This is a genomic window from Streptomyces albipurpureus (genome assembly GCF_023701525.1).
Classification (GTDB): domain Bacteria; phylum Actinomycetota; class Actinomycetes; order Streptomycetales; family Streptomycetaceae; genus Streptomyces; species Streptomyces albipurpureus.
Genome location: NZ_JAMQAW010000026.1, coordinates 103232 through 160902 on the forward strand (window position 1 = coordinate 103232; position 57671 = coordinate 160902).

The 57671-nt window shown below is 68.7% G+C and carries 45 protein-coding genes and 1 pseudogene (1 of these 46 cut by a window edge); 28 read left to right on the plus strand and 18 right to left on the minus strand.

Going from position 1 to position 57671, the window contains the following annotated elements; translation table 11 throughout:
• Positions 1-36: 36 nt before the first annotated feature.
• Positions 37-981 carry a glycerophosphodiester phosphodiesterase gene (locus NBG84_RS21460; RefSeq protein ID WP_250921171.1) on the minus strand — a complete coding sequence of 315 codons (945 nt, stop codon included), beginning with the start codon at positions 979-981 and terminating at the stop codon, positions 37-39.
• A 298-nt stretch (positions 982-1279) separates the two neighbouring features.
• Between NBG84_RS21460 and NBG84_RS21465 the strand changes: the two are divergent.
• Positions 1280-2024, plus strand: a pseudogene (locus NBG84_RS21465) (MHYT domain-containing protein); the annotation flags it as partial.
• Between the two features lie 570 nt (positions 2025-2594).
• On the opposite strand, the gene NBG84_RS40725 reads toward NBG84_RS21465, so the two are convergent.
• Entirely contained in the window at positions 2595-2723 is a 129-nt protein-coding gene (locus tag NBG84_RS40725; protein ID WP_285367286.1) for a hypothetical protein, read from the minus strand.
• On the opposite strand from NBG84_RS40725, the gene uvrB reads away from it, so the two are divergent.
• From uvrB to NBG84_RS21485, 4 genes are all read left to right on the plus strand, one after another.
• Complete coding sequence (gene uvrB, locus NBG84_RS21470; RefSeq protein WP_250921172.1) at positions 2722-4845, plus strand: excinuclease ABC subunit UvrB; 2124 nt, start codon at positions 2722-2724, stop codon at positions 4843-4845. The genes NBG84_RS40725 and uvrB overlap by 2 nt on opposite strands.
• A gap of 197 nt (positions 4846-5042) precedes the next feature.
• Positions 5043-5627, plus strand: a complete 585-nt coding sequence (locus NBG84_RS21475; protein ID WP_250921173.1) for a TerD family protein — start codon at positions 5043-5045, stop codon at positions 5625-5627.
• 381 nt (positions 5628-6008) lie between these two features.
• Entirely contained in the window at positions 6009-7991 is a 1983-nt protein-coding gene (locus NBG84_RS21480; protein WP_250921236.1) for a TerD family protein, read from the plus strand.
• Between the two features lie 583 nt (positions 7992-8574).
• Positions 8575-9624, plus strand: a complete 1050-nt coding sequence (locus NBG84_RS21485; protein ID WP_250921174.1) for a TerC family protein — start codon at positions 8575-8577, stop codon at positions 9622-9624.
• Between the two features lie 101 nt (positions 9625-9725).
• Here the strand turns inward: NBG84_RS21485 and NBG84_RS21490 are convergent, their stop codons facing one another.
• The 4 genes from NBG84_RS21490 to NBG84_RS21505 all read right to left on the minus strand — a co-directional run bounded on the left by NBG84_RS21490 (position 9726) and on the right by NBG84_RS21505 (position 13469).
• Complete coding sequence (locus NBG84_RS21490; RefSeq protein WP_250921237.1) at positions 9726-10916, minus strand: ABC transporter permease; 1191 nt, start codon at positions 10914-10916, stop codon at positions 9726-9728.
• 89 nt (positions 10917-11005) lie between these two features.
• Entirely contained in the window at positions 11006-11680 is a 675-nt protein-coding gene (locus tag NBG84_RS21495) for an ABC transporter ATP-binding protein (protein WP_250921175.1), read from the minus strand.
• Complete coding sequence (locus NBG84_RS21500; protein ID WP_250921176.1) at positions 11677-12933, minus strand: peptidoglycan-binding protein; 1257 nt, start codon at positions 12931-12933, stop codon at positions 11677-11679. The genes NBG84_RS21495 and NBG84_RS21500 overlap by 4 nt, the downstream gene beginning before the upstream one ends.
• Positions 12930-13469, minus strand: coding sequence for a hypothetical protein (locus NBG84_RS21505; RefSeq protein WP_250921177.1), 540 nt, complete (start codon positions 13467-13469; stop codon positions 12930-12932). The genes NBG84_RS21500 and NBG84_RS21505 overlap by 4 nt, the downstream gene beginning before the upstream one ends.
• 339 nt (positions 13470-13808) lie before the next feature.
• On the opposite strand from NBG84_RS21505, the gene NBG84_RS21510 reads away from it, so the two are divergent.
• Both NBG84_RS21510 and NBG84_RS21515 read left to right on the plus strand, forming a co-directional pair.
• The gene (locus NBG84_RS21510; RefSeq protein WP_250921178.1) at positions 13809-14465 is read left to right on the plus strand and encodes a response regulator transcription factor; all 657 of its coding nucleotides are present in this window, start codon (positions 13809-13811) and stop codon (positions 14463-14465) included.
• Positions 14462-15742 carry a sensor histidine kinase gene (locus NBG84_RS21515; RefSeq protein ID WP_250921179.1) on the plus strand — a complete coding sequence of 427 codons (1281 nt, stop codon included), beginning with the start codon at positions 14462-14464 and terminating at the stop codon, positions 15740-15742. Before NBG84_RS21510 ends, NBG84_RS21515 begins: the two co-directional genes overlap by 4 nt.
• Positions 15743-15786: 44 nt before the next feature.
• Here the strand turns inward: NBG84_RS21515 and NBG84_RS21520 are convergent, their stop codons facing one another.
• A complete protein-coding gene (locus NBG84_RS21520; protein ID WP_250921180.1) occupies positions 15787-16443 on the minus strand; it encodes an MBL fold metallo-hydrolase in 657 nt (218 codons plus the stop codon).
• A 10-nt stretch (positions 16444-16453) separates the two neighbouring features.
• Positions 16454-17164, minus strand: a complete 711-nt coding sequence (locus NBG84_RS21525; protein WP_250921181.1) for a maleylpyruvate isomerase family mycothiol-dependent enzyme — start codon at positions 17162-17164, stop codon at positions 16454-16456.
• A 266-nt stretch (positions 17165-17430) separates the two neighbouring features.
• On the opposite strand from NBG84_RS21525, the gene uvrA reads away from it, so the two are divergent.
• A complete protein-coding gene (uvrA, locus tag NBG84_RS21530; protein ID WP_250921182.1) occupies positions 17431-20475 on the plus strand; it encodes an excinuclease ABC subunit UvrA in 3045 nt (1014 codons plus the stop codon).
• A gap of 1559 nt (positions 20476-22034) precedes the next feature.
• On the opposite strand, the gene NBG84_RS21535 is transcribed toward uvrA, so the two are convergent.
• Positions 22035-22970, minus strand: a complete 936-nt coding sequence (locus NBG84_RS21535) for a carbohydrate kinase family protein (protein WP_250921183.1) — start codon at positions 22968-22970, stop codon at positions 22035-22037.
• A gap of 170 nt (positions 22971-23140) precedes the next feature.
• Here NBG84_RS21535 and NBG84_RS21540 point away from each other — a divergent pair, with 170 nt between their 5' ends.
• Complete coding sequence (locus NBG84_RS21540; RefSeq protein WP_250921184.1) at positions 23141-23572, plus strand: Rieske (2Fe-2S) protein; 432 nt, start codon at positions 23141-23143, stop codon at positions 23570-23572.
• A 131-nt stretch (positions 23573-23703) separates the two neighbouring features.
• Here the strand turns inward: NBG84_RS21540 and NBG84_RS21545 are convergent, their stop codons facing one another.
• Entirely contained in the window at positions 23704-24636 is a 933-nt protein-coding gene (locus NBG84_RS21545) for a hypothetical protein (protein ID WP_250921185.1), read from the minus strand.
• Between the two features lie 255 nt (positions 24637-24891).
• On the opposite strand from NBG84_RS21545, the gene NBG84_RS21550 reads away from it, so the two are divergent.
• The 16 genes from NBG84_RS21550 (at position 24892) to NBG84_RS21625 (ending at position 45426) form a co-directional block, all read left to right on the plus strand.
• Entirely contained in the window at positions 24892-25509 is a 618-nt protein-coding gene (locus NBG84_RS21550) for a papain-like cysteine protease family protein (protein ID WP_250921186.1), read from the plus strand.
• A 5-nt stretch (positions 25510-25514) separates the two neighbouring features.
• Complete coding sequence (locus NBG84_RS21555; protein ID WP_425608674.1) at positions 25515-26366, plus strand: hypothetical protein; 852 nt, start codon at positions 25515-25517, stop codon at positions 26364-26366.
• Between the two features lie 339 nt (positions 26367-26705).
• On the plus strand, positions 26706-28799 hold the full coding sequence (uvrC, locus tag NBG84_RS21560) for an excinuclease ABC subunit UvrC (protein WP_250921187.1): 2094 nt from the start codon (positions 26706-26708) through the stop codon (positions 28797-28799).
• Positions 28796-29734, plus strand: coding sequence for an RNase adapter RapZ (gene rapZ, locus NBG84_RS21565; RefSeq protein WP_250921188.1), 939 nt, complete (start codon positions 28796-28798; stop codon positions 29732-29734). Before uvrC ends, rapZ begins: the two co-directional genes overlap by 4 nt.
• 50 nt (positions 29735-29784) lie before the next feature.
• Complete coding sequence (locus NBG84_RS21570; RefSeq protein WP_285367324.1) at positions 29785-30765, plus strand: gluconeogenesis factor YvcK family protein; 981 nt, start codon at positions 29785-29787, stop codon at positions 30763-30765.
• On the plus strand, positions 30756-31745 hold the full coding sequence (gene whiA, locus NBG84_RS21575; RefSeq protein ID WP_250921190.1) for a DNA-binding protein WhiA: 990 nt from the start codon (positions 30756-30758) through the stop codon (positions 31743-31745). The genes NBG84_RS21570 and whiA overlap by 10 nt, the downstream gene beginning before the upstream one ends.
• 367 nt (positions 31746-32112) lie before the next feature.
• Positions 32113-33699, plus strand: a complete 1587-nt coding sequence (locus NBG84_RS21580; RefSeq protein WP_250921191.1) for an alpha/beta hydrolase — start codon at positions 32113-32115, stop codon at positions 33697-33699.
• 311 nt (positions 33700-34010) lie between these two features.
• The gene (locus tag NBG84_RS21585; RefSeq protein ID WP_250921192.1) at positions 34011-36962 is read left to right on the plus strand and encodes a M14 family metallopeptidase; all 2952 of its coding nucleotides are present in this window, start codon (positions 34011-34013) and stop codon (positions 36960-36962) included.
• 219 nt (positions 36963-37181) lie between these two features.
• Entirely contained in the window at positions 37182-38192 is a 1011-nt protein-coding gene (gene gap / locus NBG84_RS21590; protein ID WP_250921193.1) for a type I glyceraldehyde-3-phosphate dehydrogenase, read from the plus strand.
• Between the two features lie 208 nt (positions 38193-38400).
• Positions 38401-39612: a phosphoglycerate kinase gene (locus NBG84_RS21595; protein WP_250921194.1), complete on the plus strand. Its 1212-nt coding sequence runs from the start codon at positions 38401-38403 to the stop codon at positions 39610-39612.
• Between the two features lie 8 nt (positions 39613-39620).
• Positions 39621-40397 (plus strand): triose-phosphate isomerase, encoded by a 777-nt coding sequence (tpiA, locus tag NBG84_RS21600; RefSeq protein ID WP_250921195.1) that lies wholly within the window; start codon positions 39621-39623, stop codon positions 40395-40397.
• Between the two features lie 117 nt (positions 40398-40514).
• A complete protein-coding gene (secG, locus tag NBG84_RS21605; RefSeq protein WP_250921239.1) occupies positions 40515-40745 on the plus strand; it encodes a preprotein translocase subunit SecG in 231 nt (76 codons plus the stop codon).
• 133 nt (positions 40746-40878) lie between these two features.
• A complete protein-coding gene (locus tag NBG84_RS21610; protein WP_308312096.1) occupies positions 40879-41214 on the plus strand; it encodes an RNA polymerase-binding protein RbpA in 336 nt (111 codons plus the stop codon).
• Positions 41215-41487: 273 nt separating this feature from the next.
• Complete coding sequence (gene pgi / locus NBG84_RS21615; protein ID WP_250921196.1) at positions 41488-43230, plus strand: glucose-6-phosphate isomerase; 1743 nt, start codon at positions 41488-41490, stop codon at positions 43228-43230.
• Positions 43231-43234: 4 nt separating this feature from the next.
• Positions 43235-43750, plus strand: coding sequence for a PH domain-containing protein (locus tag NBG84_RS21620; protein WP_250921197.1), 516 nt, complete (start codon positions 43235-43237; stop codon positions 43748-43750).
• A complete protein-coding gene (locus tag NBG84_RS21625) occupies positions 43747-45426 on the plus strand; it encodes a PH domain-containing protein (protein WP_250921198.1) in 1680 nt (559 codons plus the stop codon). The genes NBG84_RS21620 and NBG84_RS21625 overlap by 4 nt, the downstream gene beginning before the upstream one ends.
• Positions 45427-45471: 45 nt before the next feature.
• Here the strand turns inward: NBG84_RS21625 and NBG84_RS21630 are convergent, their stop codons facing one another.
• The 6 genes from NBG84_RS21630 to tkt are packed head-to-tail and all read right to left on the minus strand — an operon-like array spanning position 45472 to position 52794.
• The gene (locus NBG84_RS21630) at positions 45472-46089 is read right to left on the minus strand and encodes a hypothetical protein (protein WP_250921199.1); all 618 of its coding nucleotides are present in this window, start codon (positions 46087-46089) and stop codon (positions 45472-45474) included.
• 54 nt (positions 46090-46143) lie between these two features.
• Positions 46144-46926: a 6-phosphogluconolactonase gene (gene pgl / locus NBG84_RS21635; protein ID WP_250921200.1), complete on the minus strand. Its 783-nt coding sequence runs from the start codon at positions 46924-46926 to the stop codon at positions 46144-46146.
• The gene (gene opcA / locus NBG84_RS21640; protein ID WP_250921201.1) at positions 46923-48011 is read right to left on the minus strand and encodes a glucose-6-phosphate dehydrogenase assembly protein OpcA; all 1089 of its coding nucleotides are present in this window, start codon (positions 48009-48011) and stop codon (positions 46923-46925) included. The genes pgl and opcA overlap by 4 nt, the downstream gene beginning before the upstream one ends.
• On the minus strand, positions 48008-49540 hold the full coding sequence (gene zwf, locus NBG84_RS21645) for a glucose-6-phosphate dehydrogenase (protein WP_250921202.1): 1533 nt from the start codon (positions 49538-49540) through the stop codon (positions 48008-48010). The genes opcA and zwf overlap by 4 nt, the downstream gene beginning before the upstream one ends.
• Positions 49541-49545: 5 nt before the next feature.
• The gene (gene tal, locus NBG84_RS21650) at positions 49546-50664 is read right to left on the minus strand and encodes a transaldolase (protein ID WP_250921203.1); all 1119 of its coding nucleotides are present in this window, start codon (positions 50662-50664) and stop codon (positions 49546-49548) included.
• Between the two features lie 42 nt (positions 50665-50706).
• Positions 50707-52794 (minus strand): transketolase, encoded by a 2088-nt coding sequence (gene tkt, locus NBG84_RS21655; protein ID WP_250921204.1) that lies wholly within the window; start codon positions 52792-52794, stop codon positions 50707-50709.
• A gap of 297 nt (positions 52795-53091) precedes the next feature.
• Here tkt and NBG84_RS21660 point away from each other — a divergent pair, with 297 nt between their 5' ends.
• The 3 genes from NBG84_RS21660 to NBG84_RS21670 all read left to right on the plus strand — a co-directional run bounded on the left by NBG84_RS21660 (position 53092) and on the right by NBG84_RS21670 (position 55813).
• Positions 53092-54033, plus strand: coding sequence for a heme o synthase (locus NBG84_RS21660; RefSeq protein ID WP_250921205.1), 942 nt, complete (start codon positions 53092-53094; stop codon positions 54031-54033).
• Positions 54034-54178: 145 nt separating this feature from the next.
• Complete coding sequence (locus NBG84_RS21665) at positions 54179-54511, plus strand: hypothetical protein (RefSeq protein WP_250921206.1); 333 nt, start codon at positions 54179-54181, stop codon at positions 54509-54511.
• Positions 54512-54679: 168 nt separating this feature from the next.
• Positions 54680-55813: an amidohydrolase family protein gene (locus NBG84_RS21670; protein ID WP_250921207.1), complete on the plus strand. Its 1134-nt coding sequence runs from the start codon at positions 54680-54682 to the stop codon at positions 55811-55813.
• Here the strand turns inward: NBG84_RS21670 and NBG84_RS21675 are convergent.
• On the minus strand, positions 55810-56778 hold the full coding sequence (locus tag NBG84_RS21675; RefSeq protein ID WP_250921208.1) for a COX15/CtaA family protein: 969 nt from the start codon (positions 56776-56778) through the stop codon (positions 55810-55812). The genes NBG84_RS21670 and NBG84_RS21675 overlap by 4 nt on opposite strands.
• A gap of 84 nt (positions 56779-56862) precedes the next feature.
• Positions 56863-57671: the 3' portion of a hypothetical protein gene (locus tag NBG84_RS21680; RefSeq protein WP_250921209.1), read on the minus strand. The gene runs 331 nt beyond the window's last position; 809 of the gene's 1140 nt are visible here — the last part of the coding sequence; the start codon falls outside the window, past its right edge; it ends in the stop codon at positions 56863-56865.

The following is a 57671-nucleotide window of genomic DNA, read 5'->3' on the forward strand; positions in this document are numbered from 1 at the left end:
GACCTCGCGGATCAGCCGCCGATCGCGCCCGCGGCCCTAGCCCACCGCGTCACGCACGACATCGGGCCGGTCGGTGATGATGCCGTCCACGCCGAACTCGCTCATGCGCACCGCCGTCGCCGCGTCGTTCACGGTCCAGGTGTTGACCCTCAGACGCTTGCCGTGTGCGCCCTTGAGACGGTGTACGGCGGCCACATAGTCGGCCGTGATCGAGGAGGCCGCCGGATTGATCTGGTCGGTGAACGACGCGTACGCGGGCAGATCGGCGACCGGCGGGGTGCCGAGGAAGCCGGTGATGACGTCCGGCCGTTGGCGATGCACGGCCCGCACACTGTCAGCGCTGAAGTTCTGCATGACCAACCTGCCCTTGATGTGCGAACGGTCGAGCCAGCCCTCCTGGCGGAGCACATCGAGGGTCTCCTTCTCGATGGCCGGATAGAGCTCGGGCCGCTTGATCTCCAGCAGCAGCTTCTGGTCGTTGCGGTCGACCCGGTTCAGATACTGCCTGAGGGTCGGCACCCGAAGACCGGCCCACTCCTTGCCGAACCAGCTACCGGCGTCCAGGGTGGCGATTTCGGCGGCGGAGAAGTCCCGCACCCGCCAGGGGGCGCGCTCGGGAAAGCGCTGCTCGACATCCGTGGTCCTGGCCAGGGTCTCGTCATGGACGACGATGAGTGCGCCGTCCCGGGTGCGCTGGACGTCGTTCTCGACCCAGGTGAAGCCCATGTCATCGGCGAGGTCAACGGCCGCGAGGGTGTTCTCGGGCGCGTAGGCGGATGCGCCCCGATGGGCGATCACCTGCGGCTCACCCTGCCGTTCTGCGGTCGGTGCGGTCGGTGCGGTCGGTGCGGTCGGTGCGGTCGGTGCGGTCGGTGCGGTCGGTGCGGAGGGTTGCTCTGCCTGGGCCACCGGGCCGGACGCGAGTGCCGCGCCGACGGTGAGCAGGACGACGGCGGTCGCGGTGAGGGGACGTGCGGACACCTTGGCTCCTGACGTTGTACGGGCAGGCGGACGGGCGGGTTCGTACCGCCCCACTGACCCATACATGCCAACGCGGAGTAACGCAGCTCAGTGCGGCTCGGTCTGCGCCTCGGTGGAAAGCGCATAAATCACTACAGGTAGCACCATCGTGGGGTCTTCACAGGGGTAAATGTCGTCCTAAATGTTTGTCAGATGGAGTGCCGGGCATAGGGTCGCCCCCTGAAAAGACGTTCCACCAGCGGTCAGGGGCCACCGCCAGGAGTTCGCCTAGACCACATGGAGCGAAGGACGCAACAACATGCAGGGAACTCTCGACGGCTTTAGTTATGGCCTTGTCACTCCAGTGGCGGCCTTCTTGATGGCCTGCCTCGGCTCAGCGCTGGGACTGCGCTGTACGACCAGGTCGGTGCGTGGCGAGGGGTCGTTCAAACCGGGCTGGCTGGTCCTGGGGGCGACCTCGATCGGTTCCGGCATCTGGACGATGCACTTCATCGCCATGATGGGCTTCAGCGTTTCCGAGACCCCCGTCAACTACGACCGGGCCACCACCTTCGCCAGTCTCGTTGTCGCCATCGTGATGGTCGGCATCGGTATCTTCATCGTCGGATACCGCGGCGCGACCGTGATGTCGCTGCTCACCGGTGGCACGATCACCGGCCTTGGCGTGGCCTGTATGCACTATCTCGGTATGGCCGGGATGCGTATGCAGGGAGACATCCTCTACAGCACGCCCATCGTCGTACTCTCCGTGGTGATCGCCGTCGTCGCCGCCACCGCCGCCCTCTGGGCAGCGGTCTCGGTCCACGGGTTCATGGCGAGCCTCGGCGCCAGCATGGTGATGGGCGTCGCCGTCACCGGGATGCACTACACGGGAATGGCCGCGGTCAGCGTCCATCTGCACGGGGCGACGGGCAGCGCGGGCACCGGTGACTCGGCCGCCACCCTGCTGGCCCCCATGCTGCTCGGCCCGACCGTCTTCCTGCTGCTCGCCGGCGTGGTGGTGATGTTCGATCCGCAGCTGGTGATGGGGGAGCCCGACTGGAAGACATCGGGCCAGAAGGATTCCGGCAAGTCAGGAAGCGCGCCAGAGCGCGTCAACCCGTCCCTGTTCGGGCAGGCGCCCGACGCCTGGCGGGCCACCGGTGTCCAGCCCGGAGGGCGCGCGGCCGTGGATTCCCAGGCGGCTCAGTGGCCGTCGCTCGCGCCTATCGAATCCGCGGGGCGATCGGAAACGGCTGGGGGACCGACGCGGGGAGTTGCTGGGGAACCGGATGGGAAATCGACGCAGACGGCGCCCTGGCCGCCGTCGTCACGGCCCGCCCGGGGCGACGACTGGCCGACCCCTCAAGCCGCTCCATCGGCAGGCTGGGGGGCCGGGGGGCCTGCCCAGGCCATGGACCAGTCGACCTTCGGTCCCGCCAGCACCAGCCCACCGACGCCGCCCGCCAGCCCCCAGGCGTCCCGCCCCAGCCCGCAGAACCAGGGAGCGCCCTCCGCGCCGCGGGCCGAGGACCGATCGCCCTCCTTGGCGACGCCGTCCTTCGAGCCGGAGACTCCCTGGCTCCCAACCGCCCGGCAGGATGAGTCGCCCCACACCGGGGCCTGGTAGCCCGCTATCCGCGCTCATCGGTGCTGACCAGCACTGATGCGACCTCGCCGACCGCCCGGGCCGCGCCCTCACCGGGCGGCTCGGCGGCCGGATCGGACCCGGTTGTCAGTGCGGGGTCGTACGGTGGATTCATGCGGCCCGTTTCCAAGATCGAACGTTCGGTGGCACCTTTCGAGGTCGTCAGTCCCTTCCAGCCCAGTGGCGACCAGCCCGCGGCCATCGCGGACCTGGAGCGCCGTGTTCGCGCTGGCGAGCAGGACGTCGTCCTGCTCGGTGCGACCGGCACCGGTAAGTCGGCGACCACCGCCTGGATGATCGAGAAGCTCCAGCGGCCGACCCTGGTGATGGCCCCGAACAAGACCCTGGCCGCCCAGCTGGCGAACGAGTTCCGCGAGCTGCTCCCCAACAACGCGGTCGAGTACTTCGTCTCGTACTACGACTACTACCAGCCCGAGGCCTACGTCCCGCAGTCGGACACCTACATCGAAAAGGACTCCTCGATCAACGAGGAGGTCGAGCGGCTGCGCCACTCGGCGACCAACTCGCTGCTGACCCGGCGCGATGTGATCGTGGTCGCTTCCGTCTCCTGCATCTACGGCCTCGGTACGCCGCAGGAGTACGTCGACCGGATGGTGCCGCTCAAGGTCGGCGATGAGATCGACCGGGAACAGCTACTGCGCCGATTCGTCGAGATCCAGTACACGCGCAACGACGTCGCCTTCGCCCGTGGCACCTTCCGGGTCCGGGGCGACACCATCGAGATCTTCCCGGTCTACGAAGAGCTCGCGGTGCGGATCGAGATGTTCGGCGATGAGATCGAGGCCCTCTCCACACTCCATCCGCTGACCGGCGAGATCATCAGCGAGGACCAGTCGCTCTATGTGTTCCCCGCCAGCCACTATGTCGCGGGCCCCGAACGACTGGAGAAGGCGGTCAACGGCATCGAGAAGGAGCTGGAGCAGCGGCTGGCCGACCTCGACAAGCAGGGGAAGCTCCTGGAGTCCCAGCGACTGCGGATGCGCACCACCTACGACATCGAAATGATGCGCCAGATCGGTTCCTGTTCCGGCATCGAGAACTATTCGATGCACTTCGACGGCCGTGACACCGGCTCTCCCCCCAACACCCTCCTCGACTACTTCCCCGAGGACTTCCTCCTGGTCATCGATGAATCCCATGTCACCGTCCCGCAGATCGGCGCGATGTACGAGGGTGACGCGTCCCGCAAGCGGACCCTCGTCGACCACGGATTCCGGTTGCCTTCGGCGCTCGACAACCGGCCGCTGAAGTGGGAGGAGTTCACCAAGCGGATCGGGCAGACCGTCTATCTGTCGGCCACTCCGGGCACCTATGAGCTCTCTCGCGGCGACGGCTTTGTGGAACAGATCATTCGACCGACCGGTCTGATCGACCCGGAGGTCGTCGTCAAACCCACCGAGGGGCAGATCGACGACCTGGTACATGAGATCCGACTGCGCACCGAGCGCAACGAACGCGTGCTGGTCACCACCCTCACCAAGAAGATGGCCGAGGACCTCACCGACTACTTCCTTGAGCTGGGCATCCAGGTCCGCTATCTCCACAGTGACGTCGACACCCTGCGCCGGGTCGAGCTGCTCCGCGAGCTACGGGCCGGCGAGTACGACGTCCTGGTCGGCATCAACCTGCTCCGGGAGGGCCTCGACCTTCCCGAAGTCTCCCTGGTGGCGATCCTCGACGCGGACAAGGAAGGCTTCCTGCGCTCCGGCACATCGCTGATCCAGACCATCGGCCGCGCGGCGCGCAATGTCTCCGGGCAGGTCCATATGTACGCGGACAAGATCACTGCCGCGATGGAGAAGGCCATCGACGAGACCAACCGCCGCCGCGAGAAGCAGGTCGCCTACAACACCGAGCGGGGGATCGACCCCCAACCGCTCCGAAAGAAGATCAACGACATCGTCGCCACCATCGCGCGCGAGGAAGTCGACACGGAGGAACTGCTCGGCACTGATTACCGCAAGCCGAAGACGGCATCCGGCAAGGGCGCCAAGGCCCCGGTCCCGGCGCTCGGAGGCAAGGGCAAGGCCGCGGGCAAGGGCGCCAAGCCCACCGACCGACCCGGCGCTGAACTCACCGGGATCATCGAGGAGATGACCGAGCGGATGCGGGCAGCCGCCGCCGACCTCCAGTTCGAGGTGGCCGCTCGGCTCCGGGACGAGGTCAGCGAACTGAAGAAGGAACTGCGTCAGATGAAGGAGGCGGGCGTCGCCTGAGAGGCGCGCCAGCTGGGGCGCGGGGGAGCGTTGAGCCTGCCGTAGTGGATGGTCCTTGGGCCGCGCACCAGGTGTGTTGCAAGAACGACACAAAAGCTGGCCAATTGTGCCGCACCGTTGATGTGACTGCGTAGGGTGCTGGACAGCCACCCGTATGGGCGGCTGCACATCGACAAACAGGAAGAAGGGGACAGCGCGTGACGGTCAACATGACCAAGGGTCAGGCCATCAGCCTGCAGAAGAGCGACGGGGGCACCCTCACGGCTGTGCGGATGGGGCTGGGCTGGCAGGCGGCGGCTCGCCGCGGTCTCTTCGGCTCGCGCACCAAGGAGATCGACCTGGACGCGTCGGCTGTGTTGTTCGCCGACAAGCAGCCGGTGGATGTGGTCTTCTTCCGCCACCTCGTCAGCGACGACGGCTCGGTCAAGCACACCGGTGACAACCTCGTCGGGGGCGCTGGTTCGGGCGGCGACGACGAGGCGATCCTGGTGGACCTCCAGAGGGTGCCGGTCCACATCGACCAGATCGTCTTCACGGTGAACTCGTTTGGTGGCCAGACGTTCCAGGAAGTGCAGAACGCCTTCTGCCGCCTCGTCGACGAGACGAACGGCCAGGAGCTCGCGCGCTACACGCTCGATGGGGGCGGCAACTACACCGCCCAGATCATGGCGAAGGTGCACCGGGTCAAGGGCACCGACGGCTGGCAGATGACCGCCCTCGGCAACCCGGCCAACGGCAAGACCTTCGAGTACCTGATGCCCTCGATCCTGCCGCACCTCTAAGGCAGACCCGTAGGGCTTCGTCAGCCGTGTACGGCCGGACCGGCAGCTCCCGGAGGCATCAGCCACCGGGAGCTGCCCGCTTGACGGCCCACCCGCGTACGGCACAGCGGTACGCGCGCCCACGTGTGAGACCGCACCCCGGTGCCGACCGAGTTTCCGCAGTGATCCGCGAGCGGTAGCGTCACCCGAACGACGGCACGGCACCAGAACGACGGCACACCGGAACGACAGCAGCGGCAGCGCCCAAGAAGTTGATCAGCAGCCGTGGCGGCGCTCAGGGAACCGATCGGCACCCCGCAGTACACACCCACCCAAACGCCGCGTAGTAGTCCGATGACCGCGCGGAACCAACCACCGCAGAGCACCGAGGGGACAAAGGCGATGACGGCCGAGTTGGTCCGGGGGCAGAACCATTCACTGCCCGAAACCCGCCTGGAGATCCGGGTGTCGGCCGGACACCCGGTGCTGGCCTGTGCCACCTGTTCGGATGAGCAGGGGAACGTACGGGACACGGCGATCGCCCACCCCGGTGCGCCGGAACTCCCCGGAGTCGAGCTGTCGCGCGGCACCACCGACGCGCCCCGGTTCGCGGTTGATCTGGATGCCGTGCCCACTGCCGTGCATCAGGTGAGTGTGCTCCTCGCCCTCCCCGAAGGCACCGGCGGACCCGGGCACTTCGGTGCCACGGCCGCCCCCTTCCTCGCGCTGGTCGGACCGGACGGCACCGAGGTGGTCAGTTTCACCATCACCGGGCTGGAGGCTGAGACAGCGCTCGTCGCCGTCGAGCTGTACCGCCGGCAGGGAGCCTGGAAGGTACGCGCGGTGGGCCAGGGGTACGCGGGCGGTCTCGCCCAGCTCCTCGGTGATCAGGGACTCGCGCGGCCACGGGAGAAGGCCGCCGAGGTCCAGGCGACCGCCGCCCAGCGCTCCCAGCGCACCGAGCCCGCCCAACTGCGCACCACCGCCTCCAGCGACGGCGGCTATCCCCTCGCGCCACCGCCCCCGCCGCCGCCCGTCCAGCAGCCACCCGCGGGAGGTGACCCCACCATCCCGCAGGGACTCTCGGCTGCCGCGGCCACACCCGGCGGCGGCTCTGCGGGCCCCCAGCACAACGCTGCCCAGGACCCTGCGGACGGGCCGGGCGGCCCCATCGACTACGCCCATCCCCGGCGTCGCTCAGCTCCGCCCCCGCCGCCTCCGGCAGCACCGGCCGCCGAGCCGGGGCAGCCCAACCGTCCGGTTGCCGGAGACGCCACCGGTTGGTCCATGGAAGAGCGGCTCTACAACCAGATCTGGGGCATGTTCGAGGACCTCGCCCGCTCTGTCGCCGCCTATCGCAGCGCCGCGGAATTCGCCGAGTCCCGGATGGATCGGGAGCTTGACCAGGCACTGTCCGATCCGCGTAGCCGTATCGGTGGCGCGGGGGACGCCGCCAGGGCGGCCGCCCGTGCCAAGTGCGAGCAGCTGACCGCACAGGCCCGCAAGGCTCTCGACCGCGACCTCGCCCAGCTCACCGCCGAGTCCGAGGTCGTCGAGCCCGCTCTACCGCCGGCCTTCGCCCGCTGGGACAACCCCGTGTGGCACGCCTACCGGGTCCCCATGGACAACCCCATGGCGCTGCGGCTCGGCGACCTCCAGCTACCCGAGACACCGGAACTGCGCATCCCGTTCCTGGTCAGGCTGCCCCTGGAACGCGGGCTGTGGGTGGATAGCGGGCGCGGCGGCTCGGAAGCCGCGTTGATGCTGGACGAAGCGCAGCTGAAGCGGCTGGCCATGGACTGCGCCGTCACCCATGCCGCCCGTCTGCTGGCGGTCTATCCACCTGGTGAGTTCACCGTCCACGCCATCGACCCCGCGGGCACCGCCGCCACCTCGCTGGCCCCGCTGGTCGAGTCGGGAGTTCTCGCGGGCCCTCCGGCGGCGGGCGCCGTGGGCGTGAGTGAGACCCTCGCGAAACTCACCCAGCGGGTGGATCTGGTCACCATGGCCGTGCGCGGTGGGGCTCCGGACGCGCTGCCACCGGATCTCGACACCGCCGAGCAGTTGCTGATCGTCAATGACTTCCCGCACGGTTTCGACGACCGGGCCGTCACCCAGCTGCGCTATCTCGCCGATGAGGGTCCCTCCGTGGGCGTGCATCTGATGATGGTCGCCGACCGCGAGGACGCCAGCGCCTATGGGCCGGTGCTCGACCCGCTGTGGCGTTCGCTGCTGCGGATCACGCCCGTCCCGGATGACCATCTGGCCGATCCCTGGGTGCGCCACGCATGGACCTACCAGCCGCTCGCGGTGCCGTCCGGCAGCGCGGTGCTGCGTCAGGTCCTTGAGCAGGTCGCCGTAGCCCGGCGCTCCTGGGGGCGCTGAGGCCGCGCCCTCGCGGCACTGTGCGGCACTGTGCGGCGCCGTGCGTCGTTTGTAGGATCCGGATCGGGGCACTGGAAGGTGCACACCCGGGCGGGCCGTCGGCAGGGCTCTCCCGAGTGGGTCCAGGGCCGAGGTCCTGGATGTCGCCGCTGTTGGCAGGCATCGGACCTGCCTCGAAGGGACCACAGCCGAAGGGGGATGGTCCCCCTCCTGGCAGCGGGGCCACCGGAGTCGGTCATGGTTCTCCGCGGGTCCGGGGACCGGGGCGCAGCGGGTGGTCGGGCAGCGCCGAATGGCGGTGGTGGAGAGGTGGACGGCATGGGTCGACGGCATGGCGGTGTTGACCAGGATCAAAGCCCTGAACTGGGCATTTGAACCTCCCTTTACCTAACTCTTTACCTTTCCTTGGGGGCTCCTGTACGCTCCAGTGAGCGGAGGGGAGTATTCCCGACTGCGACGTACCCGTCAGTACGGACCACCATTGGTCCCGGGGCGTCGGCCTGAGCGGCTAGGACCGCTCGGGTGGAAGAGACCTCCGGCAGCGACGACGCTGATCAAGTAGCCGTACGACGCCGGAGGCGCAGTGGACGTTTCATTCAGCGTGTGGGCATTGACCATTCTCGGTCTGTCCGCACTCATCGCGGTCGACTTCTTCATCGGGCGCAAGCCCCATGATGTGTCGATCAAGGAAGCCGGAATCTGGACGATCGTCTGGGTCGCCCTGGCTGTCCTGTTCGGCATCGGCCTGGCGATGTTCGGTACCGGCCAGGCGTCCGGAGAGTTCTTCGCCGGCTTTATCACCGAGAAATCCCTCAGCGTCGACAATCTCTTCGTCTTCGTTCTGATCATGGCGAAGTTCTCGGTGCCCTCCCACCTCCAGCAGCGGGTGCTGCTCGTCGGTGTGCTGATCGCCCTGGTTCTGCGGGCCATCTTCATCGCCGCGGGCGCCGCCATCATCGCCAGCTTCTCGTGGGTCTTCTACATCTTCGGCGCGTTCCTCATCTACACGGCCTGGAAGCTCATCCAGGAAGCCCGTTCCGGTGAGGAGGAGGACGACTTCGAGGAGAACCGCCTCCTGAAGTCGGTCGAGAAGAAGTTCGGCGTCGCGGACCGCTACCACGGCACCAAGCTCTTCATCCAGAACAACGGCAAGCGTGTGATGACCCCGCTGATGGTGGTCATGCTCGCCATCGGTATGACGGACATCCTCTTCGCGCTGGACTCCATCCCGGCGATCTTCGGCCTGACCCAGGACCCGTACATCGTCTTCACGGCCAACGCATTCGCCCTGATGGGTCTGCGCCAGCTGTACTTCCTCATCGGCGGACTGCTGCGGAAGCTGGTCCACCTCAGCTACGGCCTGTCGGTGATCCTCGGCTTCATCGGCGTCAAGCTGGTGCTTCACGCACTCCACGAGAACGGGGTGCACGTTCCCGAGATCTCGATTCCGTTCTCGCTGACCGTGATCTGCGGTGTGCTGATCATCACCACGATCACCAGCCTGATCGCCTCCAAGCGGCAGGCCGATCGGGAAGCCGCCGAGGCCGTTGCGTCCGGCGAGAGCGACAAGCCCGCCGAGCCCGGCACGTCGTCCGGCCCCAAGGGCGACGACAAGGACAGCATCCAGGCCTAACGGCCGACGGACAGCGGGGGCGGACGGCACAGTGCCGTCCGCCCCCGCTGTCGTTCCCTACCGTCTCCGTCCTACCGCGAGGCGGGAAGCCCCGCGGTAGCTCACGGAGCCGCCAGCGCCTCCGTGGGGGAGAGCCGGGAGGCCCGTACCGCCGGATAGAGCCCCGCCAGCGCACCGATGGCCAAGGTGGCGCCGATCCCGCCGAAGATCGCCCAGGTGGGCACTACCGCCGGCCAGCCCTGATAGACCGCGTAGCCGGCCGTCACCCCCGATCCCAGTACCGCCCCGCCCAATCCGCCCAGGGCCGAGAGCAGTAGGGATTCGGCCAGGAACTGCGTACGGATCTGTCCTCGGGTCGCTCCCAGCGAGCGCCGCAGCCCGATCTCCGACCGCCGCTCCAGCACCGAGATGACCATGGTGTTGGCCACCCCGACGCCACCGACGAGCAGGGCCACCGCACCGAGCCCGAGCAGCAGCCCGGTGAAGGCCCTTCCCGCGGCCTGTTCCGCAGCCAGCGCGTCCGACGGGCGAGAAACCTCCGCCTCATTGGGAGCCTCGGGGTGGGCACTGGCCCCCAGCACATCGCGCACGTCCTGGACCGCGGACTTCTCGGCCCGGGTGAAGACGGTGGTCGGGTGTCCGTCGAAGTCCAGCTCCGACTGCGCCACCTGCCATCCCACCAGCGCCGCCGAGTCGAGCTCCGGCGCGAGCGCGGCCGGCTGCAGAACGCCCACCACGGTGAACCACTCGCCGCCCACCAGCACCCGGGTATCCGGTCCTATCCGACCGATGCCCAGCTGTTGGGCAGCCGATGCGCCCAGGACCGTCGCCGGGTAGGTGCTGGTGGCGCCGTTCAACCAGGTGCCGCTGCGGAGCTTCGCCGCGACCGTGGTGCGTAGATCGGTACGTACGGCGAACACTTCCAGACCACCCGTCTCCACCTCGGGGATCTTGTCGCTGCGGTACACCTTCGCCCCCGCGACCGAACCGATCGAGGAAACGGATTCCACCGGACCGATCCGGGTGACCATGGCCTCCGCGTCCAGCGGGAGCTTGGCGTCGTCCCCGGTCATCGTGGAGCCCGGCGAGACGGTCAGCAGATTGGTGCCCAAGGTGGCCAGCGTGCGATCGAGCTCGGCCCGCGACGAGGACGAGATGCCGACCACCGCGACCATGGAAGCGATTCCGATGGCGATGCCGAGCGCCGACAGGAAGGCCCGAAGGGGCCTGGTTCGCAACCCCACCGCGCCGACCTTGACGACATCGCGCGGCCTGAGCCGGGCGGGCCGCAGCGCACTGGAGGATGATTCGCGGGCACTGGCGCGCCCCGGAACCGCCGTGTCACCGGGCGGTGGCAGTACGTTGTCGGGCGCCGGTGAGATCACTGGGTCACCCCTGCCGCGTGCTCGGCGATCCGACCGTCCAGCATCCGTATCTGTCGAGGCAGCGATCCGGCGATCTCCCGGTCATGGGTGATGATCACTACCGTGGTGCCGCTGGTGTTCAACTCGCGCAGCAGCCGCATCACCCCTTCCCCTGATACCGAGTCCAGCGCGCCGGTCGGCTCATCCGCCAGCAGCAGCGGGGGCTCGCCCGCCACCGCCCGGGCGATGGCCACCCGCTGGCGCTCTCCACCGGACAGCTCATGCGGCTCGTGATCCATGCGTGGGCCCAGACCGACGCGTTCCAGGGCGATGGCGGCGCGACGGCGCCGTTCGGCATGGCGCAGCCCGCAGTACAGAAGCCCGTCGGCGACATTGTCCAGTGCCGTGGTGCCGGCAGCGAGGTGGAAGTGTTGGAAGACGAACCCGATCCGGCTTGCCCGGAGCGCTGAGAGCTGCCGGTCGGAGAGCGCACCCACATCGTGTCCATCGATGTGCACCTGGCCGGAGCTGGGCCGATCCAGCGTCCCCAACACATGCAGCATGGTCGACTTGCCCGACCCCGACGGCCCCACGATCGCGAGGAGTTCACCACGGTCGATCTCCAGCGAGACCCCGTCGAGCGCGGCCACCGGGCCGGGGTAGACCTTGCTCACACCCCGCAACGAGATCACTTCGCCATCCCCACGGTCGTGCCCTCGGCGATGCCCCCTCCGGAGATCTCCACCCTGCCGTCCGCGAACAGCCCGGTGGTGACCGCGGCATAGGAGGAGGTGCCGTCCTTGACGACCTCCACACCGAAACCGCCCTCGGCCAGTGCCAGCAGCGCGGAGACGGGCACGGTCAGCACGTCCTTGCGGGTCTGGGCCACGAAGTCCACGTTCACCGAGGCCAGAGCGTAGGCGTCCGCGGCCTTCTGAGCCTTCCTGTCGGTGAGCGCCACCACCAGCTCGATCTTGGTCGACGCCTCCTCCTGCCCGGTGGCCGGCTCGATGACGGTCGAGACCTCTTCGATCCTGCCCTTCACCACCGACTCATCGGGCAGTGTCACGGTGACCGTGCTGCCCTCCTTGGCCAGACGCTGCTCGGCGACTTCCAGCTCCACCGTGACGGCCTTCTCCAGCCCGGTGTACGAGAGGACCTTGCCGCCCTGGCCTATCTGACCGCTCACCTCGGCCTCCTGGCCATCGATCCGTACCTTGCCGGGTGCGAACACCACCCGCCCCAGGTCAACGGTCCCGGTCTCCTCAAGGCCGATGTCCTCCTGCCACTCCTTCACCGCGTCGGCGGTCGCGTCGGTGAACTCCTCGTCCACGGTGAATCCGGTGTAGCCGAGTGCGGAGAGATTCCGCTCCAACTGCTGGACATCAGGGCCCTCAACGCCGTCCTTGAGCGCGCGGTAGGCCGGAACTGAGCCGTACAGCAAGATCACTGGGCGATTGTCCACCTCATACAGCGCCTTGCCCCGGGCGATCCGGTCACCGGTCTCGGGCATTGCGGTGATCGTGCCGGGCAGCCGTCCGAACGCGGTGACCGACTGCCCGTAGCCGAGGATTCCATCCGCGCGGTGCACATCCGCCAGGGACTGCCTGGTCACCCTGGTGGTGTTCGGCGGTAGTCCACTGGAGCCCGCGCCATCCGAGGCACCGCTCTCCCCGCTGAACCCGATCGCCGCCGCGGCGACGGCGCCGCCCGCGGTCAGAGCGGCGAGAGCGACCAGAACCGCGCGACGGCGCCTTCTACGACGGCGTGAACCGGTCGCGCGCGAACCACCCGTATCCTCCGCGCCCGGCAGGGGTGCTCCTACGGTCCCTGAGGAGTACTCCCGGACAGACGTCGACGCCTCTTCCGTCGGCGTACGGTTCAACGGTTCTTCGACGGCCGTCTCTCCCACCGCGGGGGGATGTCCCGTGGCCTCGTTCTTCACTGGTCCTTCCCCTCGACCCGCTTGCGCTCGGCGGCCAGGTGGCTCTGGCACTTCCCCTCGGCCGTCTTGAAGTCGGGGTCGTCCTGGATCGACTTGTTCATCTGCAGACCGCCACCCGGCTTCGGGTCCGGAAACTCCGCCACCCCGTTCTCCCTCATGCACTTGGCGTACTTCTGCATCGCCGCCACGGCCTTCGGGTCCGCCTTGCGACCGCCCGCCCCACCCTGCGGCTGGTAGTCGCGGCACTTCTCCATGGCCTTGTCCATCACGGCCTTGGAGCCCTTCTTCCTGGCCTTGACGACGAATCGCTGACCGTCCTTCGGGTCCTCCATGTCCACCCCGTTCTGCCTCATGCACTTGGCGAACTTCATCGCTCTGTCCCGTTCGCTCATGCTCGGCTCGGCGTCCGGCCTGTCCTTGCCGGAGCTCTGGGCGGTCGCCACCTTGTCCCCGCCGTCGTCGGATGAACATCCGGTCAGCGCCAGGGCCAGCGCGAACGGCAACACCGCCAGCGCGGTACGAGTGCGTGATCGCATCGCTCGTCTCCTCATCGGGGCCAGGGCGATCCGGAGACATTCCGGCCGCCGAGTCAGATGCAACGCCCCGCCCTGTTTCCTCGCCGTTTCTGAGGGCCGACCCATCAGGGCCCAACGCCGGGGAAGCGGCCTGGACCCGCGCCCTTCGCAACGAACCCGGTAGCCAACCCGGTTGCCCGGGAGCCGCAAGCCGCCCAAGGGCGCGCACAGACCGCCGCGCCGGGCCTAACAGCGAGGAAACGCGCCAGCCGCCACCATGGGCATCCGCGCCTTCGCCCGCCCGGTTGACCTACCGGGCCGCCGAAGTCGCACGGTGGACCAGGGGAAGGAAGCCGGAAGATGCGCGTGCTGGTGGTCGAGGACGAACCCATGCTCGCCGACGCGATCGCCGAGTGGCTGCGCGAGGAGGCCCACGCCGTCGATGTGGCATTCGACGGCGCCGCAGCCTTGGAGCGCGCCGACATCAATGACTACGACGTGATCGTCCTCGACCGGGACCTGCCCGCCGTGCACGGCGACGACGTCTGCCGCACGCTGGTCAACTCCGGGACGGTCGCCAGGGTGCTGATGCTGACCGCAGCGGCCGATGTCGCCGACCGGGTCAACGGCCTCGGACTCGGCGCCGACGACTACCTCACCAAACCGTTCGCCTTTCCCGAACTCTCCGCCCGGGTCCACGCACTCGGCCGCCGCTCCCGACCCGCGGTCCCGCCCGTACTGCGCAGAGCGGGCATCAGCCTGGACCCGGCCCGCCGCGAGGTGTTCCGAGACGGACGCTATGTGCCACTGTCCCGCAAGGAGTTCGCCGTACTCGCCGAACTGCTGCGCGCTGACGGGACCGTGGTCTCGGCCGAGCAACTCCTGGAGAAGGCCTGGGATGAGAACGCCGACCCCTTCACCGGGGCCGTACGGCTCGCCGTGCTCAAGCTCCGCCGCAAGCTCGGTGGACCGCCCATCGTCGAAACGGTCACCGGAGCGGGGTACCGCATTCCATGAACACCTCCCCGACCAAGCCCCACCGGCCCCGCCCGAAACGCCCACGGCTCCCGCGCCGGATGCCCCTGCGCACTCGACTGACCCTGATTTACGGAGGGCTCTTCATGGTCGCCGGGGTGGTGGTGCTGGCGACGGTCTACGTCTTCTTCAACCAGCAGCTCAACCGAAGCGATACCAAGATCGTCCAACGCTCGATCAATGGGACCGCCTCGGCACCGAGCCTCGCTCCCACCGCCGCGCCCTCGCTGAAGACACCCCCGAGCACCTCCCTGGACCGGAACGGGAATCCGGTCCAGGGAGAGGTGCCCGGTGTCTGGCTCAAACAGCAGCGGGAGGTGATCCAGGATGCAGCGGCCACCTCGCTGCTCACCCAGGGGGGCATTGTGCTCCTGGTGGTCGGCGGCACCGCGGCCGTGTTCGGCTGGATGGTGGCGGGCCGGGTGCTCGCCCCACTGCTCAGGGTCACGGAGACCGCGCGGCGGATCGCGGCCGCTCCGGCCGCCGGGCGCGGACTGCATGAGCGCATCGCGCTCAAGGGTCCCGATGACGAGGTGAAGGACCTGGCCGACACCTTTGACACGATGGTCGAGCGGCTCGACCGGTCCTTCGACGGGCAGCGACGCTTCGTCGCCAACGCCTCCCATGAGCTGCGGACCCCGCTCACCCTGGGACGGGCGCTGGTGGAGGTCGCCATGCACCGCAGATCGGCGTCGGACGACGTCAAGCAACTGGGCGAGAACCTGCTGGAGATCAACAGCAGACATGAACGGCTCATCAGCGGGCTGCTGCTGCTCGCGGACTCGGAGAACGAGATCACCGACCGGCTCCCCGTGGATCTGGCCGACATCGTCACCCATGTCGTCTCGCAGATCGGCCCGGAGGCACAGCGGGCCGGGATCAGTGTGCAGGAGACCGCGGAGGAGGCCCTGACGACGGGGGATGCCCTGCTGCTGGAACGACTGGTGCACAACCTGGTGGAGAACGGCATCCGCCACAACGCCGCCGGCGGAGGCTCCTTGCAGATCATCAGCCGCACCCGCGCCGACGGTATCGCCGAGATCGAGGTCTCCAACACCGGGCCCACCGTGCCCCCGTACGACATTCCCAGCCTCTTCGAACCGTTCCGCAGGCTCGGCAAGGACCGGCTGGTCAGCTCCAAGGGCGCCGGGCTCGGCCTATCGATCGTACGAGCCGTCGCGCGCGCCCACGGCGGTACGGTCGAGGCCAGTCCCCGTGCGGGCGGTGGGCTGGTGGTGACCGCGACCCTGCCGCCCTGAGGCGCGGGCGGGGCAGGTTTGGACGGGGACGGGCGGTGGGCAGATCACCAGCCGCGTTCGCGCCACTCCGGTAGATGGGGGCGTTCCGCACCCAAGCTGGTGTCCTTGCCGTGCCCCGGGTAGATCCAGGTCTCATCCGGCAGTGGTGCGAAGAGCTTTGTCTCCACGTCATGGAGAAGGCTGGCGAACGCCTCGGGGTCCTTGCGGGTGTTGCCGAGCCCGCCGGGGAAGAGGCAGTCACCGGCGAACACATGGGGGTGCCCCTGGGGATCGTCGAAGATCAGGGCGATCGACCCGGGTGTGTGCCCCACCAGACGGCGTGCGGTCAGTTCCACCTGACCCACCCTGATCACATCCAGATCCTCGACCAGCACATCCGTGGGGACCGGGATGCCCTCGGCGTCGTACGTTCCGGCATGGGTACGCGCTCCGGTGGCCGCCACGACCTCGGAGAGCGCCTGCCAGTGGTCACCATGCCGGTGGGTGGTGACAACGGAGGCGATCGAGTCGGTGCCGATCAGTTGGAGCAGGGTTTCGGGGTCGTTGGCCGCGTCGATGAGCAACTGTTCGCCGGTGGCACGACAGCGCAACAGATAGCAGTTGTTGTCCATCGGACCGACCGCGACCTTGGAGATCATCAGACCGGTCAGCTCATGCACATCCGCGGGACCGCCGACCTTCACCACACCGCTGTACGTCATGGTGGGCAGCCTATAGCGGGGGCAGTGCGGGCAACCCGGCGCCGGCGGTGTTGGTGTGTACGGTCAGTTCCGCGAGCTCAGCACCGGCGCGACGACCGGCGAGCCAGCCCAGCAGTACGGGGGAGGGCCCGCCGACGGTCACCGGTTCACCCGCCGTGCCACCCGTGGACCACTCGCTGCCGTCATCGGCCGAGACGACTCGGACCGGCGGGATGTCGGGGTGGCCGGAAAAGCGCTCGGTGAGGAAGGCGATCTCCCGTGCGGTGAACTCCGCGGGCAGCTTCTCCAGCTCGTAGCCGATGTCCAGGTCGACATGGTGGAGCTCGACCTCGACGAGCCGGCGGAACGGCACCCGGGAAGCCGAGTCGGTGACCCCGTTGCGTAGGGCGACCCTGCGGTTCCAGTCCGCCGGGAGGGCGCCCACGGCCCGGACGCGGGCAGCGCTGTCCCGGAGGTCCGCGAGCTGGTCGGCGAGGGGCCGGGGGGCGTCCCGCGCGATGTCCCGGTCCCTGGCTTCGGCGCTTTCGTACATCGGACGGCCTTCGAGAACATTTACCAGCGCGTCGGCGTTACGGGAGAGGTGGGCGAGCACATGGCCCCGACTCCAGCCGGGAAGCCGTGACGGTTCGAGCAGGTGTGCGTTGTTCAGTGAGCTGACCTCACTGAGCAGTCGCTCGGTGGCATCGTGCAGGGCGGCCAGGTCACGCAAGGGGTCGATCATGGGATCGACGATAGTCCCACCACTCGATCGGGTGAAGGTGACTTTCGGCGGCCGTAAATCGAATGTACGTGCTATAGCCTGAGGCAAGGCATCCTTGGTTGTCAGGCTTCCCTCTCTCCGGCGGTTCGCCGCGTTAGTCGGCGGTCCGCTTACCCTGGAAGGCTGGAGTGATCCGGCTCCGGGGGCAGCCACCCTCACTTCCCTTGTCCTCCCGCGATCCTCAGGACCTCCCAAGATCGATCCAACTAGAAAGGTGCGGACCCGGCGTGGCCGACCGTCTCATCGTCCGTGGCGCTCGCGAGCACAATCTCAAGAACGTCTCGCTTGACCTCCCCCGCGACTCCCTCATCGTGTTCACGGGGCTATCCGGGTCGGGCAAGTCCTCGCTTGCCTTCGACACGATCTTCGCCGAGGGCCAGCGCCGCTATGTGGAGTCCCTGTCGTCGTACGCCCGCCAGTTCCTGGGGCAGATGGACAAGCCCGACGTCGACTTCATCGAGGGCCTCTCTCCGGCCGTCTCCATCGATCAGAAGTCGACCTCCCGCAACCCCCGCTCCACGGTGGGCACGATCACCGAGGTCTACGACTACCTTCGGCTGCTCTTCGCGCGGATCGGCAAGCCGCACTGTCCCGAGTGCGGTCGACCGATCTCGCGCCAGTCGCCGCAGGCCATCGTCGACCGGGTGCTGGAGCTGCCCGAAGGCAGCCGCTTCCAGGTGCTCTCCCCGCTGGTGCGCGAGCGCAAGGGGGAGTTCGTCGACCTCTTCGCCGATCTCCAGACCAAGGGATACAGCCGCGCTCGCGTTGATGGGCAGACCATCCAGCTCGCCGAGCCGCCGACGCTGAAGAAGCAGGAGAAGCACACCATCGAGGTGGTCATCGACCGTCTCACCGTCAAGGACAGCGCCAAGCGGCGGCTGACCGACTCCGTGGAGACCGCTCTCGGGCTCGCCGGCGGCATGGTGGTGCTCGACTTCGTCGATCTTCCCGAGGACGACCCCGAGCGTGAGCGGATGTACTCGGAGCACCTCTACTGCTCCTACGACGACCTCTCGTTCGAGGAGCTGGAGCCCCGCTCCTTCTCCTTCAACTCTCCCTTCGGCGCCTGCCCCGACTGCACCGGTATCGGCACCCGTATGGAGGTCGACCCCGAGCTGATCATCCCCGACGAGGAGAAGTCCCTCGATGAGGGGGCGATCCACCCCTGGTCCCACGGCCACACCAAGGAGTATTTCGGCCGGCTGATCGGTGGGCTCTCCCAGGCACTCGGATTCTCCACCGACATGCCTTGGCGCGGGCTGCCCCAGCGCGCCAAGAAGGCCCTGCTGCACGGGCACAAGACCCAGGTCGAGGTCCGCTACCGCAATCGGTACGGGCGGGAGCGGGCCTACACCACACCCGCGTTCGAAGGCGCCGTCCAGTTTGTGCGCAGGCGGCACCAGGAGGCCGAGAGCGACTCCAGCAGGGAGCGCTTCGAGGGCTATATGCGGGAGGTGCCCTGCCCGACCTGCCAGGGCACCCGACTGAAGCCGATCGTCCTCGCGGTCACGGTGATGGAGAAGTCGATCGCCGATGTCGCCGCGATGTCGATCAGCGACTGTGCCGACTTCCTCGGCCGACTGAAGCTGAACGCCCGCGACAAGAAGATCGCTGAGCGGGTGCTCAAGGAGGTCAATGAGCGACTGCGCTTCCTGGTCGACGTCGGACTGGACTACCTCTCGCTGAACCGGGCCGCCGGCACCCTCTCAGGTGGTGAGGCCCAGCGCATCCGGCTGGCCACCCAGATCGGCTCGGGACTCGTCGGGGTGCTCTATGTGCTCGACGAGCCCTCCATCGGTCTGCACCAGCGGGACAACCATCGGCTGATCGAGACCCTGGTCCGCCTCCGTGACATGGGCAACACCCTGATCGTCGTCGAGCACGACGAGGACACCATCAAGGTGGCCGACTGGGTCGTCGACATCGGCCCGGGCGCCGGTGAGCACGGCGGCAAGGTGGTGCACTCCGGGCCGCTCAAGGGCCTGCTGGCCAACAAGGAGTCGATGACCGGGCAGTACCTCTCGGGGAAGCGATCCATCCCCACCCCCGAGATCCGTAGACCCTCGGACCCCACCCGCCAGCTCACCGTGCACGGCGCGCGGGAGAACAACCTCCAGGACATCGACGTCTCGTTCCCGCTCGGTGTGCTCACCGCGGTCACCGGAGTCTCCGGGTCCGGTAAGTCGACGCTGGTCAACGACATCCTCTATACCCATTTGGCACGCGAGCTCAACGGCGCGAAGTCGGTGCCCGGCCGGCACACCCGGGTCGACGGCGATGATCTGGTCGACAAGGTCGTCCATGTGGACCAGTCGCCCATCGGCCGTACGCCCCGCTCCAACCCGGCGACCTACACCGGTGTCTTCGACCATGTCCGAAGGCTCTTCGCGGAGACGATGGAAGCCAAGGTCCGCGGGTATCTCCCCGGCCGGTTCTCCTTCAACGTCAAGGGCGGCCGCTGCGAGAACTGCTCCGGTGACGGCACGATCAAGATCGAGATGAACTTCCTGCCGGATGTCTATGTGCCGTGCGAGGTCTGCCACGGTGCTCGCTACAACCGGGAGACCCTGGAAGTCCACTACAAGGGCAAGTCCATCGCCGAGGTTCTGGACATGCCCATCGAGGAGGCCTTGAGCTTCTTCGAGGCCGTGCCGACCATCGCTCGTCATCTGAAGACGCTGAACGAGGTGGGTCTTGGCTATGTCCGGCTTGGACAGTCCGCCCCGACGCTCTCCGGCGGCGAGGCCCAGCGGGTCAAGCTGGCCTCGGAGCTTCAGAAGCGTTCCACGGGCAGCACCGTCTATGTGCTGGACGAGCCCACGACCGGACTGCACTTCGAGGACATCAGCAAGCTGATCACCGTGCTCTCCGGCCTTGTCGACAAGGGCAACACGGTCATCGTCATCGAGCACAACCTCGATGTGATCAAGACCGCCGACTGGGTCCTGGACATGGGCCCCGAGGGTGGCAACGGAGGCGGCCTGGTGGTCGCGGAAGGGACCCCAGAGGAGGTGGCCGGAGTTTCGACCAGCCACACCGGGAAGTTCCTGCGCGACATCCTGGACGCCGAGAAGGTCAGCGACGCGCTACCGCAGATCCGATCCGGCGGGCGAAAGCCGGCTGCCAAGTCCACCCCCAGGAAGACACCCGTCAAGGCCGTGGCCACCAAGGCGACCATTGCCAAGAAGGCTGTTGCCAAGAAGACGGTGGCCAAGGCAACCACCACCCGGGCAGCCGCACAGAAGACGACTGCCCGCGCCCGCAAGGCCTGACCGGCATCCCACCAGGCCTGAGCCGGCCCTACCGGCGGATTCACCTCCACCGGTAGGGCCGGCTCTCCACTCCCTCGCGCCCCAGCACGGGCCTGCCCGCACCTTCGCCCTTCGCCAGCCCCCTTCCCCAGTGGCTACCCCATAGCCACGCACCCGCCCCGGTCTCCCACCCAAGAACAAGATCCCCGGGGCCAGGGTGACCGGGCTCGGGCACGGGCCGCACGGCTGCCCCCGTTCCTGGCTTTCATGGCTTCCTCGGCTCTTGGCGACGGTTGCCTCTGGGCAGGCCCCGGGTTGGGGCGTGGGGCCGCACGGTTGTCCTCATTCCCCGATTCCCCGACTCTCGCAGACGGGCCCCTTGGGGTGGGGCGGCCCGGCTTGGACATGAGCCGCGCAGTCGTTCCTTTCCCGGCATCAGGCGCCAGGACCCTCGGGCGAGGTGGCGCCGGGCTTGTGCGTCGGCGCGCGGCGGCAGTCCCCTGGTTCCTCCACAGGGCGGGGGCCTGGTGGCAGGGGATGCGAGTCTCGGCGTGGGGCGCGCGCAGGGGGTGTCCCCTGGTTCGTCCACAGGACAGGTACCTGGGTGCCAAGGGAGGCGAGCATCGGCTGTCGGCGCGCAGAGGCTGTCCTCTGGTTCCTCCGAGGGGCAGCTGCCCAGGTGGGGAGGGGATGCGAGTCTCGGCGTGGGCACGCGCAGGGGCTGTCCCCTGGTTCCTCCACAGGACAGGACCCTGAGGGCAGGGGATGCAGGTGTCGGATGGGGGCGCGCAGGGGGTGTCCCCGGAAGCGATCGACGGCAAGACCCGCATGCCGGATCAAAGTGGCTTCGGGCCGTCGACGCTGAGGAGTCACCCCCGATAGCACCCCCCAACCCCCACCAAGACAAGCTCCTAGCCCGGACACCCCAAGGCCCCCGCACCAACAGCCCCCAGCAAAAAGAAAGCCCCCGCTAGGCCCCACCCCAGCCCGTCCGGCGTTTGAGGGCGGAACCCTTCACCCCAGGTGGGGATATCTGCCGTGGGTTCGGTGAGCCGGGGTGCTCAAGGCTTTCGGGGCAGGCAGCCTCTGCCGGAACGAGCGCCTCGCCTGGGGCCGACTTCAGCCGGTCCGGCGTTTGAGGGCGGAACCCTTCACCTCAGGTGGGGATATCTGCCGTGGGTTCGGTGAGCCGGGGTGCTCAAGGCTTTCGGGGCAGGCAGCCTCTGCCGGAACGAGCGTCTCGCCTGGGGCCGACTTCAGCCGGTCCGGCGTTTGAGGGCGGAACCCTTTACCTCAGGTGGGGATATCTGCCGTGGGTTCGGTGAGCCCGGGTGCTCAAGGCTTCCGGGCACAGGCAGCCTCTGCCGGAACGAGCGCCTCGCCTGGGGCCGACTTCAGCCGGTCCGGCGTTTGAGGACGGAACCCTCCACCCCAGGTGAGCACAGCAAAGACGGCGGCCGCCCAGCCCAAGGCCCGAGCACAGGCCCCCCAGGGGACCCCAGTGCAAGGCCCAAGGCCCAAGGCCCGAGCACAGGCCCCCCGCCCAGGGGACCCCCAGTGCAAGAGCCCAACCCAAAAAACTACCCCAACTCCCTCCCATAGGGCGGCTCCGCTCCCGTGCGGGAGCAAGTCACCGCCGCCGCCCGAGCGGCATAGTCCAGGACCCCACGCCAGTCGTCCGCTCCGAGCCTCCCCAGTGCCTCAGGTGCCAGCGCACCACGCGCGGCCAGAGCGTGGAGCAGAGCCGCGTTCACCGTGTCGCCGGCTCCGATGGTGTCCACGACGTCGACCGGAACGGCCGGCACCGAGACCTCCACTCCCTCCCGGGTCCGCACGCTCAAACCCGCCGCGCCCCGGGTCAGCACCACGGCCAGCGGCCCCTGGGGCACACCTCCCAACCAGCGGGCATCGTCCTCCGACAGCTTCAGCACCGACACCTGGGGCAGCCATCCGGCGAATCGTCTGCGATAGGCGTCCGGGTCGGGGATCAGGCCGGGCCGCACATTGGGGTCGAGCAGGGTGAGGAGCCCGCGCCCTGCCTCCCGCCGCAGTAGTGCCTCATAGGCGCTCGCCCCTGGCTCCAGGACCAGTGAGCAGGTACCGAAGGCCACCGCGCGCACCCCGTCGGGCAGCGGTGGAGGCAGCTCGAAGAGACGGTCGGCGGTGCCTTCGGCGTAGAAGCCGTATCCCGCCGAACCATCCGCCCCGAGCGTGGCCACGGCGAGTGTCGTGGGCTCGGGGCCGCGTACGACCAGGGAGGTGTCCACACCGGCAGCGCGTACTCCGGCGAGTAGCGCATCCCCGAAGCGATCCGTCGAGATCCGGGAGCAGAAGATCGCCCGTGCCCCAAGACGGCCGAGTGCCACGGCGGTGTTGTAGGGCCCGCCGCCGAGACGGGGCAGCAGCGTCGGCAACCCCCCGCCCCCGGGCGGGGGGCTCTCACCCCCAGGCGGGCGCCCTTCGCCCCCCGGCTGCGGGACCAGGTCGATCAGGGACTCTCCGGCGACGACGATCACCGACCGAACGTAACCCATGGCTCAGTGGCCGCGGAGGGAGCCCGCTCAACGGTCGACACCTCGCCGTCGGTATTGTCGGCTCTGTCGCTACGGCCGGATCGCCGACCCGGTCCACCGCGAGACACCCGCCCCATGCGCCATGCCCCCATGCTTTGACCAGTGGAGTTCTCATGCCCGGCCACTCCCCAGCCGCCCGCCGCACCGTGCTGAAAGGCGCTGCCCTCGCAGGGGCCGCCGGTCTGGGGGCCGCCGCCTGTTCCACCGAGTCGAAGCTCGGGCATGCGAAGGACCCCGTGCCGACCGAGGCCGTGGATCTGGGCGCGGCTGACGCGGTCCCCGTCGGCGGGGCGAAGCTCTACCGTGAGCAGCGTCTCCTGGTGAGCTGTCCGGCGGAGGGGCAGTACAAGGCGTTCAGCGCCCAGTGCACCCACGCGGGATGTGTGCTCGACAAGATCGTGGCCAACGAGGGCAACTGTCCGTGCCATGGCAGCCGGTTCGATGTCACCACCGGCAAGGCACTTCAGGGGCCGGCCACCGTGCCGCTCCCCGAGGTCCAGATCAAGGCCGAGAACGGCAATCTCATCGCCGGCCCCGACGCCTGATCACCGGGACGGGCGGGAGCGCACCCCGTGCCCCCGCGAACGGGTGCCCCTCGGCGCGCTGCGCGCGAAGAGCCTCGCCCCTGGGCCTGGGGTGAGGGATGCCGATCCGACCACGGAGACTCGGCGGAGACTCAGTCCCAATCCCAGTCGATCCCCAGTATCCCCGGCCGTACCCCCTGCTCCACCAGATGGACCGTACGGTGTCGACCGCTGAGTGTGAGATCCGTTCGCGCCCCTCGTGGCGCACCCGTGGTGGCCTGGGCGAATCGACGGCAGCGCACCGGTAGGGCGCCGTCGTCGAAGGCCAGCTGGAGCACATACTGCCCGCCCGCGTAGGTGAAACCCCGTACGTACTCGCCGCTCGCGCCACCCGTACCGTCCTCGAAGCCGTAGCTGAAGAGATAGGTGTCGCTCGCACGTAGCCGGGCGTCGAAGAGCAGTTCGGCGATGACCACCCCGGTCTCCGCTTCCCAGCGGACCCGTCCCATACGGCAGTTCTCCAGCGCGCTCACCCGCACCCGCGCCGGATCACAACCCGGGTCCCCGTGGTGAATGGCGAGATAGCGGTCAATGCCGTCGCGGTGCGCCCGTACGACATGTTGGGATTCACGGGCCACGAGTTCCCGGTGGGCACCGATCCGTACCCGTTCGTGGTGGCCGACCGTATGGAGTCCGCCGTCGGTGGGCGCTTCCAGATCGGCCAGCAGCCGTTCGACGGTGTCAGAGACCTCCAGGAGCGAGCGGTAGGAGCGGGCCGCGGGGCGCTCGACATCGGAGCGGCCGCTGTTCTCGCCGACGTCAAGCAGCCGGATCAGGGAGCTCCCTGGCAGTTCGAGTATCTCCTCCAAGGCCCGAACTGCCCTGAGGGACTCGGGTCGTTGGGGTCGCCGTGCCCCCTGCTGCCAGTAGCTGAGGCTGGTCACGCCGACTTTGACGCCGCGGTGCGCTAGATGGTGCTGGACGCGGTGCAGCGGCAGGCCGCGCACCGCGAGTGCGGCCCGTAGCGCGAGGTGGAACGGGCCGGTGTGTAGCACCTGAGCCAGATCGGCCTCGGTATGACCCATGTGCGCCTCCTGGCATGTGCGTGTTGTGTGCACGGAGACCAGTGAACGTTCACGACCGGAGTGCGTCCGGTGGGCGGACGATCACCGCTGTCCTGGTGGGGCGGGATGGACGCATTCACACCCCGGCCGTTGTGTTCACAGCTCCATGTCCACCGCATTGAAGCGTGTTGACCTGCTCGCGACAAGGATTGATGCTCAAACAGCAGCGTCCGGACGCGCTCCTCCACCCCTCACCATCCCTCAGGGAGGACCGCGATGCGCAGTACCAGGAGACGACTTGCCGCGATGGCGGCAGTTCTCGCCGCCCTTGTCACCCTTCCCCTGTCGTCGGCTGTCGCCGCAGCTCCAGCGCCGGCATCCACCGACGACAGCCGTACGGTCCAGGCGGCACTGGCCGCCAAGCGACTCAACATCACCATGCAGGCACAGCTCAAGACCAACTGGTGCTGGGCCGCCGCCGGCAACACGATCGCCACCTTCTACGGCCGCAACTACTCGCAGAACCAGTTCTGCAACGCGGCCTTCAACCGCTCGCAGAACAGCGAGTGCCCCAACAACCAGGCCACGCTCGGCAATGTGCAGACCGGGCTGCGCTGGGCGGGCATCTCACCCGGCTCCTACGTCAACGGCTGGCTGAACTACTCCACGGTCCAGACCGAAGTCAATGCCAACCGTCCGATCGAGACCCGTATCCAGTGGTCCAGCGGTGGCGGCCATATGCATGTGATCTACGGCTACGACACCGCCAACAGCTGGGTCTACTGGGGCGATCCATGGCCCTCGGCCGGACGCTACAACTGGGCCTCCCACGCCTGGTACATCAACAACAGCAGCCACTCCTGGACCCACTCGCTCTACCGGATCGGGGCGTGAGCGCGATGAAGCGGACGTCAAGAACCCCACGACTGACCGCGTCGGTCGCCGCCTGCGTCGCGCTGGGGACGGCCGGCATGCTCGCCGGTGCGACCACGGCCGCCGCGGACAGCACACCGAGCGCCACGGCATCCGCCGCGGACCTCGCCGCGGCACGTAAGGCGGCCACCGCCCCCGCCACCGTCGACACCCTCTCCCGGTTCTTCGCCCGGGACGGGGCGGTCGCGAGGTCGGCGGCGGCTCCCCGGGCCGAGGGGACGACCGTCCCCGTGTACTCGCTGTCGCCCGCGTTCGTCGCGGGCAAGGCGGGCGCATCCGTCGCCCAGCTGGAGTTCCTCGCCACCCAGGCGGTCTCGTCCGACGGCCAGAAGGCTTCGGTCTGGGCCGCTCGGCAGGGCTCTGACTGGCAGGTGGTGAACATAGCCACCGGTGACGACGAGTTCCGCTACGCACAACTGGGCGCCAGCAAGCTCGCCGGCGGCACCGTCTTCCGGGAGCCGCAGATCGACGCCTGGTACGTCAGCAAGGGCGCCAAGGTGCTCCCGCTCGACGAGGACGCGGTACGAGCGGTCGGCACCAAGGGCACCACGCTCGCCGCCTACCGAGACCGGGTCCGCGCCGCGTACGCAGACAAGCTCCCCGGTTCTGCGTACGCCAAGAAGGGCGTGGCGGGTGGCTATGACCACTCGGCTCAGGCCGCCGCACCCGCCCCGGCCACCGCTCCCAAGACCGCCACGGCCACCAGTGAGCGCGATAGTGGCGTGCTCACGGCCTCCTCGGTCGCGGTGGGCGCGGGCGCCGTTCTCGCCGCTTCCTTGTGCGGGGTGACGGCAGTACGGCTCCGCCGGCGCGCCTGAGCGCCCAGGGCGCCCGCCATCCGCGTGGTGGCGGGCGCCCGCTTCATCCCCTGAGCAACATCGGCGCCCCTTGGGCCGCCGCGGTCCCGTCGGGCACGCCGATCCCGTCGGGACCGCTGCTTTCCGGGCCGGGCGCGAGGCTCGGCACAGGCGTCCACCGCGCTCCCCATCGCGCCCGTGCCCGCCGGGCGTCGGGTCTCGGGCCGGCGCCGGGCCGCGGTCGGCGGCTGGCATCCGGTCTCGGGCCCGGGCCCCACCCCGCACCGGCCCGGTGGGCCGCCCGCGCGCAAGGGGCCTGACGTGGCCGGACTGTCAGCCCCCGCAAGTAGGGTGGATGCCATGGCAGACCCCTCCAGCTACCGCCCCAAGCCGGGAGAGATCCCCGACTCGCCGGGGGTCTATAAATTCCGCGACGAGCACCGCCGGGTGATCTACGTCGGGAAGGCGAAAAGCCTGCGCCAACGCCTCGCCAGCTACTTCCAGGACCTGGCGAACCTGCACCCGCGCACCGCCACCATGGTCACCACCGCCGCCTCCGTGGAGTGGACCGTGGTCTCCACCGAGGTCGAGGCCCTTCAGCTGGAGTACTCCTGGATCAAGGAGTACGACCCCCGGTTCAACGTCAAGTACCGCGACGACAAGAGCTACCCCTATCTCGCGGTCACCCTGAACGAAGAGTTCCCCCGGGTCCAGGTGATGCGCGGCGCCAAACGCAAGGGCGTGCGCTACTTCGGCCCCTACGGCCATGCCTGGGCCATCCGCGAGACCGTCGATCTGATGCTCCGGGTCTTTCCGGTGCGGACCTGCTCCGCCGGAGTCCTGAAGAACCACCAGCAGAAGGGCCGCCCCTGCCTCCTGGGCTACATCGGCAAGTGCTCCGCCCCCTGCGTGGGCCGGGTCACCCCCGAGGAGCACCGCGAACTGGCCGATGAGTTCTGCGATTTCATGGCCGGCCGCACCGGCACCTACATCCGCCGCCTGGAGCAGCAGATGATGGCCGCGGCCGAGGAGATGGAGTACGAGAAGGCAGCCAGGCTGCGGGATGACATAGGGGCGCTCAAGCGCGCGCTGGAGAAGAACGCCGTGGTGCTCGCCGACGCCACCGACGCGGATCTGATGGCCGTCGCCGAGGACGAGTTGGAAGCCGCCGTTCAGATCTTCCACGTCCGTGGCGGACGGGTGCGCGGACAGCGCGGCTGGGTCACCGACAAGGTCGAGGCCGTGGACATCGCCGGTCTGGTCGAACACGCGCTCCGGCAGCTGTACGGGGAGGAGCGCGGCGAAGCGGTCCCCAAGGAGGTCCTGGTCCCGGCGCTGCCCGAGGCGGCGGACACCGTCAGCCAGTGGCTGAGCGAGCGGCGCGGTGCACAGGTGTCGCTGCGCATCCCCCAGCGCGGCGACAAGAAGGACCTGATGGAGACGGTTCAGCGCAATGCCCAGCAGGCGCTCGGCCTGCACAAGACCAAGCGCGCCAGTGACCTCACCACCCGCTCCCGGGCCCTGGAGGAGATCGCCGAAGCACTCGATCTGGACGGGGCGCCCCTGCGCATCGAGTGCTTCGACATCTCCCACTTCCAGGGCGAGGACATCGTGGCCTCCATGGTGGTCTTCGAGGACGGACTGCCCCGCAAGAGCGAGTACCGCCGCTTCCAGATCAAGGGCCGGGTCGGAGACACCCAGGTCTGGCACGGCCAGGGGCAGGACGACGTCCGCTCGATGCACGAGGTGGTCAGCCGCAGGTTCCGCCGCTATCTCGCCGAGAAGGACCGAACCGGCGAGTGGATCGGAGCCGACGACCCCACCGCCACCTCCCCGCAACCCCCAGGGGGTACGGATTCCACCGAGCCCTCCGCCGCCATGGCCACGGCCGTCGACGGCCCTGCCCACCCCGCGATCGAGGACGACGGACGCCCCAAGCGCTTTGCCTACCCTCCCCAGCTGATCGTGGTGGACGGCGGCCAGCCCCAGGTGGCCGCCGCCCAGCGCGCCCTCGATGAGCTGGGCATCGACGATGTCGCCGTCTGTGGACTGGCCAAGCGGCTGGAGGAGGTCTGGCTGCCGGGCGAGAGCGATCCCGTGGTGCTACCCCGCTCCAGCGAGGGGCTCTACCTCCTCCAGCGGGTCCGTGACACCGCCCATGACTTCGCCATCCGCTATCAGCGGTCCAAGCGCACCAAACGCATCCGAACCAGCCCGCTGGACGACGTCCATGGCCTCGGCGACCGACGAAAGCAGGCGCTGATCAAGCATTTCGGCTCAGTCAAGCGCCTGCGGCAGGCAACAATCGAGCAGATCTGCGAAGTACCCGGCATGGGCCGCAAGACCGCCGAATCCGTGGTCGCTGCCCTAGCCCAGGCGGCACCCGCCGCCCCTGCCGTGAACACCGCGACAGGAGAGATCATGGAAGAGAACGACGGGGGCAGCACCTCATGAACGAGCACGACGGAGACGGAGCAGCAGAAGTGAGTACGGGCACCCCGAACGAGCCGGGCGAAGCGGCCGAGGCGGCCATCCCCGAGCTGGTCATCATCTCCGGGATGTCCGGCGCCGGGCGCAGCACCGCAGCCAAATGCCTGGAGGACCTCGGCTGGTTCGTCGTCGACAACCTGCCACCCGCGCTGATCCCCACCATGGTGGAGCTCGGCGCGCGCTCCCAGGGCAATGTGGCCAGGATCGCGGTCGTGGTGGACGTCCGCGGCCGACGGTTCTTCGACAATCTGCGCCAGTCCCTGGCCGACCTCGACGCCAAGCAGGTCACCCGGCGGATCGTCTTCCTGGAGTCATCCGACGACGCCCTGGTCCGCCGCTTTGAGTCCGTCCGCAGACCCCACCCGCTCCAGGGCGATGGCCGCATCGTCGACGGCATCGCCGCCGAACGCGATCTGCTGCGCGAGCTGCGCGGCGACGCCGACCTGGTCATCGACACCTCCAGCCTGAACGTGCACGAACTGCGCGCCAAGATGGACGCCCAGTTCGCCGGCGAGGAAGAGCCCGAGCTCCGGGCCACGGTGATGTCCTTCGGCTTCAAGTACGGCCTGCCGGTCGACGCCGATCTCGTCGTCGACATGAGGTTCCTGCCCAACCCGCACTGGGTCCCCGAGCTGCGCCCCTTCACCGGCCGCAACGAAGAGGTGTCGAACTACGTCTTCAACCAGCCGGGCGCCAAGGAGTTCCTCGACCAGTACACCGAACTGCTCCAGCTGATCGCCGCCGGCTACCGCCGCGAGGGCAAGCGCTATGTGACCATCGCCGTTGGCTGTACGGGCGGCAAGCACCGCTCCGTCGCGACCTCCGAGAAGCTCGCGGCCCGGCTCTCCGCCGCCGGCGTCGAGACCGTGGTCGTCCACCGGGACATGGGGCGCGAGTGAGCGTCAACACCCTGCGTCTACGGCGGCTGCGGAGATCGGCGCAGACCGTCATGGGGCGCAATCGCGGCGCACAGCCCAAGGTCGTCGCCCTCGGCGGCGGCCGAGGCCTGTCGGCGTCGCTCGCGGCCCTGCGCCGGATCACCGGGGACCTCACCGCGGTGGTCACCGTCGCCGACGACGGCGGCTCCAGCGGGCGGCTCCGCGAGGAGCTCGGCGTGCTACCTCCCGGGGACCTCCGCAAGGCCCTCGCGGCGCTCTGCGGGGACGACGACTGGGGCCAGACCTGGTCCCGGGTGATCCAGCACCGCTTCCAGTCGCACGGCGACCTCCATGAGCACGCGGTCGGGAATCTGCTGATCGTCGCCCTGTGGGAGCAGCTCGGTGACCATGTCCAGGCCCTGGACCTGGTCGGCAAGCTGCTGGGGGCGCACGGCCGGGTGCTCCCGATGTCCGCGGTGGCGCTGGAGCTCCAGGCCCTGGTGCGAGGGCATGATCCGGCGCGCCCCCATGAGGTGGACACCGTACGCGGTCAGGCGACCGTCGCGCTCACCCCGGGGGAGGTGCAGTCCGTGCACCTGGTGCCGCGCGATCCGCCCGCCGTGCCGGAAGCTGTAGCCGCCGTACTTGACGCCGATTGGGTGGTTCTCGGCCCCGGGTCCTGGTTCTCCTCGGTGATTCCCCATCTACTGGTGCCCGAGCTGCTAGATGCCCTGGTCGAGACCAAGGCACGCCGAGTTCTCTCGCTCAATCTCGCGCCTCAACCGGGCGAAACAGAGGGCTTCTCACCGCAGCGTCATTTGGAGGTTTTGGGACGACACGCCCCTAAACTCGCACTGGACGTGGTGCTGGCCGACGAGGCCGCAGTGCCCGACCGCGCCTTGCTCGCCGAGGCCGCCGAGCGACTCGGCGCCGCGGTCGAGCTGGCCCCTGTGGCCTCGCCCGACAAAGTTCCACGGCACGACCCGGAACTGTTGGCCGCCGCGTACGACCGTATTTTTCGGATGCATGGAAGGATCGGCCCATGGCGATGACGGCAGCGGTGAAAGACGAGATCTCCCGGCTTCCCGTCACCCGGACCTGCTGCAGGAAGGCGGAGGTTTCGGCGATCCTGCGGTTCGCGGGCGGGCTGCACCTGGTGAGCGGACGGATCGTGATCGAGGCGGAGCTGGACACCGGCATCGCCGCCCGGCGGTTGAAGCGGGACATCCTGGAGATCTTCGGCCATGGCTCCGAGCTGATGGTGATGGCCCCCGGCGGGCTGCGCCGCGGTTCTCGCTATGTCGTTCGCGTGGTGGCCGGCGGGGATCAGTTGGCGCGCCAGACCGGTCTGGTGGACGGTCGTGGCCGGCCGATCCGCGGACTGCCCCCGCAGGTCGTCTCCGGTGCCACCTGTGACGCGGAGGCTGCCTGGCGTGGAGCGTTCCTGGCGCATGGCTCACTGACCGAGCCGGGCCGCTCCTCGTCCCTTGAGGTGACCTGCCCCGGTCCGGAGGCGGCGCTCGCCCTGGTGGGCGCGGCCCGTCGGCTCTCCATCGGTGCCAAGGCGCGCGAGGTGCGCGGGGTGGATCGGGTCGTCGTCCGCGACGGCGACGCGATCGGCGCGCTACTGACCCGGTTGGGCGCCCATGAGTCGGTGCTGGCCTGGGAGGAGCGCCGGATGCGGCGCGAGGTACGGGCCACCGCCAACCGCCTCGCCAACTTCGACGACGCCAACCTCCGTCGCTCGGCCCGCGCGGCAGTGGCCGCCGGTGCCCGGGTGCAGCGGGCACTGGAGATCCTCGGCGAGGAGGTCCCCGAGCACCTCGCCGCGGCGGGCCGACTGCGGATGGAGCACAAGCAGGCGTCCCTGGAGGAGTTGGGCGCTCTGGCCGACCCACCGCTGACCAAGGACGCGGTGGCGGGCCGGATTCGCCGCCTGCTGGCGATGGCGGACAAGAGGGCTCAGGACCTGGGGATCCCCGGGACCGAGTGCAACCTCACCGAAGAGATGGCCGACGGCATGGTCGGCTGACCAGGAGCCGCTGTCTGACGACCGCTGTCACCACACACGGAGAGCCCGACCACCACACACTGAGAACCGACCCGGGTTCCGGGGCTTCGCCGCGCATCCGCCCCGGACCAACCCACCCCGTGACCGCAAGCAGCCCACATCGCTCCTGGGACGCCAAGTGGCCGGCGTCCACCTTTCCGCAACGCCGGGAAGCCGTTGTGACTACCTGGAGAAGGCAGCGGCAAGGGGGTTGAGCTTTTTCGCGCCGTTTCGGGGCAAATAAGCGCTGCAACCGGAGCAGTACGGGGATCTCCTCCGTCCCCCTGCGGGCGGACGGAACCCGGTCCGGGTGGTGGATTCCCCGACGGTGCGGCGAACGGCAGGGTCGATGTGTCCCACCGTCGACCGGAAGGTTCCATCCGGATGCAGCCACGACGTACGCGGTCAAGACGCCTCGCCCCCCCTGCTCGCCATCAGTGTGATGGTGTCACTGGCGCCCGCCCTCACCGCCACCCCGGCCGCCGCCGCGGTCGCCCCCGCGCTGGACCGGTACAGCGGACAGAAACCCACCTGGAAACGATGCGCCGCCGACACCCCCGCGTCGTTCCAGTGCGCGACCGTCAAGGTCCCCCTGGACTATGAACGGCCCAGCGGCAAACAGATCGGGATAGCGATATCCCGGATCAGGACCAGCGTCACCGACCAGCGTCGGGGCGTGCTGCTGTTCAACCCCGGGGGCCCTGGCGGCTCGGGCCTCAAGGACCCGTTGGTGATGCGGGACAGCCTTCCGAGGAAGGTCGAGGACCGCTTCGACCTGATCGGCTTCGACCCCCGCGGTGTCGGCCGCAGTACCCCGGTGAACTGCGGACTGACCGCGGACGAGGCGATGAGGTTTATGCGCCCCTACAAGCCGGAGACGTTCGGGACCGATGTGGCCTGGGCCCGGAGCGTGGCCGGCAAGTGCCGGGCGAATGAGGGCGGTTCGATCCGGCACATCACCACCCGCAACACGGCACGCGATATGGATGTGATCCGGGCCGTCCTGGGGGAGAGGAAGATCTCCTATCTGGGAGTCTCCTACGGCACCTACCTCGGTGCCGTCTACACCCAGATGTTCCCCCAGCGCTCGGACCGATTCGTGCTGGACAGTGCCATCGACCCGAAGCGCGTATGGCGGGGCATGTTCCAGGTGTGGGCGGAGGGGGCCGAGCCGGCGTTCACCAACTGGTCGCGGTGGACCGCCCGTCGTGCGTCCACCTACGGGCTCGGCAACACCCCGGCCAAGGTCCGCCAGACCTTCTGGGACCTGGTGGCCCAAGCCGATCGGCAGCCCGTCGAGATGGCTGGACAACTGTTCAGCGGCGATGACATCCGCGCCCACCGCCATGTCTTCTTCGATGTCCGACAGGCAGCCGAGACGGTGCGGAACTTCCACCGGGCCGCTTCCCGGGTCTCGGCTCCCGTCTCCGAGCCCGCGCCGGTGGATCCGGTGGATCAGGCTTCCATCGGGACCACCTGGTCCGTAGCCTGCGGTGACACCGGCAACTGGCCGAAGGACCCCGAGCAGTACCGGCGCGACGCGATCCGCGACAAGGCCCGCTATCCGCTGTTCGGCGATTTCGCCTCGAACATCCTGCCCTGCGCGTTCTGGGGGAAGAACGCCGAACCCGCCACCACCATCGACAACAACGTCGGTGCGCTGATCCTGCAGAACGAGTGGGACTCACAGACCCCACTTGCGGCAGGGACAGGTCTGCGACGCGCCCTGAAGGGTTCGAAGCTGGTCACCGTCAGGGGCGGTGCGGGACACGGCGTCTACCACGGCTTCCCCAACGCCTGTGCGACCGCGGTGGCAGACGACTATCTGGCCACGGGCAGACTCCCCGCCAAGGACCTCAGCTGCCAGTCCGCACCCCGAAGCAAGGATGCGTACAGGACCCCGCCAGGGCCCGCACTCCCGCGGCTACCCTTCTGATCCTCTTCTCCGCCGATCTGTCAGTTCGACTATGAGACAGCCTTGTCGGCTGCTTTCGGATGGCACCGGCAGGGGCGGGCCGCCGACGGGGGACACTCGTGAAACCCCCTGTCGGGGGCCTATCGCACTGGGCCTCGGTAGGTCCCCGGCCCTCCGCGACGACCTGTCGGAAACACCTCTGGTTCTCCGTCAGGAGCCACATCCGTCACGTCCCGCTCTCATATACCAGTGCGTCCACCTTGACATGGCCATGGGCGCTGATGAGTCTGGCGTCTGTTCACTTTCCTGGCACACACCAGCAAGGGGGGCTTATGAGACGTAGAGCGACTTCGATCCTGGCAGCCGTTTCACTGTTGACCGCCGCACTGGCGGTCGCTCCGCTCGCCCAAGCCGATCCGGCTCCGGACGGCGGCGGCGACGGGCTGTCCGTATGGCACGCAAAGATCACCAAGGCCCAGGTCCCGCTGATTCTCGCGACGGGCGCCGACGGGCATGAACTGAGTACCCAGGTGCCCGACAAGGGCACCGGTACCGTTGAGTTGTACCTCACCGACCAGCAGGCCGGTGAGCTGCGCCAGCAGGGCATCGGCGTCACCGAGCACAAGATCTCCGCCGCGGCCCAGAAGCGGGTGGCCGCCGCCGGTGACGGTGTCTTCCGCCCCTACGGCGGGGCGGGTGGCCTCAAGAGCGAGATCCTCGCCACCGCACAGGCCAACCCCGACCTCACCAAGGTCATCAGCATTGGGAAGACCGTGAAGGGCCAGGACATCCTCGCCCTCAAGGTCAGCAAGGGCGCCGACAGATACCGGGATGGCAGCAAGCCATCGACGCTCTACATGTCCAATCAGCACGCCCGTGAGTGGATCACACCGGAGACCACCCGGCGGCTGATGCACCACTACCTCACCAACTACGGCAAGGACCCACGGATCACCAAGATCGTGGACACCACCGAACTGTGGTTTGTGCTCTCCGCCAACCCCGACGGCTACGACTACACCTTCAAGGGCCCCCAAGAGCGGCAGTGGCGCAAGAATCTGCGCGACAACAACCGCGACGGCCAGATCGCCCCCGGCGACGGCGTCGACCTCAACCGCAACTTCTCGTACAAGTGGGGCTACGACAACGAGGGTTCGTCCCCCGACCCCTTCGACGAGACCTTCCGCGGTGCGAGCCCCGGCTCCGAGCCCGAGACCAAGGCCATCGACGCCTTCCAGAAGCGCATCGGCTTCGAGTACGGCATCAACTACCACTCCGCGGCCGAGTTGATCCTGTACGGGGTCGGATGGCAGGTCGCCACCGACACCCCCGATGACGTCCTCTACAAGGCGCTCGCCGGAGTCCCCGGAAACCCGGCGATCCCCGGCTACCGCCCGCAGGTCTCATCCGAGCTGTACATCACCAACGGCGAGGCCGACGGACACGCGGCCAACGTCAACGGAATGATGATGTACACCCCCGAGATGTCCACCTGCGCCACCATCTCGCGCATCGATCCCAACGATGCCTGGAACGCGGCCGACTGCGCCTCGGTGTTCACCTTCCCGGACGACGAGAAGTTGATCCAGCAGGAGTTCGCCAAGAACATCCCGTTCGCACTCTCGCTGGCCGAAAGCGCCAGCAACCCCGACCAGCCCGCCTCCTCGCTCGGTCTGAAGGCCCCGGACTTCACTCCGGACCCCTTCACCGTCTCCTACGCCCGCGGCGGCGACCAGGAAGTCTCCGTGATCGCCCGGAAGTCGGTACGGAACAAGGAGCTCAACTACCGCGTCAACGGCGGTCGGGTCCAGGACGAGGACCTCAAGGCGTGGAAGGGCGGTGAGACCTACGGCGGCGAGGACAACATCCGCTTCGACGAGTACCGCGCCGAGGTCGAGGACGCCCGGGTCGGCGACAAGGTCGAGGTCTGGTTCACCGGACGCACCAAGGACGGGAAATCCACCTCCAGCACACCCTTCACCTACACCGTCGCCGAACGTCCCCGCGCGGACACCCTCGTCGTCGCCGAAGAGGGCGGCACCACCGCGGCCCGGCATTCCGCCGCGTACACCCAGGCACTCGCCGACAACAAGCGACGCGGCGTCGTCTGGGACGTGGCGACCCAGGGCGTACCGCACCGGCTCGGAGTGCTCAGCCACTTCTCCACGGCCGTCTGGTACACCGGTGCCGCCGCACCCTCCTGGGCGGTCACCAAGTCCGTACGGTCCTATCTCAACGAGGGCGGCAAGCTGATCACCACCGGTGAGCGGGCGGGCGGCAACGCCAACCTCGGCCGGGCGATCAGCGATGACTTCGCTCAGTACTTCCTCGGTGCGTCGGGCCGGGCCTCGCTCGCCGGTACGACGAACTTCGCCGGCCAAGGACGGCTCTCCGGCGCGGCAGCCGCACTCGCGGGCGCCGAGGGCAACCCCCTGGACGCGGCGGGCGCCTACACCATCACATCCGACTCCCTGCCCCCCGCGCAGTTCCCGCAGTTCCGCAGTGCCCCCGCGGGTGACTACCTCGGCGTACGGATGCCCTTCTCACCGTACGAGGGGCAGTACTACGCGGCGGCCACCCATCGCAACGGGGCGTGGAACCGGCTCACCCGCCCGGTCGATCTGACCGGCACCACGGCGGCCGACACCCCGAAGCTGAACCTCCGGCTCAGCTTCAACACCGAGCCCGGCTACGACAACGCGGTGGTCGAGGTGCACACCGTGGGCCAGGACGACTGGACGACGCTTCCCGACGCGAACGGCGGCACCCGCACCACCGTGCCCGCGGAGTGCGACGCCGGGTTCTACGTCAACCAGCACCCGCATCTCAAGCACTACCTCACCGTCGGCAACAGCGGTTGCACCCCGAGTGGCACCACCGGCAGCTGGAACTCCTTCACCGGACCCTCCGACGGCTGGCGGTCCGCCTCCTTCGATCTGAGCGCCTACGCAGGCAAGCAGATCGAGGTCTCCGTCTCCTACATCACCGACCCCAGCGACGGTGGACGCGGCGTCTTCGTCGATGACACCAAGCTGGTGACCGGCGGCGGGGAGCAGGGCGCCGAGGGCTTCGAGACCTCGCTCGGTGCCTGGACGGCCGCGGCACCGCCCGCGGGCAGCCCGGCAGCGCGCGGTAACTGGGTCCGCAGCCAGGACCTGTACCCGTCAGCGAGCGCGGTCACCACCAAGGACACCGTGCTCATCGGATTCGGTCTGGAGCACGTACCGGCGGCGACCGACCGCAGGCAGCTCATCGGCAAGGCGCTCAGTGCTCTACGCCGTTGACGCTCGGTAGCGAGTAGCTGAGTTTGATCGGCTAGATCAAGACAAGATCAACCGACGGCGGTCCGAGCCTCCTACCGGGGGGTACGGACCGCCGTCACCACGTACGGGCCCTCCGATGTCACCCCGGGCCGTGCAGAGAGGTAGGGTCGTAAGAGGTCGGGGACATCCCATACAACTCGCCGGCGTCGAAACCCGGCGTACCAACGAGGAGATCGGTTCGTGACGATCCGCGTAGGCATCAACGGCTTTGGCCGCATCGGTCGTAACTACTTCCGCGCGCTGCTGGACCAGGGTGCGGACATCGAGATCGTGGCTGTCAACGACCTGGGTGACACCGCGACCACGGCCCACTTGCTGAAGTACGACACCATCCTGGGTCGCCTGAAGGCCGAGGTGTCGCACACCGCCGACACCATCACGGTCGACGGCCGCACCCTGAAGGTGCTGTCCGAGCGCAACCCCGCCGACATTCCGTGGGGTGAGCTGGGCGTCGACATCGTCATCGAGTCGACGGGCATCTTCACCAAGAAGGCCGACGCCCAGAAGCACATCGACGGTGGCGCGAAGAAGGTCCTCATCTCTTCTCCGGCCAGCGACGAGGACATCACCATCGTCCTGGGTGTCAACCAGGACAAGTACGAGCCGGCCAACCACCACATCATCTCGAACGCGTCCTGCACCACCAACTGTGTGGCGCCGATGGCCAAGGTTCTCGACGAGAACTTCGGCATCGTCCGCGGTCTGATGACCACGATCCACGCTTACACCAACGACCAGCGCATCCTGGACTTCCCGCACAAGGACCTGCGCCGCGCCCGTGCCGCCGCGGAAAACATCATTCCGACCACGACCGGTGCCGCTAAGGCCACCGCTCTGGTCCTTCCGCAGCTCAAGGGCAAGCTGGACGGCATCGCGATGCGCGTCCCGGTCCCGACCGGTTCCGCCACCGACCTGGTGGTCGAGCTGGGCCGCGAGGTCACCAAGGACGAGGTCAACTCGGCCTTCCGCAAGGCCTCCGAGGGCGGCGACCTCGCCGGCGTCCTGGCCTACACCGAGGACCCGATCGTGTCGTCGGACATCGTCGGCGACCCGGCGTCCTGCATCTTCGACTCCTCCCTGACCATGGTCCAGGAGGGCAACTCGGTGAAGATCCTCGGCTGGTACGACAACGAGTGGGGCTACTCCAACCGCCTCGTCGACCTCACGGTCTTCGTCGGCAACCAGCTCTGAGCAACACGGCTCTGAACAGCTGCGCTCAGATCAGCGACGAGAGCACCACGATGTGAGCGACAGGGCTCGGGCAGCGCAGTGAAGCGCGGTTCGAGCCCTGCCGCACGTCTAGCCCACTCCGGCTGGGCCACGCCTCCCAGGCCTGGCTCAGCCCAGTGAATTTCCAGCCCAGTCCAGCTCTCAGACAGCCCTCCGAGGAGTCCTGTCCATGAAGACGATCGACCAGCTCCTGGCCGATGGGGTCGCGGGTAAGCGGGTTTTCGTCCGCGCCGACCTCAATGTGCCGCTCGACGGCACCACCATCACCGACGACGGCCGCATCCGGGCCGTCCAGCCGACCGTCGCCAAGCTCGCCGAGGCGGGCGCCCGCGTCATCGTCGCCTCCCACCTGGGCCGCCCCAAGGGTGCCCCGGACCCGGCCTTCTCGCTCGCCCCCGCCGCCGTCCGGCTCGGCGAGCTCCTCGGCACGGACGTCGCCTTCGCCACCGACACGGTCGGCGACTCGGCCAAGGCCGTCGCCGACGGCCTGGCGGACGGCCAGGTCGCGGTGATCGAGAACCTGCGCTTCAACGCGGGCGAGACCAGCAAGGACGACGCCGAGCGCGGCGCCTTCGCCGATCAGCTCGCCGCCCTCGCCGATCTCTACGTCGGCGACGGCTTCGGCGCCGTGCACCGCAAGCACGCATCCGTGTTCGACCTCCCGGCCCGGCTGCCGCACGCGGCCGGCTATCTCATCGCCACCGAGGTCGGCGTGCTCAAGAAGCTCACGGACGAGGTCCAGCGCCCCTACGCCGTGGTCCTCGGCGGTGCCAAGGTCTCCGACAAGCTCGGTGTCATCGACCACCTGCTGGACCGGGCGGACCGCATCCTGATCGGCGGCGGCATGGCGTACACCTTCCTCAAGGCCCAGGGCCATGACGTGGGCAACTCGCTGCTCCAGGAGGACCAGGTCCCGGTCGTCCAGGAGTATCTGGAGCGGGCCAAGACCAAGGGGGTGGAATTCGTCCTCCCCGTTGACGTGCTGGTCGCCGCCGAGTTCCCGGACCTGAAGACCAAGGCGCCGGCGCACCCCGAGACCGTCGCCGCGGACGCGATCCCGGCCGACCAGCAGGGCCTGGACATCGGCCCTGAGACCCGCAAGCTGTACGCGTCGAAGCTCGCCGACACGGCCACCGTCTTCTGGAACGGCCCGATGGGCGTCTTCGAACACCCCGACTACGCCGACGGCACCCGGGCCGTCGCCCAGGCGCTCCTCGACTCCCCGGCCTTCACCGTGGTCGGCGGCGGAGACTCCGCCGCGGCGGTGCGCATCCTGGGCTTCGACGAGAAGGCGTTCGGCCATATCTCGACCGGCGGTGGCGCGAGCCTCGAATATCTCGAAGGCAAGACCCTTCCCGGCCTTGCCGCACTGGAGGACTGATCTTTTCCATGAGTACGCGTACCCCCCTGATGGCCGGCAACTGGAAGATGAACCTCAACCACCTTGAGGCCATCGCACACGTCCAGAAGCTCGCCTTCGCCCTGGCGGACAAGGACTACGACGCCGTGGAGGTGGCCGTTCTGGTGCCCTTCACCGATCTGCGGTCGGTCCAGACCCTGATCGACGGCGACAAGCTGAAGATCAAGTACGGCGCTCAGGACATCTCCGCCCATGAGTCCGGTGCGTACACCGGTGAAGTCTCGGGTCTGATGTTGGCCAAGTTGAAGTGCTCCTACGTTGCGGTTGGTCACTCTGAGCGACGTCAGTACCACGCCGAGACCGACGACATCTGCAACGCCAAGGTGAAGGCCGCGTTCAAGCACGGCATCACCCCCATCCTCTGTGTCGGCGAGGGTCTGGACATCCGCAAGGCCGGACAGCAGGTCGAGTACACCCTCGGCCAGCTCGACGGCGGACTGAAGGACATCCCGGCCGAGCAGGCCGAGACCGTCGTGATCGCCTACGAGCCGGTCTGGGCCATCGGGACCGGCGAGGTCGCCACCCCCGAAGACGCCCAGGAGGTCTGCGGAGCGATTCGCGGCCGGCTCGCCAAGCTGTACTCCCAGGAGCTGGCCGACAAGGTCCGCATCCAGTACGGCGGCTCGGTGAAGTCCGGAAACGTCGCCGCGATCATGGCTCAGCCGGACGTCGACGGCGCCCTCGTGGGCGGTGCCGCACTGGATTCGGATGAGTTCGTCAAGATCGTCCGGTTCCGCGACCAGTGAGTATGCGGTAGGGCAGATCCGTCGTACCCTTGCGGGGGCCGGGGTGGCTTGCCACCCGGCCCCCGTCGTCATAGAAGTTCCGAGAGAGTTGCCAGGAAGTAGGGTCCAGCCGTGGTTATGGGGTTCTCGATCGCCCTGATCTGCTTCAGCCTGCTGCTGATGCTGCTCGTGCTGATGCACAAGGGGAAGGGCGGCGGCCTCTCCGACATGTTCGGCGGCGGTATGCAGTCGTCCGTCGGTGGCTCTTCGGTCGCCGAGCGTAACCTGGACCGGATCACCGTCGTGGTCGGTCTGCTGTGGTTCGCCTGCATTGTCGTACTGGGCCTGCTGATGAAGCTGGACAGCTGACACACAGGCTTCCCGTCCGGGAGGGGATGTAACTCCAATCCCTAGACGAGCGTTGGGCCTTACGTAGACTGGGGCACCGCGGCGCAGCCGCTGTGAGAGGCTGTACAGCACCATCACGCAGGGAGTTACGACCGTGGCAAGTGGCAACGCGATCCGGGGAAGCCGGGTCGGAGCGGGGCCGATGGGCGAGGCCGAGCGCGGCGAGTCCGCGCCCCGCTTGCGCATCTCCTTCTGGTGCTCCAACGGGCACGAGACGCAGCCGAGCTTCGCCAGTGACGCGCAGGTCCCTGACACCTGGGACTGCCCGCGCTGCGGATTCCCGGCCGGTCAGGACCGGGACAGTCCCCCGGCTCCACCGCGCACGGAGCCGTACAAGACGCACCTCGCCTATGTACGGGAGCGGCGCAGTGACGCGGACGGAGAAGCGATCCTCGCCGAGGCGCTGGCCAAACTGCGCGGCGAGATCTAGGACTTGGGAACCGGCCGGGACACCTTGGGTGCCCGGCCGGAGGCTTTTCCCGACCCGCCCCGGCGGCGGCGCGGCCTCCTCAGCCCCTCGGTGAATCCTCGACGCTCCTCGAACCGGTGACCCCGCTTCTTCCGGGTGGATACCGTGCCCTTCGGCCCGTTTTGATGCCGACCGGGCGACGCTGCTCCGTGCGTCTCTCACCAGCCGTTCTGATCAATTAGGTTGGAGATGGCGCAGCAGAGGCAAGCACGACAGAAGTGAGCTGATGTCCGAGTGAACGCACCAGGCCGCACCAGGCTCAACCAGACTCCCGAGTGGACCGCTCTCGGAAAGCACCGCGAGCAGCTGGGACAGACACACCTACGGGAGCTGTTCGCGGCTGACGCGGCACGCGGGAGCGAATACACCCTCAGAGTCGGCGATCTCCATCTCGACTACTCCAAGCACCTGGTCACCCCCGAGACATTGCGGCTCCTGCGCGAACTGGCCCGGGCGGCCGACGTCACCGGACTCCGCGACGCCATGTTCCAGGGCGAGAAGATCAATATCACCGAGGACCGGGCCGTACTGCACACCGCGCTCCGCGCCCCCCGGGACGCCGTCGTCGAGGTGGACGGCGAGAACGTGGTTCCACTGGTCCACCAGGTACTCGATCGGATGGCAGCCTTCGCCGAGAAGGTCAGAACGGGGGAGTGGACCGGTCACACCGGTCGGCCCATCCGCAATGTCGTCAACATCGGTATCGGCGGATCGGACCTCGGTCCAGCGATGGCCTACGAGGCACTGCGCTCCTTCACCACGCGCGATCTGACCATCCGCTTTGTGTCGAACGTCGACGGGGCCGATCTCCATGAGGCCGTCCGCGACCTGGACGCGGCCGAGACCCTCTTCATCGTCGCCTCCAAGACCTTCACCACCATCGAGACCATCACCAACGCCACCTCCGCGCGTGATTGGCTCCTCGGCGAACTGAAGACCGGTCAGGAGGCCGTCGCCCGCCACTTCGTGGCCCTGTCGACCAACGCCGAGAAGGTCGGTGACTTCGGTATCGACACGGCGAACATGTTCGAGTTCTGGGACTGGGTCGGCGGGCGCTACTCCGTTGACTCCGCCATCGGTCTCTCGCTGATGATCGCGATCGGCCCGGAGCACTTCCGGGAGTTGCTGCACGGCTTCCATCTGGTCGACGAGCACTTCCGCACCGCCCCCGCCGAGGCCAACGCGCCGTTGCTGCTCGGGCTGCTCGGGGTCTGGTACGGCGGGTTCTTCGACGCCCAGTCCCACGCGGTGCTCCCCTACTCCCACTACCTGAGCCGGTTCACCGCCTATCTCCAGCAGCTGGACATGGAGTCCAACGGCAAGTCAGTGGACCGGGAGGGGCAGCGCGTCGACTGGCAGACGGGACCGGTGGTGTGGGGTACCCCCGGCACCAACGGACAGCACGCCTATTACCAGTTGATCCACCAGGGCACCAAGGTCATTCCGGCTGACTTCATCGGCTTCGCCAGGCCCGTCGCGGATCTCCCCCCGGCGCTCGCGGCCCAACACGATCTGCTGATGGCCAACTTCTTCGCCCAGACGCAGGCGCTGGCCTTCGGCAAGACAGCCGAGGAGGTGCGCGCCGAGGGCGTACCGGAGCGGCTGGTGCCGCACAGGACCTTCCTGGGCAACCACCCCACGACCACCGTCCTCGCGGATGAACTGACGCCTTCGGTGCTCGGCCAGTTGATTGCCCTGTATGAGCACAAGGTTTTCGTCCAGGGGGCGATCTGGAACATCGACTCCTTCGACCAGTGGGGGGTCGAGCTCGGCAAGGTGCTGGCGAAGGAGATCGCGCCGGCGCTGACCGCCACTGCGGACAGCGGCGGCGATGTGGAGGACAGCGGCGGTGACGTCGAGAGGAGCGGCGGCGATGTGGAGGACAGCGGCGGCGATGTCGAGCGGGCGGGCGGCGGCGAGCTCGACAGTTCAACCGCCGCTCTGGTGAGCACCTACCGCTCTCTGCGAGGGCGTTGAGCCGATGAGCGAGGGGGCGACGGACGACGGTGCCGTGGTGCGGCTGAGACCGCCGAACAACACGCTCAATGGACGAGTCGTGGGCTGGTGGCGCGTTCAGTCCCTGATCGGTACCGCGTCGGTCACCGCGGTGCTGGCCGTTCTGGGCATGTTGATCGATCCGGCGCGCACCTGGCTCCTGGTCGCGGCCGCTGTGGTGGCCGCACTCGGGCTGCTGGAAGCGATCGTCGTCCCCGGTTGGCGGTTTCGGGTCCACCGCTGGGAGGTGACGGACGAGGCGGTCTACGTCCGTACCGGCGCGTTCTGGCAGGAGTGGCATATCGCGCCGATGTCCCGCATCCAGCGGGTGGACACCATGCGGGGGCCGTTGGAGCGGGCCTTCCGCCTCTCCACGGTGACCGTCACCACGGCGTCCTCCCGAGGCGAGATCAAGATCGAGGGGCTTGACCATGAACTGGCGGCCGAGCTGGCCGAGCGGCTGACCCAGATCACTCAGGCGACCCCCGGGGACGCCACATGAGCCCGGACGGCCCCTGGCCATCCGATGAGGCAGCTGAGGCATCATCCTCGGGGCCGGGCGCGCCATCCCCAGAGACCGCCACCACCGAGCCGCCAGCGGTAGACGGTCAGCCGACCTCCGGCGCGACCGGGGGATGGCAGAAGCTCGACCAGCGCGCGGTTCTCGTCACCGCGGCCGTGCTGTTCTCCGTCGCCGCGGGTATCTGCCTCCCCGTCCTGCTCGGACTCTCCGGCGGGGCCTGGTTCGGTCTCGGCCCCCGAGGCGGTCTCGGCCTTGGCCTGCTGCTGGGCGCCGGGGCACTGCTGGTGCTGGGCGGCGCGGGCATCGAGTACCTCAACTGGCGCAGGACCCGCTACCGGATCGGCCCCGAGCGGGTGGAACTCCACACCGGAGTGCTCCTGGTCAAACGGCGCTCACTGGCCCGGGAGCGCATCCGCAGCGTCGATCTCTCCGCCAATCCGCTGCTGCGCGTCCTCGACCTCGTCAAGGTCCGCATCGGCACGGGCGAGCGCAGCGGCGGGGAGTCCACGCTGGAGTTGAACCCGGTCTCCAGAGCCGAGGGCGAGCGGCTGCGCACCGTGCTGCTCGGCCGTCCCACGGTCCCCGACACCGTCCACCGCGAAGGAGTGCTCGCCAAGGTCGATCCGGCCTGGATACGGTACGCGCCGCTGTCGGTGCTCGCCCCCGTGCTCGGCGGTGCGGCCGCAGGGGCGGTGATGCAGGTCAGCGAGTGGTTCGGGGCACAGGGTGAGGTGATCCACTGGGTCGGGGACCGCTTCGAGGACACATCCGTCCCGGTCATGGTGGTGGTCCTCATCCTGACCGCGCTGATCGCCGGCATGGTCGGGGCGCTCGGCGTATGGATCGAGGTCTGGTGGGACTACCGGCTGGAGCGGGAGCACGGGGGCACCCTTCGGGTGCGCCGTGGGCTGCTCACCGCCCGCTCGGTCTCCATGGAGGAGCGTCGGCTGCGGGGCGTGGAGTTGATCGAGCCCTTTGCCGTACGGCTGCTCGGAGCGGCCCGGTTGGATGCCGTGGCGACCGGGATCTCCCATGACGACGGGGACAAGCACGCCGATCTGAAGTCCCTGCTGCCCGCCGCCCCACGGGAGATCGCCGACACGGTCGCGGGCCGGGTGCTGCGGGAGACGCGCACCCCCACCGACGCCCCCCTGATTCCGCATCCACGAGCCGCCCGCGCCCGTCGGCTGCGCTGGGCGCTGCTGATCGTCGCCGTCCCGGCCGTGACGCTGGTCGCATGGGGCCTCTATTTCAGCTCCGTACTGCTGTATCTGGCCGCGGGGTACACGGCGGTGGCGCTTCCGGCCGCGGTGTTCTTCGCGTTGGACGCCTATCGCAGCCTGGGACACGCCATCAGCGGCAACTATCTCGTCGCCCGCTCGGGCACCGCCCGCCGGGCGACCGTCGCGCTTCAGCGGGGTGGGGTGATCGGTTGGGTCGTCCAGCAGTCCCTGTTCCAGCGTCGGGCCGGCCTGCTGACCCTGATCGCGACCACCGCGGCCGGGACCGGCGCCTACGCGGTCCCCGACGCCGGCGAGAGCGAGGGCCTGGCCTTCGCGGCGGACGCGGTGCCGGGCCTGTTGGAGCCCTTCCTCATCCGGGAGCGGGCGGCCGGTGAGAGCGCTCCCGACGGGGGCGGCTCGTTGCAGAGCTGACGGCTGCCATCGTGGTCGGCCGCGCGGTCTTCGCGGCCCCTCAGCTCAGTGCCCGGTCGCCGGGTAGAGACAACCCGTCTCCGGATAGGGGCCGTTGACCTCCACCCAGAGCCGGTCCCTGACCACCCGGCCGGTGATACAACCGCTCTTGCCGATACGGATGCCGAAGGCCGTACCCCACGATGCTTCGGGGTCCTCCTCCCAGGCCGACCAGGGCGTCTGAACCTCCATGGCCGACTCACGAAAGCCCAGGGACAGCAACGCCGGGCGGATGTCCTCCGGCTCGATGCGTCCCTGTTCGCGTAGCTTCTCCACTGCCGGGCGGAGGCGATCCGCCGCCTTCCGACCTGCTTTCGCGTCGGCCGGGGTGATCTCCTTGGCCCGGCGGTAGGCGTTGTTCTCGCCGTTGTGCGGAGCGCCGTCCACCACGCCCTCCTCGACATGGGGGCCCGGCGGGGGGCTGGTCGAGAGCGAGGGAACAGGTGACGGGCCGCCGGGGGCCGCCGCGCCAGCCGACGACGCCGGCTCGGTCCCACAGCCGGTGAGCACCACGGTGAGAACTAAGGCCGCCCCGACGGCACCTGCGCTGCTACCACCCGACATAACGCCCCCAGAGCTGATGTCACCGTGCCGCGGTAGGACCGCGCGTACGCGATCGAACATACCTCCGGCCCGGTCCATTCCATGGACCGGGCCGGTGATACGGCTGAGACGATCCTAGGGAGAAGCCGGCGGATACAGGTCGCGGGGGAGCTCGGAGGCCGCCGCCGCGTCCAGTAGCCAGAGCGTCCGGCTACGACCGTAGGCCCCCGCCGCCGGAGCCTGGATCTCGCCCGCCCCGGACAGCGCCATGGCCGCCGCGTTCGCCTTGTCCTCACCCGCGGCCAGCAGCCACACCTCACGGGCGGCCCGGATGGCCGGGAGCGTCAGGGAGATACGTGTCGGAGGTGGCTTCGGCGCGCCGTGCACCCCGACCACCGTGCGTTCGGTCTCCCGCACCGCGGGCAACTCGGGGAAGAGCGACGCCACATGCGTATCCGGGCCGACGCCCAGCATCAGCACATCGAACGTCGGGACCGGACCGTGGTCCTCGGGCCGAGCCGCCGCGGCCAACTCCTGGGCGTAGCCGGCTGCCGCCGCCTCCACATCACTGCCGTACGCACCGTCGGACGGTGCCATCGGATGCACCCGGGCGGGGTCCACCGGGACGCTGTCCAGCAGTGCCTCGTGGGCCTGGGTGATGTTGCGCTCCGGGTCCCCGTCCGGCAGGAACCGCTCATCGCCCCACCAGAGGTCGAGCCGCTTCCAGTCCACCGCGTCCCGGGCCGGGGAAGCGCCGAGCGCGGCCAGCAGCGCATTGCCGTTCCGGCCACCGGTCAGCACCACCGAAGCCGAGCCACGGGCGGTCTGGGCATCCACGATCCGGGTGATCAACCGGGCCGCGGCAGCCTGCGCCATGAGTTCCTTGTCGCGGTGCACAACAAGCTGTGGTGTGCTCACTTGGCCGGTGCCTTCCGCGCCGGGGCCTTGCGTGCGGCGGCCGGGGCGGCCTTCTTCGCCGCCTTCTCCTCGGCCGGTGCGGCAGCCGTGTCAGCCGCGTCGGTCGTGGCAGCCGTGCTGACCCGGTCGGACGCGGCGGGGTGCCGCAGCGTACCGTCACCGTCTTCGAGCCGGTCCACACCGAAGCGCAGGACCGACTCATAGGTGTCGTCCGGGTCCAGTCTGCGCAGCTCCTCCGCGATGAGCTCCGAGGTCTCGCGACGCTTGAGCGCCACCGCACGGTCCGGCTGCCCGTGGATGGACAGATTCGCCAGCGAACCGTCCGCCCGGTCCAGCACGATCGGGCCGCAGGTCGTCTCCATCCGTACGGCCGTCAGACCGGGCCCCGAGGAGAGTGCTCGGCGCACCGGCACCGAGAGCCGATCGGCCAGCCACATGGCCAGCAGTTCCACGCTCGGATTGAACTCCTCGCCCTCCACCTCGACCGAGGTGACCTCGCAGTCCACCTGGTCCAGCGCGGCGGCGAGCATGGAACGCCAGGGGGTGATGCGGGTCCAGGCCAGATCCGTGTCCCCGGGGGTGTACGCCTCGGCGCGCGCGGTCAGCTCATGGATCGGCCGTTCGGCCGCGTAGCTGTCCGTGACCCGCCGCTGGGCAAGCGACCCCAGCGGGTCCTTGGCCGGGTCCAGCGGTGCGTTCACCGGCCACCAGACGACGACCGGGGCGTCGGGGAGCAGGAGCGGCAGCACCACGGACTGGGCGTGATCGGTGACCTCGCCGTAGAGCCGCAGCACCACCGTCTCGCCGTTGCCCGCGTCCGCGCCGACGCGCACCTCGGCGTCCAGCCGGGTCTTGGCCCGATCGCGCGGGGAACGCGAGACGCGCTTGATGACCACCAGGGTCCGCGAGGGGTGCTCGCGGGACGCGTCGTTCGCCGCCTTCAGCGCGTCGTACGCGTTCTCCTCATCCGTGGCGATGACCAGGGTCAGGACCATGCCGACGGCTGGGGTGCCGACCGCCCGGCGCCCCTGCACCAGCGCTTTGTTGATCTTGCTGGATGTGGTGTCCGTAAGGTCGATCTTCATGGCCGGCGCCAGCTCCGTCCGTCTCGTGCGAGCATTTCGTCCGCTTCGACCGGACCCCAGGTCCCCGACGGGTACTGGGCGGGTTGGCCGTAGGTGTCCCAGAACTGCTCGATGGGATCGAGGATCTTCCAGGACAGCTCGACCTCCTCCACCCTCGGGAAGAGGTTGGAGTCGCCGAGCAGCACATCGAGGAGAAGGCGTTCATAGGCCTCGGGGCTGGACTCGGTGAAGGACTCGCCGTAGGCGAAGTCCATCGAGACATCCCGCACCTCCATCGAGGTGCCCGGAACCTTCGAGCCGAACCGCAGGGTGACGCCCTCGTCCGGCTGGACCCGGATCACCAGGGCGTTCTGCCCCAGTTCCTCGGTGGCGGTGTGGTCGAAGGGGGAGTGCGGAGCGCGCTGGAAGACCACCGCGATCTCGGTGACCCGGCGCCCCAGCCGCTTGCCCGTCCGCAGATAGAACGGCACCCCGGCCCAGCGGCGGTTGTCGATCTCCAGCTTGATCGCCGCATAGGTGTCGGTCTTCGACTGGGGGTCGATGCCGTCTTCCTGGAGATAGCCCATGGCCTTCTCGCCGCCCTGCCAACCGGCCGCGTACTGTCCGCGCACGGTGTTGGCGCCCAGGTCCTTGGGCAGCCGTACCGCGCCCAGGACCTTGGTCTTCTCGGCGGCGAGCGCATCGGCGTCAAAGGAGGCGGGCTCCTCCATCGCGGTCAGCGCCAACAGCTGGAGCAGATGGTTCTGGATGACGTCACGGGCCGCGCCGATGCCGTCGTAGTACCCGGCCCGGCCGCCGATCCCGATGTCCTCGGCCATGGTGATCTGGACATGGTCGACATACGACCGGTTCCAGATGGGTTCGAACAGGGTGTTGGCGAACCGCAGCGCCAGGATGTTCTGGACGGTCTCCTTGCCCAGGTAGTGGTCGATACGGAAGACCTCGTGCGGCGGGAAGACCTCGTGCACGACCTGGTTCAGCTCCTTGGCTGACACCAGGTCGTGCCCGAACGGCTTCTCGATGACCGCACGCCGCCAGGACCCCTCCTTCTGGTCGGCCAAGCCGTGCTTCTTCAGCTGCTTGACGACCTTGGGGAAGAACTTCGGCGGTACGGAGAGGTAGAAGGCGAAGTTGCCGCCGGTGCCCTGTGCCTCATCCAGTTCGGTGATGGTCTTCTTCAGCGTCTCGAACGCGTCGTCGTCGCCGAAGTCGCCCTGGACGAAACGCATCCCCTGGATGAGCTGCTGCCAGACCTCCTCACGGAAGGGGGTACGGGCATGGGCCTTGACGGCGTCGTGGACCTCCTGGGCGAAGTCCTCGTTCTGCCACTCCCGGCGGGCGAACCCGACCAGGGAGAAACCCGGCGGCAGCAGTCCGCGATTGGCCAGGTCATAGACGGCGGGCATCAGTTTCTTACGGGAAAGATCACCCGTGACACCAAAGATGACCAGGCCCGACGGCCCCGCGATGCGCGGGAGCCGTCGGTCGGCGGCGTCACGAAGCGGATTTGCTTCGCCGGTACCGGACAAGGTCGTCAGCCCTCCGAAGGGGCGAGGCGCTTGAGTTCCGCCTCGGTCGACTTGAGCAGATCGTTCCAGGACGAAGCGAACTTCTCGACGCCTTCGTCCTCCAACAACTTCACGACCTCGTCATAGGAGATCCCGAGCGCGGCGACGGCGGCCAGTTCGGCGCGCGCGGCGTCATAGGTGCCGCGCACCGTGTCACCGGTGATCCGGCCGTGGTCGGCGGTGGCGTCCAAGGTGGCCTCCGGCATGGTGTTCACCGTGCCGGGGGCGACCAGCTCGTCCACGTACAGCGTGTCCTTGTAGGCCGGGTCCTTGACACCGGTCGAGGCCCACAGCGGACGCTGCTTGTTGGCCTGAGCACGGTCCAGCACCGCCCAGCGGTCCGAGCTGAACACTTCCTCGAACGCCTCGTACGCCAGTCGGGCATTGGCCAGTGCGGCCTTGCCGCGAGCGTCCTTGGCCTCAGCCGTGCCCAGCGCGTCCAGGCGCTTGTCGATCTCGGTGTCCACCCGGGAGACGAAGAACGACGCCACGGAGTGGATCTTCGACAGATCGAGACCGCGCTCCTTGGCCTTCTCCAGGCCCGCCAGATAGGCGTCCATCACCTCGCGATACCGCTCCAGCGAGAAGATCAGCGTGACATTGACGCTGATGCCGTTCCCGATGGTCTCGGTGATCGCCGGCAGACCCGCCTTGGTGGCCGGAATCTTGATCAGGGTGTTGGGACGGTCCACCAGCCAAGCCAGCTGCTTGGCCTCGGCGACCGTCGCCAGGGTGTTGTGCGCCAGTCGGGGGTCGACCTCGATGGAGACCCGGCCGTCCTGGCCTTCGGTGGCGTCGAAGGTCGGCCGCAGAATGTCAGCGGCGTCACGCACATCGGCCGTCGTGATCATACGGATGGCTTCCTCGACGGTGACCTTGCGCGCGGCGAGCTCGGTGAGCTGGCGCTCATAGCCGTCGCCGCCGCTGATCGCCTTCTGGAAGATCGACGGATTGGTGGTCACGCCCACCACGTGCTGCTGGTCGATCAGCTCGGCGAGATTCCCGGACGTGATCCGCTTGCGCGACAGGTCGTCGAGCCAGATCGCGACGCCTTCGTCGGAGAGGCGCTTGAGTGCGTCTGTCATGAGGGTTGCATCTCCTGCTTGGTTACTCAGTCGTTTACGGCGTCAGCGCGCGGCTGCGTCGAGAGATTCCCGCGCGGCGGCGGCGACCGCGTCGGCGGTGAAGCCGAACTCGCGGAACAGGACCTTGCCGTCGGCCGAAGCACCGAAGTGCTCCAGGGAGACGATCCGGCCGGCGTCGCCCACAAAGCGGTGCCAGGTCAGACCGATCCCGGCCTCGACCGCCACTCTGGCCCTGACGGCGGGCGGCAGCACCGAGTCCCGGTACTCCTGGTCCTGCTCGTCGAACCACTCCACCGACGGCATCGAGACCACCCGGGTCGGCACTCCGGCCGCCTGGAGCTGCTCCCGGGCCTCGACGGCCAGCTGCACCTCGGAGCCCGTACCGATCAGCACCACCTGTGCGTCACCGCCCTCGGCCTCGAACAGCACATACCCGCCGCGCGCCGCGTCCTCGTTGCGCGCGTACGTCGGCACACCCTGGCGGGTCAGCGCCAGACCGTGCGGCGCGCCCACACCGAACTCCTTGGTGTACCTCTTCAGGATCTCGCGCCAGGCGATCGCCGTCTCATTGGCATCGGCCGGACGGACGATGTTCAGACCCGGGATGGCCCGCAGCGACGCCAGGTGCTCCACCGGCTGGTGGGTCGGGCCGTCCTCGCCGAGACCGATCGAGTCATGCGTCCAGACATAGGTCACCGGCACGTGCATCAGCGCCGACAGCCGCACCGCGTTGCGCATGTAGTCGGAGAACACCAGGAAGGTGCCGCCGTAGATGCGGGTGTTGCCGTGCAGCGCGATGCCGTTCATCACGGCGGCCATCGAGTGCTCGCGAATGCCGTAGTGGACGGTGCGGCCGTACGGGTCGGCCTCCGGCAGCGGGTTGTCCGATGGCAGGAACGACGACGTCTTGTCGATCGTGGTGTTGTTCGAGCCCGCGAGGTCGGCGGAGCCGCCCCACAGCTCGGGCAGGATCGGGCCCAGCGCCTGGAGGACCTTGCCCGACGCGGCCCGGGTGGCGACGGCCTTGCCGGGCTCGAAGTCGGGGATGTGCTCTTCCCAGCCGGCGGGCAGCTCACCCGCGCGGACGCGGTCGAACTCAGCGGCGCGCTCGGGATGGGCCGTACGCCAGGCGGCGAACGTCTTCTCCCACTCGCCCCGCGCCTCACGGCCACGGTCCAGCGCCTTGCGGGTGTGCCCGATGACCGCGTCGGAGACCTCGAAGTGCTGCTCCGGGTCGAAGTCGAGGACCCGCTTGGTGGCCGCGACCTCTTCCTCGCCCAGCGCCGAGCCGTGCGCGGCCTCGGTGTTCTGGGCGTGCGGAGCGGGCCAGGCGATGATGGAGCGGGCCGCGATGAAGGACGGCCGCTCGGTCTCCGCCTGCGCCGCCTTGAACGCCCGGTACAGGGCCGCCGGGTCGAGGTCGCCGTTCTCCTGCTGCTCGACCCGCTGGACGTGCCAGCCGTAGGCCTCGTACCTCTTCAGGGTGTCCTCGGAGACCGCGGTCTCCGTGTCGCCCTCGATGGAGATGTGGTTGTCGTCCCACAGCAGCACCAGGTTGCCGAGCTTCTGGTGACCGGCCAGCGAGGACGCCTCGGCGGCGATGCCCTCCTGGAGGCAGCCGTCACCGGCGATGGCGAAGACGGTGTGGTCGAACGGCGAAGTGCCCGGCGCCGCCTGCGGGTCGAACAGACCGCGCTCATAGCGGGCGGCCATCGCCATGCCCACGGCGTTGGCGACACCCTGGCCCAGCGGGCCCGTGGTGGTCTCGACACCGACCGTGTGGCCGTACTCCGGGTGGCCGGGGGTCTTGGAGCCCCAGGTCCTGAACGCCTTCAGATCGTCCAGCTCCAGGCCGAACCCGGCCAGGTACAGCTGGGTGTAGAGGGTCAGCGACGAGTGGCCGGCGGAGAGCACGAACCGGTCCCGACCGGTCCAGTCCGCATCGGCGGGATCGTGGCGCATCACCTTCTGGAACAACACATAGGCGGCGGGCGCGAGGCTCATGGCCGTACCGGGGTGGCCGTTACCGACCTTCTGTACGGAATCCATGGCCAGGACGCGGGCGGTATCAACGGCCCGCTGGTCCAGATCGGTCCACTCAAGGTCTGTGGTGGTCGGCTTGGTGCTCACCCTGGGTCAGGGCTCCTCTCCACAATGTCTGTGCACGTGTTTCCACATGCCGTCCCCCGGTGACGCGAAAGCACCGGGCGCTGTCGAGCCTACCCGCGACACGGCCGACGGCCTGTCGGCGAAGACGCCGCCCCGCCCGCAGGGCTGTTGCCGCAGGCAGGGACAGGCGCCCAACACGACCCCACCCCCGTGCGGGGCGGCGCATGGGCAGCCTCTAAAGTGGCGTCGTACGCGCAAGTCTTCACCGGAGCCTCTTGCGGCCCGGGGGCTTGCTGGGAGTCTCTGTCAGGGGTGTGCGTGACGGCCGTCGAATCCCGTCCAGCGGGGGTGCTCGGGACGAGCCCCAGCCACCGGCCGTTCGGGGCCCGCGTCAAGGCATTCGTGGCGCTCACCAAGCCCCGGATCATCGAGCTGCTGCTCATCACCACCGTGCCCGTGATGTTCCTCGCGGCGCAAGGTGTGCCGGATCTTTGGCTGGTGCTCGTCACCTGTTTCGGTGGATATCTCTCCGCCGGTGGCGCCAATGCGCTCAATATGTACATCGATCGCGACATCGACGCGCTGATGGACCGTACCGCCCAGCGCCCGCTGGTCACCGGCATGGTGTCACCGCGCGAAGGCCTGGTCTTCGGTCTCGCGCTGGCGGTGGTCTCCACCCTCTGGTTCGGGCTCCTGGTCAACTGGCTGTCCGCCTGGCTCTCGCTCGGCGCGCTGCTGTTCTACGTGATCGTCTACACGATGATCCTCAAGCGGCGCACCTCGCAGAACATCGTCTGGGGCGGCATCGCGGGCTGTATGCCGGTACTGATCGGCTGGTCCGCGGTCACCAACTCGATGTCCTGGGCCGCGGTCATCCTCTTCCTCGTCATCTTCTTCTGGACCCCGCCGCACTATTGGCCGCTGTCCATGAAGGTCAAGGACGACTACGCGCGCGCCGGGGTCCCGATGCTCCCCGTGGTCGCTTCCAACAGCGTGGTCGCCCGCCAGATCGTCCTCTACAGCTGGGTGATGGTCGCCGTCTCGCTGCTGCTGACGCCGCTCGGCTACACCGGCTGGTTCTACACGGCCGTGGCGCTGGCGACGGGTGGCTGGTGGCTGTGGGAGGCCCATGCCCTCCAGTCGCGTGCCAAGTCCGGTGTCACCGGCGGCAAGCTCAAGGAGATGCGCCTCTTCCACTGGTCGATCACCTATGTGTCACTGCTGTTCGTGGCCGTGGCCGTCGACCCCTTCGTCAGCTGATCCCGTAGGGACCGGGCGCAGCCCGTCTGGAGCCCTGGCCCTCCCCGCCCCTCGCTGGGCGTGGGACGGCTCCCCGAGGGGCAGTGGCACAGGCCACGCGGCATCGCCATCGCCATGCCGTCTACCCATGAGTAGCATCGCGATCATGGCAGACACCAAGCAGTCAGAGCGTCACGCGGAGCGCAAAGCGGCCAAGCTGGCCAAGGAGATCGGTTCCTTCTCCCGTGCCCACGGCGGCGCCGAGGGCCAACTCGCCTATCTGGGCCAGGCCGGTACCCGGATCGTCCTCGTCGGTGAGGACGGCGGCTGGGGCGATCTCGTCGCCCCCACCCACGCCATCGCCGCGGCCGCGGCCGAGCAGGCCGGTCTCACGCTCCATGAGGCCTTCGACGGTGAACTTGCGGCGAAGGTGCGCACCGGCCCCTATGAGTGGACTCGTATGGCGGGCATCCAGGTGGGCGGACCTGCGGGCGGCTGAGACCGGGAAGCGCTGGAGTTCCTCAGCGCGGTCGCCAATGGAGAACAGTTGGCGATTTGTCGACAGATTGGGAGTCCGTCGAGGTCTCGGGCCCTCGGAACCAGCAACACCTCACCGGGGTGTCACCCGTTAGAACTGTGCAAGGACGGTCCACCCAAGGGAGCCCGGATGATCGACACCCCGACCCTGGTGGACCAGCACTGCCACGGAGTGCTCCGTACGGAGTTGGGCCTCGGCACCTTCGAGGCCCGGTTGGGGCAGGCCCCTGGGCCGCCGGCGTCCGGTACGACCTTCTTCGACACCCAGACCGGCTTCGCGGTACGCCGCTGGTGCCCGCCCCTCCTCGGTCTTGAGCCGCACTGCCCACCCGCGCACTATCTGGCCCGCCGCCGCGAACTGGGCCCACCAGAGGTCGGCAGACGGTTGCTGAGGGGCAGTGGGATCGGCGTGTACCTGGTGGACACCGGACTCCCGGACGATCTGACCGGGCCGTCCGAGATCGCCTCGGCCGGCGCCGCGGAGGCCCGGGAGATCGTCCGCCTCGAACCCCTCGCCGAACAGGTCGCCGACACCTCCGGCACCGTCGAGGCATTCCTCGTCAATCTCGCGGACGCCATGCACACGGCCGCCTCGTCCGCCGTCGCCTTCACCTCGGCCACCGCGGCCGGGCTGGGCCCCGCCCTGATCCCCGCCCCACCGGGGCCGGGGGAGGTGCGCGGCGCCATCGGGCGCTGGCTGCCCGGACGCCGAGCGGGCAGCCCGGTCACCGATCCCGTTCTCGTACGCCATCTGCTGTGGATCGCGATCGCCTCCGGGCTACCGCTGCAACTCCCGCTGGGCGGCAGGGACCCGATGGCGCTCGCCGAGTTCGCCGCGGCGACCGCGGGGTGCGGCAGTGATCTGGTACTGCTGCACGGCTATCCCCACCACCGTCGGACAGCCCATCTGGCGAGTGTCTTCCCCCATGTGTACGCGGATCTGGGCACCGCGCCCGTCCACGTCGGGTCGCGGGCGGCCGCCGTGCTCGCCGAGAGCCTGGAGGTGGCTCCCCTGGGAAAGCTGCTGTATGCCAGCGGTGCCCGAGGGCTGCCTGAGCTGCATGTGGTGGCCGCCCGAGTCTTCGCCGCGGCACTGTCCCAGGTGCTGGGTGGCTGGGTCAGCGACGGATCGTGGTCGCGGGCGGACGCCGACCGGGTGGCGGGGATGATCGCTGCGGGAAACGCCCGCCGCCTCTACGGTCTGACCGCGTCGGGCCCGGGCGCTCCCACGAGGTCACCTCGCGCGGTCTGCCGGGGCGGCTAGAGCGTGGAGAGCGCGTGGTCGCTCTGGGGCGCTACGGGAGCCGCGGTGTGCGACCGTTCGCGCAGGCTCAGTGCCAGCCGCACCACGGCGATCCACATCAGGGCCGAGCCGAGCATATGGGCTCCCACCAGGATCTCCGGCACACCGGTGAAGTACTGGAGGTAGCCGATCCCGCCCTGGAGCAGCAGGATGACCAGCAGATCCCGGGCGCGGGCCCGGATGTCGTCCGGCGCGTCCACGACTCGTAGGACGAACCACATGGCGAGGGCCAGCGCACAGACCACCCAGGCGCTCGCGGCATGGATATGTGCCGCGTCGGCCCAGTCCCACGGCATCCGGGCCACATCGCTGCTGTCACCGGCGTGCTTGCCCGAGCCGGTCACTCCGGTGCCCAGCACGATCAGCACCACCGAAGTGATGACGATCGCCCAGGACAGCTGGCGTACCGGGCGCGGTACCCGGGGCCGGGGCGAGGCATCCGTCTCGCCCGCCCGGTGCCAGGTGATCACCGCCACCGTCAGGAGCGCGTTGGCGGCGAGGAAGTGACCCGCGACGGTCCAGGGGTTGAGGCCGGCCCAGACGGTGATGCCGCCGAGGACCGCGTTGCTGAGCACGATCCAGAACTGCGCCCAGCCGAGCCGGGTCAGGGACCGCCGCATCGGCTTGGCGGATCGTGCGGCGACGATGGTCCAGCCGACCGCGGCCGACAGGACATAGGTCAGCATCCTGTTGCCGAACTCGATGGCGCCGTGCAGCCCTTGCTCGGGTGTCGCGAAGAGACTGTCGTCCGTGCACTTGGGCCAGGTGTCGCAGCCGAGACCGGAACCGGTGAGCCGGACCGCGCCGCCGGTCACGATGATCAGCACGGTCATCGCCACGGCGGAGAAGGCGGCCCGCCGGACGATGCGGGGGGCTGCGGTCCAGCGCTGAGCGATGAGAGCGAGGGGGGTTTGCACGGGCACCATCGTAGGACGCCGCCTTGTGCATGTTTTCACTAGGGGGTGGAATCGGTCGATGTGCCGCGTGGAACAGCATCGATCGCGGGTTCCTCACCGCGGAGCGTCGCCCCCGTCGTAGGCGGTGCCGGCCGGGTGGGTACGGCAGAAGCGGGAGCCGTCGAGATGGCCCTCCTCCTCCCACCAGACGGCGATCCGCCACTGCGCCGACCCCGGTGGCCGAGCGGGGCCATTGACGAAGGCGTCCATCAGATCAGCGGCCACCGCCGCCGCGCTGAGGTCGGTCACCGCGCCCACGCTGCGCCAGGGATACGCCATCGGGGTCCAAGGCCCCCGCTCGTCCTCCCTGGTGTCGAAGCGCCACACCGCTCGCCAGGAGCAGGCGCGCAGAATCCGCCGTACCTCCGTCGGCTCCAACCGCAGCCCGGTCGCGATCGTCTCCGGACGGACCCCCTCGATACGGGCGGCCACCACGGCGAGCGGAAGGAGTCGTTCGGGTAGCAGGTCCTCGGCGCGCAGCCGGGTCAGACCGCCGTGGAAGGGGCAGCGGCGCAGTCTGCGTTCCAACTGGTCACCCAACTGTTCAAGAGCGGCGGCACGCAGCGTCGTACGGGCCTCGGCCGCCGGCAGCAGCGCCTGGAACTCCCGCTCCGAGCGCACCGCCCAGGCGGTCGCCTCCACCGGATCACCCAGTTCCTCCAGCCGGTCACCGAGGAAGGCATGGGCCTGGGCGAGCCCCTGCCGATTCCGTGGATCGGCGGCATCGAGCCGCTCCCACACCTCGATGGCGCGCCGGGTCGAGGCGAGCGCGGCGAAGCCGTCGGCGCGATCGCCGGCCGGCGGCCGGTCCCCACCCCGTCGGAAGGCATAGCGCGGCAGTCCCAGTTCGTCACTGAGCGGTT

Excerpts from the sequence above, each read along its gene's own strand:
- uvrB (WP_250921172.1), top strand. The coding sequence starts at position 2,722 with ATGCGGCCCGTTTCCAAGATCGAACGTTCGGTGGCACCTTTCGAGGTC.
- NBG84_RS40725 (WP_285367286.1), bottom strand. The coding sequence starts at position 2,723 with ATGAATCCACCGTACGACCCCGCACTGACAACCGGGTCCGATCCGGCC.
- NBG84_RS21480 (WP_250921236.1), top strand. The coding sequence starts at position 6,009 with ATGACGGCCGAGTTGGTCCGGGGGCAGAACCATTCACTGCCCGAAACC.
- NBG84_RS21505 (WP_250921177.1), bottom strand. The coding sequence starts at position 13,469 with ATGCGATCACGCACTCGTACCGCGCTGGCGGTGTTGCCGTTCGCGCTG.
- NBG84_RS21510 (WP_250921178.1), top strand. The coding sequence starts at position 13,809 with ATGCGCGTGCTGGTGGTCGAGGACGAACCCATGCTCGCCGACGCGATC.
- NBG84_RS21515 (WP_250921179.1), top strand. The coding sequence starts at position 14,462 with ATGAACACCTCCCCGACCAAGCCCCACCGGCCCCGCCCGAAACGCCCA.
- NBG84_RS21520 (WP_250921180.1), bottom strand. The coding sequence starts at position 16,443 with ATGACGTACAGCGGTGTGGTGAAGGTCGGCGGTCCCGCGGATGTGCAT.
- NBG84_RS21525 (WP_250921181.1), bottom strand. The coding sequence starts at position 17,164 with ATGATCGACCCCTTGCGTGACCTGGCCGCCCTGCACGATGCCACCGAG.
- NBG84_RS21540 (WP_250921184.1), top strand. The coding sequence starts at position 23,141 with ATGCCCGGCCACTCCCCAGCCGCCCGCCGCACCGTGCTGAAAGGCGCT.
- NBG84_RS21545 (WP_250921185.1), bottom strand. The coding sequence starts at position 24,636 with ATGGGTCATACCGAGGCCGATCTGGCTCAGGTGCTACACACCGGCCCG.
- NBG84_RS21550 (WP_250921186.1), top strand. The coding sequence starts at position 24,892 with ATGCGCAGTACCAGGAGACGACTTGCCGCGATGGCGGCAGTTCTCGCC.
- NBG84_RS21555 (WP_425608674.1), top strand. The coding sequence starts at position 25,515 with ATGAAGCGGACGTCAAGAACCCCACGACTGACCGCGTCGGTCGCCGCC.
- uvrC (WP_250921187.1), top strand. The coding sequence starts at position 26,706 with ATGGCAGACCCCTCCAGCTACCGCCCCAAGCCGGGAGAGATCCCCGAC.
- rapZ (WP_250921188.1), top strand. The coding sequence starts at position 28,796 with ATGAACGAGCACGACGGAGACGGAGCAGCAGAAGTGAGTACGGGCACC.
- NBG84_RS21570 (WP_285367324.1), top strand. The coding sequence starts at position 29,785 with ATGGGGCGCAATCGCGGCGCACAGCCCAAGGTCGTCGCCCTCGGCGGC.
- whiA (WP_250921190.1), top strand. The coding sequence starts at position 30,756 with ATGGCGATGACGGCAGCGGTGAAAGACGAGATCTCCCGGCTTCCCGTC.
- NBG84_RS21580 (WP_250921191.1), top strand. The coding sequence starts at position 32,113 with ATGTGTCCCACCGTCGACCGGAAGGTTCCATCCGGATGCAGCCACGAC.
- NBG84_RS21585 (WP_250921192.1), top strand. The coding sequence starts at position 34,011 with ATGAGACGTAGAGCGACTTCGATCCTGGCAGCCGTTTCACTGTTGACC.
- NBG84_RS21595 (WP_250921194.1), top strand. The coding sequence starts at position 38,401 with ATGAAGACGATCGACCAGCTCCTGGCCGATGGGGTCGCGGGTAAGCGG.
- tpiA (WP_250921195.1), top strand. The coding sequence starts at position 39,621 with ATGAGTACGCGTACCCCCCTGATGGCCGGCAACTGGAAGATGAACCTC.
- secG (WP_250921239.1), top strand. The coding sequence starts at position 40,515 with ATGGGGTTCTCGATCGCCCTGATCTGCTTCAGCCTGCTGCTGATGCTG.
- NBG84_RS21620 (WP_250921197.1), top strand. The coding sequence starts at position 43,235 with ATGAGCGAGGGGGCGACGGACGACGGTGCCGTGGTGCGGCTGAGACCG.
- NBG84_RS21625 (WP_250921198.1), top strand. The coding sequence starts at position 43,747 with ATGAGCCCGGACGGCCCCTGGCCATCCGATGAGGCAGCTGAGGCATCA.
- NBG84_RS21630 (WP_250921199.1), bottom strand. The coding sequence starts at position 46,089 with ATGTTCGATCGCGTACGCGCGGTCCTACCGCGGCACGGTGACATCAGC.
- opcA (WP_250921201.1), bottom strand. The coding sequence starts at position 48,011 with ATGAAGATCGACCTTACGGACACCACATCCAGCAAGATCAACAAAGCG.
- tal (WP_250921203.1), bottom strand. The coding sequence starts at position 50,664 with ATGACAGACGCACTCAAGCGCCTCTCCGACGAAGGCGTCGCGATCTGG.
- NBG84_RS21665 (WP_250921206.1), top strand. The coding sequence starts at position 54,179 with ATGGCAGACACCAAGCAGTCAGAGCGTCACGCGGAGCGCAAAGCGGCC.
- NBG84_RS21670 (WP_250921207.1), top strand. The coding sequence starts at position 54,680 with ATGATCGACACCCCGACCCTGGTGGACCAGCACTGCCACGGAGTGCTC.
- NBG84_RS21675 (WP_250921208.1), bottom strand. The coding sequence starts at position 56,778 with ATGGTGCCCGTGCAAACCCCCCTCGCTCTCATCGCTCAGCGCTGGACC.